The organism is Pseudonocardia sp., assembly GCF_025465255.1.
Lineage (GTDB): Bacteria > Actinomycetota > Actinomycetes > Mycobacteriales > Pseudonocardiaceae > Pseudonocardia.
In genome coordinates, this window is record NZ_JAODNI010000108.1 from 55,817 (window position 1) to 107,071 (window position 51,255).

General features: G+C 73.9%; 53 protein-coding genes and 1 riboswitch (1 of these 54 running past the window's edge). Of the genes, 18 read left to right on the forward strand and 35 right to left on the reverse strand.

Annotation, left to right across the window (positions count from 1 at the left end):
* From JWP64_RS12085 to JWP64_RS12095, 3 genes are all read right to left on the reverse strand, one after another.
* Positions 1–43: the start of a cytochrome P450 gene (locus JWP64_RS12085; protein WP_297495904.1), read on the reverse strand. Its footprint begins 1,163 nt before the window's first position; only the first 43 of its 1,206 coding nucleotides appear in the window; its start codon is at positions 41–43; its stop codon lies beyond the left edge, outside the window.
* Positions 44–65: 22 nt separating this feature from the next.
* Positions 66–1,187: an FAD-dependent oxidoreductase gene (locus JWP64_RS12090; protein WP_297495906.1), complete on the reverse strand. Its 1,122-nt coding sequence runs from the start codon at positions 1,185–1,187 to the stop codon at positions 66–68.
* Positions 1,188–1,285: 98 nt separating this feature from the next.
* Entirely contained in the window at positions 1,286–1,546 is a 261-nt protein-coding gene (locus tag JWP64_RS12095) for a hypothetical protein (RefSeq protein ID WP_297495907.1), read from the reverse strand.
* A 307-nt stretch (positions 1,547–1,853) separates the two neighbouring features.
* Here JWP64_RS12095 and JWP64_RS12100 point away from each other — a divergent pair, with 307 nt between their 5' ends.
* The 3 genes from JWP64_RS12100 (at position 1,854) to JWP64_RS12110 (ending at position 3,723) form a co-directional block, all read left to right on the forward strand.
* Entirely contained in the window at positions 1,854–2,045 is a 192-nt protein-coding gene (locus JWP64_RS12100; protein WP_297495909.1) for a hypothetical protein, read from the forward strand.
* 77 nt (positions 2,046–2,122) lie between these two features.
* A complete protein-coding gene (locus tag JWP64_RS12105; protein ID WP_297495910.1) occupies positions 2,123–2,836 on the forward strand; it encodes a 4'-phosphopantetheinyl transferase superfamily protein in 714 nt (237 codons plus the stop codon).
* A complete protein-coding gene (locus JWP64_RS12110; RefSeq protein ID WP_297495912.1) occupies positions 2,833–3,723 on the forward strand; it encodes an alpha/beta fold hydrolase in 891 nt (296 codons plus the stop codon). Before JWP64_RS12105 ends, JWP64_RS12110 begins: the two co-directional genes overlap by 4 nt.
* 62 nt (positions 3,724–3,785) lie before the next feature.
* Here JWP64_RS12110 and nhaA read toward each other — a convergent pair whose 3' ends face one another.
* Positions 3,786–5,045: a Na+/H+ antiporter NhaA gene (gene nhaA, locus JWP64_RS12115; protein WP_297495914.1), complete on the reverse strand. Its 1,260-nt coding sequence runs from the start codon at positions 5,043–5,045 to the stop codon at positions 3,786–3,788.
* Between nhaA and JWP64_RS12120 the strand changes: the two genes are divergently transcribed.
* Positions 5,035–5,718 (forward strand): thioredoxin domain-containing protein, encoded by a 684-nt coding sequence (locus JWP64_RS12120; RefSeq protein WP_297495916.1) that lies wholly within the window; start codon positions 5,035–5,037, stop codon positions 5,716–5,718. The two genes, nhaA and JWP64_RS12120, sit on opposite strands and share 11 nt — an antisense overlap.
* A gap of 45 nt (positions 5,719–5,763) precedes the next feature.
* Complete coding sequence (locus JWP64_RS12125; RefSeq protein ID WP_297495995.1) at positions 5,764–7,116, forward strand: DNA polymerase IV; 1,353 nt, start codon at positions 5,764–5,766, stop codon at positions 7,114–7,116.
* A 52-nt stretch (positions 7,117–7,168) separates the two neighbouring features.
* On the opposite strand, the gene JWP64_RS12130 is transcribed toward JWP64_RS12125, so the two are convergent.
* The 9 genes from JWP64_RS12130 to JWP64_RS12170 form a co-directional block, all read right to left on the reverse strand.
* Entirely contained in the window at positions 7,169–7,681 is a 513-nt protein-coding gene (locus JWP64_RS12130) for a hypothetical protein (RefSeq protein WP_297495918.1), read from the reverse strand.
* A 70-nt stretch (positions 7,682–7,751) separates the two neighbouring features.
* The gene (gene cobT / locus JWP64_RS12135) at positions 7,752–9,482 is read right to left on the reverse strand and encodes a nicotinate-nucleotide--dimethylbenzimidazole phosphoribosyltransferase (protein WP_297495919.1); all 1,731 of its coding nucleotides are present in this window, start codon (positions 9,480–9,482) and stop codon (positions 7,752–7,754) included.
* A complete protein-coding gene (locus JWP64_RS12140) occupies positions 9,479–9,874 on the reverse strand; it encodes an SAM-dependent methyltransferase (protein ID WP_297495921.1) in 396 nt (131 codons plus the stop codon). The genes cobT and JWP64_RS12140 overlap by 4 nt, the downstream gene beginning before the upstream one ends.
* A gap of 53 nt (positions 9,875–9,927) precedes the next feature.
* A riboswitch (cobalamin riboswitch) is annotated at positions 9,928–10,057 on the reverse strand.
* Between the two features lie 50 nt (positions 10,058–10,107).
* Positions 10,108–11,319 carry a uroporphyrinogen-III C-methyltransferase gene (cobA, locus tag JWP64_RS12145; RefSeq protein WP_297495922.1) on the reverse strand — a complete coding sequence of 404 codons (1,212 nt, stop codon included), beginning with the start codon at positions 11,317–11,319 and terminating at the stop codon, positions 10,108–10,110.
* A 254-nt stretch (positions 11,320–11,573) separates the two neighbouring features.
* Entirely contained in the window at positions 11,574–11,972 is a 399-nt protein-coding gene (locus JWP64_RS12150; protein WP_297495924.1) for a cobalamin biosynthesis protein, read from the reverse strand.
* Positions 11,969–13,300, reverse strand: a complete 1,332-nt coding sequence (locus JWP64_RS12155; RefSeq protein ID WP_297495926.1) for a cobyrinate a,c-diamide synthase — start codon at positions 13,298–13,300, stop codon at positions 11,969–11,971. Before JWP64_RS12155 ends, JWP64_RS12150 begins: the two co-directional genes overlap by 4 nt.
* Positions 13,294–13,908, reverse strand: coding sequence for a cob(I)yrinic acid a,c-diamide adenosyltransferase (gene cobO, locus JWP64_RS12160; protein ID WP_297495928.1), 615 nt, complete (start codon positions 13,906–13,908; stop codon positions 13,294–13,296). The genes JWP64_RS12155 and cobO overlap by 7 nt, the downstream gene beginning before the upstream one ends.
* 54 nt (positions 13,909–13,962) lie before the next feature.
* The gene (locus tag JWP64_RS12165; protein ID WP_297495930.1) at positions 13,963–16,092 is read right to left on the reverse strand and encodes a putative cobaltochelatase; all 2,130 of its coding nucleotides are present in this window, start codon (positions 16,090–16,092) and stop codon (positions 13,963–13,965) included.
* Complete coding sequence (locus tag JWP64_RS12170) at positions 16,089–17,639, reverse strand: cobyric acid synthase (RefSeq protein WP_297495932.1); 1,551 nt, start codon at positions 17,637–17,639, stop codon at positions 16,089–16,091. Before JWP64_RS12170 ends, JWP64_RS12165 begins: the two co-directional genes overlap by 4 nt.
* 115 nt (positions 17,640–17,754) lie before the next feature.
* On the opposite strand from JWP64_RS12170, the gene JWP64_RS12175 reads away from it, so the two are divergent.
* On the forward strand, positions 17,755–18,603 hold the full coding sequence (locus JWP64_RS12175) for an SURF1 family cytochrome oxidase biogenesis protein (RefSeq protein WP_297495934.1): 849 nt from the start codon (positions 17,755–17,757) through the stop codon (positions 18,601–18,603).
* A gap of 9 nt (positions 18,604–18,612) precedes the next feature.
* On the opposite strand, the gene JWP64_RS12180 is transcribed toward JWP64_RS12175, so the two are convergent.
* Entirely contained in the window at positions 18,613–19,536 is a 924-nt protein-coding gene (locus JWP64_RS12180; RefSeq protein ID WP_297495936.1) for a cobalamin biosynthesis protein, read from the reverse strand.
* A 117-nt stretch (positions 19,537–19,653) separates the two neighbouring features.
* Between JWP64_RS12180 and JWP64_RS12185 the strand changes: the two genes are divergently transcribed.
* On the forward strand, positions 19,654–20,292 hold the full coding sequence (locus tag JWP64_RS12185; protein WP_297495938.1) for a flavin reductase family protein: 639 nt from the start codon (positions 19,654–19,656) through the stop codon (positions 20,290–20,292).
* Between the two features lie 39 nt (positions 20,293–20,331).
* On the opposite strand, the gene JWP64_RS12190 is transcribed toward JWP64_RS12185, so the two are convergent.
* Together JWP64_RS12190 and JWP64_RS12195 are read right to left on the reverse strand one after the other, a co-directional pair.
* A complete protein-coding gene (locus tag JWP64_RS12190) occupies positions 20,332–20,547 on the reverse strand; it encodes a hypothetical protein (protein WP_297495940.1) in 216 nt (71 codons plus the stop codon).
* A 45-nt stretch (positions 20,548–20,592) separates the two neighbouring features.
* Entirely contained in the window at positions 20,593–22,278 is a 1,686-nt protein-coding gene (locus tag JWP64_RS12195) for an AMP-binding protein (protein ID WP_297495942.1), read from the reverse strand.
* A 185-nt stretch (positions 22,279–22,463) separates the two neighbouring features.
* Between JWP64_RS12195 and JWP64_RS12200 the strand changes: the two genes are divergently transcribed.
* Entirely contained in the window at positions 22,464–23,021 is a 558-nt protein-coding gene (locus tag JWP64_RS12200; RefSeq protein WP_297495943.1) for a hypothetical protein, read from the forward strand.
* 196 nt (positions 23,022–23,217) lie between these two features.
* Positions 23,218–23,631, forward strand: a complete 414-nt coding sequence (locus JWP64_RS12205; RefSeq protein ID WP_297495945.1) for an SsgA family sporulation/cell division regulator — start codon at positions 23,218–23,220, stop codon at positions 23,629–23,631.
* Here the strand turns inward: JWP64_RS12205 and JWP64_RS12210 are convergent, their stop codons facing one another.
* Together JWP64_RS12210 and JWP64_RS12215 are read right to left on the reverse strand one after the other, a co-directional pair.
* The gene (locus JWP64_RS12210; protein ID WP_366889816.1) at positions 23,632–24,066 is read right to left on the reverse strand and encodes a DUF5313 family protein; all 435 of its coding nucleotides are present in this window, start codon (positions 24,064–24,066) and stop codon (positions 23,632–23,634) included.
* Between the two features lie 33 nt (positions 24,067–24,099).
* Positions 24,100–24,759, reverse strand: a complete 660-nt coding sequence (locus JWP64_RS12215; protein WP_297495948.1) for a DUF5709 domain-containing protein — start codon at positions 24,757–24,759, stop codon at positions 24,100–24,102.
* 135 nt (positions 24,760–24,894) lie between these two features.
* Here JWP64_RS12215 and JWP64_RS12220 point away from each other — a divergent pair, with 135 nt between their 5' ends.
* The 3 genes from JWP64_RS12220 to JWP64_RS12230 are packed head-to-tail and all read left to right on the forward strand — an operon-like array spanning position 24,895 to position 27,618.
* The gene (locus tag JWP64_RS12220; protein WP_297495950.1) at positions 24,895–25,680 is read left to right on the forward strand and encodes an enoyl-CoA hydratase/isomerase family protein; all 786 of its coding nucleotides are present in this window, start codon (positions 24,895–24,897) and stop codon (positions 25,678–25,680) included.
* A 5-nt stretch (positions 25,681–25,685) separates the two neighbouring features.
* Complete coding sequence (locus JWP64_RS12225; protein ID WP_297495952.1) at positions 25,686–26,309, forward strand: TetR/AcrR family transcriptional regulator; 624 nt, start codon at positions 25,686–25,688, stop codon at positions 26,307–26,309.
* Positions 26,310–26,364: 55 nt separating this feature from the next.
* Positions 26,365–27,618, forward strand: a complete 1,254-nt coding sequence (locus JWP64_RS12230; protein WP_297495954.1) for a cytochrome P450 — start codon at positions 26,365–26,367, stop codon at positions 27,616–27,618.
* A gap of 28 nt (positions 27,619–27,646) precedes the next feature.
* Here the strand turns inward: JWP64_RS12230 and JWP64_RS12235 are convergent, their stop codons facing one another.
* The 3 genes from JWP64_RS12235 to cobF form a co-directional block, all read right to left on the reverse strand.
* Positions 27,647–28,090 carry an ATP-binding protein gene (locus JWP64_RS12235; RefSeq protein ID WP_297495955.1) on the reverse strand — a complete coding sequence of 148 codons (444 nt, stop codon included), beginning with the start codon at positions 28,088–28,090 and terminating at the stop codon, positions 27,647–27,649.
* Between the two features lie 167 nt (positions 28,091–28,257).
* Positions 28,258–29,487: an AI-2E family transporter gene (locus JWP64_RS12240; protein ID WP_297495958.1), complete on the reverse strand. Its 1,230-nt coding sequence runs from the start codon at positions 29,485–29,487 to the stop codon at positions 28,258–28,260.
* Complete coding sequence (gene cobF / locus JWP64_RS12245; protein ID WP_297495960.1) at positions 29,484–30,275, reverse strand: precorrin-6A synthase (deacetylating); 792 nt, start codon at positions 30,273–30,275, stop codon at positions 29,484–29,486. Before cobF ends, JWP64_RS12240 begins: the two co-directional genes overlap by 4 nt.
* 150 nt (positions 30,276–30,425) lie before the next feature.
* Between cobF and JWP64_RS12250 the strand changes: the two genes are divergently transcribed.
* A complete protein-coding gene (locus JWP64_RS12250) occupies positions 30,426–31,541 on the forward strand; it encodes a glycosyltransferase family 4 protein (RefSeq protein ID WP_297495962.1) in 1,116 nt (371 codons plus the stop codon).
* Here the strand turns inward: JWP64_RS12250 and JWP64_RS12255 are convergent.
* Complete coding sequence (locus tag JWP64_RS12255; RefSeq protein WP_297495964.1) at positions 31,508–33,184, reverse strand: FAD-dependent oxidoreductase; 1,677 nt, start codon at positions 33,182–33,184, stop codon at positions 31,508–31,510. The two genes, JWP64_RS12250 and JWP64_RS12255, sit on opposite strands and share 34 nt — an antisense overlap.
* A gap of 393 nt (positions 33,185–33,577) precedes the next feature.
* On the opposite strand from JWP64_RS12255, the gene JWP64_RS12260 reads away from it, so the two are divergent.
* Positions 33,578–34,627 carry an NlpC/P60 family protein gene (locus JWP64_RS12260; protein WP_297495965.1) on the forward strand — a complete coding sequence of 350 codons (1,050 nt, stop codon included), beginning with the start codon at positions 33,578–33,580 and terminating at the stop codon, positions 34,625–34,627.
* Between the two features lie 102 nt (positions 34,628–34,729).
* On the opposite strand, the gene JWP64_RS12265 is transcribed toward JWP64_RS12260, so the two are convergent.
* Positions 34,730–35,542, reverse strand: a complete 813-nt coding sequence (locus JWP64_RS12265) for a DeoR/GlpR family DNA-binding transcription regulator (RefSeq protein WP_297495967.1) — start codon at positions 35,540–35,542, stop codon at positions 34,730–34,732.
* Positions 35,543–35,799: 257 nt separating this feature from the next.
* Here JWP64_RS12265 and JWP64_RS12270 point away from each other — a divergent pair, with 257 nt between their 5' ends.
* From JWP64_RS12270 to JWP64_RS12280, 3 genes are all read left to right on the forward strand, one after another.
* The gene (locus tag JWP64_RS12270) at positions 35,800–37,482 is read left to right on the forward strand and encodes a sodium:solute symporter family protein (RefSeq protein WP_297495996.1); all 1,683 of its coding nucleotides are present in this window, start codon (positions 35,800–35,802) and stop codon (positions 37,480–37,482) included.
* 11 nt (positions 37,483–37,493) lie between these two features.
* The gene (locus tag JWP64_RS12275) at positions 37,494–37,796 is read left to right on the forward strand and encodes a hypothetical protein (RefSeq protein ID WP_297495969.1); all 303 of its coding nucleotides are present in this window, start codon (positions 37,494–37,496) and stop codon (positions 37,794–37,796) included.
* A gap of 277 nt (positions 37,797–38,073) precedes the next feature.
* Positions 38,074–38,694 (forward strand): YigZ family protein, encoded by a 621-nt coding sequence (locus tag JWP64_RS12280; RefSeq protein WP_297495998.1) that lies wholly within the window; start codon positions 38,074–38,076, stop codon positions 38,692–38,694.
* A gap of 162 nt (positions 38,695–38,856) precedes the next feature.
* Here the strand turns inward: JWP64_RS12280 and JWP64_RS12285 are convergent, their stop codons facing one another.
* The 6 genes from JWP64_RS12285 to JWP64_RS12310 all read right to left on the reverse strand — a co-directional run bounded on the left by JWP64_RS12285 (position 38,857) and on the right by JWP64_RS12310 (position 45,335).
* Positions 38,857–39,468 carry a UdgX family uracil-DNA binding protein gene (locus tag JWP64_RS12285; RefSeq protein ID WP_297495971.1) on the reverse strand — a complete coding sequence of 204 codons (612 nt, stop codon included), beginning with the start codon at positions 39,466–39,468 and terminating at the stop codon, positions 38,857–38,859.
* An 83-nt stretch (positions 39,469–39,551) separates the two neighbouring features.
* Positions 39,552–40,916 carry an LLM class flavin-dependent oxidoreductase gene (locus JWP64_RS12290; protein ID WP_297495972.1) on the reverse strand — a complete coding sequence of 455 codons (1,365 nt, stop codon included), beginning with the start codon at positions 40,914–40,916 and terminating at the stop codon, positions 39,552–39,554.
* The gene (locus JWP64_RS12295; protein ID WP_297495974.1) at positions 40,913–42,232 is read right to left on the reverse strand and encodes an MFS transporter; all 1,320 of its coding nucleotides are present in this window, start codon (positions 42,230–42,232) and stop codon (positions 40,913–40,915) included. The genes JWP64_RS12290 and JWP64_RS12295 overlap by 4 nt, the downstream gene beginning before the upstream one ends.
* A gap of 255 nt (positions 42,233–42,487) precedes the next feature.
* A complete protein-coding gene (locus JWP64_RS12300; RefSeq protein WP_297495976.1) occupies positions 42,488–43,381 on the reverse strand; it encodes a sugar phosphate isomerase/epimerase family protein in 894 nt (297 codons plus the stop codon).
* Positions 43,378–44,373, reverse strand: coding sequence for a Gfo/Idh/MocA family oxidoreductase (locus JWP64_RS12305; protein WP_297495978.1), 996 nt, complete (start codon positions 44,371–44,373; stop codon positions 43,378–43,380). Before JWP64_RS12305 ends, JWP64_RS12300 begins: the two co-directional genes overlap by 4 nt.
* Positions 44,374–44,408: 35 nt before the next feature.
* Positions 44,409–45,335: a sugar phosphate isomerase/epimerase gene (locus JWP64_RS12310; RefSeq protein WP_297495980.1), complete on the reverse strand. Its 927-nt coding sequence runs from the start codon at positions 45,333–45,335 to the stop codon at positions 44,409–44,411.
* A gap of 166 nt (positions 45,336–45,501) precedes the next feature.
* On the opposite strand from JWP64_RS12310, the gene JWP64_RS12315 reads away from it, so the two are divergent.
* Entirely contained in the window at positions 45,502–46,524 is a 1,023-nt protein-coding gene (locus JWP64_RS12315; RefSeq protein ID WP_297495982.1) for a LacI family DNA-binding transcriptional regulator, read from the forward strand.
* Here JWP64_RS12315 and paaE read toward each other — a convergent pair.
* From paaE to JWP64_RS12345, 6 genes are all read right to left on the reverse strand, one after another.
* Positions 46,512–47,603 (reverse strand): 1,2-phenylacetyl-CoA epoxidase subunit PaaE, encoded by a 1,092-nt coding sequence (paaE, locus tag JWP64_RS12320; protein WP_297495984.1) that lies wholly within the window; start codon positions 47,601–47,603, stop codon positions 46,512–46,514. The genes JWP64_RS12315 and paaE overlap by 13 nt on opposite strands.
* Positions 47,603–48,115: a 1,2-phenylacetyl-CoA epoxidase subunit PaaD gene (gene paaD, locus JWP64_RS12325; protein ID WP_297495985.1), complete on the reverse strand. Its 513-nt coding sequence runs from the start codon at positions 48,113–48,115 to the stop codon at positions 47,603–47,605. Before paaD ends, paaE begins: the two co-directional genes overlap by 1 nt.
* 35 nt (positions 48,116–48,150) lie before the next feature.
* Positions 48,151–49,077 (reverse strand): 1,2-phenylacetyl-CoA epoxidase subunit PaaC, encoded by a 927-nt coding sequence (gene paaC, locus JWP64_RS12330; RefSeq protein WP_297495987.1) that lies wholly within the window; start codon positions 49,075–49,077, stop codon positions 48,151–48,153.
* Positions 49,078–49,162: 85 nt separating this feature from the next.
* Complete coding sequence (gene paaB, locus JWP64_RS12335; protein WP_297495988.1) at positions 49,163–49,525, reverse strand: 1,2-phenylacetyl-CoA epoxidase subunit PaaB; 363 nt, start codon at positions 49,523–49,525, stop codon at positions 49,163–49,165.
* Positions 49,522–50,493 carry a 1,2-phenylacetyl-CoA epoxidase subunit PaaA gene (gene paaA / locus JWP64_RS12340; protein WP_297495989.1) on the reverse strand — a complete coding sequence of 324 codons (972 nt, stop codon included), beginning with the start codon at positions 50,491–50,493 and terminating at the stop codon, positions 49,522–49,524. The genes paaB and paaA overlap by 4 nt, the downstream gene beginning before the upstream one ends.
* A gap of 146 nt (positions 50,494–50,639) precedes the next feature.
* On the reverse strand, positions 50,640–51,185 hold the full coding sequence (locus tag JWP64_RS12345) for a TetR/AcrR family transcriptional regulator (protein WP_297496001.1): 546 nt from the start codon (positions 51,183–51,185) through the stop codon (positions 50,640–50,642).
* Positions 51,186–51,255 lie beyond the last annotated feature (70 nt).

Sequence of the window (51,255 nt, forward strand, 5' to 3'; positions counted from 1 at the left end):
CGTCGAAGAGGTCACGGCCGGAGGTGGTGGTGGGCGCAGCCATGCCCCTCACTGTAAGCGGCTGCTTACATCTGTGCGCGCACCGGCGCGACCTGATCCGCGCTCAGCGCGATGTCCGCCGGCACGGAGGTCCCGGTGACGACGGCGGCCCCCAGCGCGGCCAGCGCCGGCGCCGACTCGACGCCCGATCCGCCTTGCCCGGCGAAGAAGTGGAATCCGGGATGCTCCGGCCACGGGCCGACGACGGGGCTGCGGTCCGGCGCGAACGTGCGCAGGCCCGCCCACGCCGTCCGGACCGACCGCAGGCCCAGCCCGGTGACCTCCTCGACGCGTTCGAGGCCCAGGGCGACGTCCAGCTCGTCCGGCTTCGGGTCGCCCGGCGCGAGCGGGGTCTCGTCCCCGGGCGAGAGCAGCAGCGTCGTCCCCTCGGGGTCCTCGTTCTTGAAGTAGAAGCGCTCGGCCGGGTCGCTGACCATGGGCAACGGGCCCGTCGGCGTCGGAACCGGGACGATCGCGATGGTGCGCCGATAGGCCTGCAGGCCGACCGGCGGCACCCCGGCCAGCCCGGCGACGACGTCCGCCCACGCGCCCGCGGCGTCGACGACGTCGGGTGCGGTGACCTCCTCGCCACCGGTCGTGCGGACCCGCCAGTCCTGGCCGGCCCGTTCGATCGCCGCGATCCGGGCGCCGGTACGGATCTCGCCCCCACGGCGCCTCAACCCCCGGACGAACGCCTGGTGCAGGCCCATCACGTCGATGTCGGCCCCGTTCTCGGTCAGCGCCCCCGCCCGGGGTTCACGCAGCACCGGGCAGAGCCGCCGGGCCTCGGCGGACGTGAGCCGGGCCGGGACGTCGGGTTCGCCCACGCGCTCGGCGAGCATCAGCTCCAGCTCGCGCTCGCCGTCGTCGTCGAACGCGGCCCAGAGCACCGCCCGCGGGCTGAGGAACCGCGGAGCGTCCAGCTCCTCCGCCAGGGCGATGAAGCGCGGGCCGCTGGCGGTGGTCAGCGCGCGGAAGGCGGCGGTGCCGTGCCCGGGGATCCAGGTCGCGGCGGACCGGGCGGTGGTGTGCATGGCCAGCGCGGACTCGGCCTCGAGCAGGACGACGGAACGGTGGGCGGCGATCTCGTAGGCGATCGAGGCGCCGGCGATGCCGCCCCCGATCACGACGACGTCGGGAGTGCGCACGGGCCCACGCTAACCGGGCCGCAGATCGCCCGCGTGGAAGACGACGCCGGCCGTTGCCGTGGCCGGGGACCCGCGAGGTGACCGACGGACGTGCCGGGCTACGCCTCGAGAAGGTTCACGAGTGTGTCGGGTCGGACCCCGTCGTGCTTCATGGCGTCTGCCGCCTCCGGGGTCTGCATGAACTGGTTGAACGCGTCCACGTCGGGGACCTCGAGAATCAGTCCGACCCGGTGTTCGTCCGTCGGGTCGACGAAGGTTCGAATCGTCAGGCCCAGCGGCCCGAAGACATCCTCCCGGCGAGACGAGCGGAGCCAGTGGCCGACGTCGTCGACCTCGTGAGTCACGATCAGCGTCGTCATCGTCGCCTCGCCTTCAGGAGGTCCACGGTGGTGTGCCAGAGAAGGTAGCGCCCCCGCGCGGAGCGTGCTAGCCCATCCTGCCCGCTCCGAGGCGGCAAATTCGGTGCCGTCGATCCGGAGCGCAACCTACCGTTCCTGCCATGAAGTTCTTCCTCTGAGACCCCGGGGCACTCGCCCCGCTCGCGGCCGCACGTTTCGGCGCCGCCGCGGTCTCGTCCGACGTCCCGTGTCCGTCCCGGCCGTCGTCGTGGTCATCCGCCCGGCTCGTCGCCGAACGACCCCCCGGCCACACACTCGGAGGTACCTCATGCGAACCACCCCTGTCGAATTCCGGGCCGATCAGGCAGCTCCGGCGAACCGCGCCGCCCGGCGGGCCGCTGCCAAGGGCAAGGACGTCCCCGGCGCCCCGGGGCTCCTCCCCCACCGGCGCACGACCGGACGCAGCAGCACCAAGCCCGCGCACGCCCGCGCGGACTTCGCGGCCCGCCGCAGCGGCTGATCCGGCGCAGGAGGGTCGTTTCCCACGGGGGAGCGACCCTCCTGCCATGTCGGGTCCGGTGTGGAAGGCTGGGCGACGTGCCGGAGTGCGAGGTCTGGTGGGCCCGACCGATCGACCCCGAGGGGGCGGCCGCGCTGGTCTCCCTCCTCGACGATCACGAGTCGGGACGGCTGCGCGCCTTCCGCAAGGAGATCGACCGCGCCCGCTACCTCGCCGCCCACGCCCTCACCCGGATCGTCCTCGGCGAGCAGGTCGGCGCCGATCCGGCGTCGCTCACGCTGGACCGGACCTGCCGCTGCGGCAAGCCCCACGGCAAACCGCGCCTCGGCGGCGGCGGCCCCGAGTTCTCGCTGACCCACTCCGGTGAGCGGGTCGGCGTCGCGGTGTCCACGGACGGGCCGGTCGGCCTGGACGTCGAGCAGCTTCGGCCGCTCGCGGACCTCGACGGCCTCGCCGGCCACGCTCTCTCCCCCGCCGAGCGCCGCGCGCATCCCCCCGCGGACGCGGCCGCCTTCCTCACCATCTGGACCCGCAAGGAGGCCCTGCTCAAGGCCACCGGCGAGGGCCTCTCCAGTCCGATGTCGTCGATCACCCTGGGCCCCGCGGACGGCCCCGCCGCGGTCCGCGAGTGGACCGGGAAGGACGCGCCGGACGGCCCGCTCTGGCTCGTCGACCTCCTTCCGGACCCCGAGCACCCCGGCGCGCTCGCCGGCTTCGGCCCCGCCGCCCCGCGCCTCCGCATGCACGACGGCGACGCGCTCCTCCGCGGCCTGATCGTCGCCCGCCCGTGAGCTCTGCCGCGCAGCGCGCCGCCGCGGACCAGACCCGGCTCGTCGCGCGGCTGGGCGTCGAGCTCGACCCGCTGGAGCTCGACGTCCCGGGCCTCGGCGTGGCCCGCGGGTTCGCCACCCGCGGCGCCGGCACGCCGCTCGTCCTCCTGCACGGCGCCACCCTCTCCGCCGCCTGGTGGCTCCCGCTCCTGCCGCACCTGACGGGCCGGACCGTCGTCGCGCTCGACGCCCCCGGTCACGGGCTCTCCGACGGCCTGCCCGGCGAAGACTTCGCCCTGCGTGAGGTCCTGGTCGCGCTGACGACGGCCGCGGTCCGCGCGACGGGCTCGGAGCGCGCGGTGCTGGTCGGCAACTCGCTGGGCGGCATGGCCGCCGCGTGGACCGCGATCGACGCGCCCGCCCTGGTCGAACGGCTGGTGCTCGTCGGCGCACCCGGCGTCGCGTTCGCCGGGGGCCGGGCGGACGCACTGCTCGGCGCCCTCGCCGTCCCCACGACCGCCCGCGCGCTGCTGACGAGCCCGACCCGGCCCGCCTGGTACGCCTCCGGCCTGCGGAGATCCCTCGCCGAACCGGCCCTGCGCGACTGGCCGGAGCTCGGCGACCTGGCCTACCACGCGTCGAGGCGGTCGGGTTTCCGGCACACGGTGCCGCGGATGCTCCAGCAACTGCTGGACTTCCGCACGCCGCGTCCGAACATGGCGCTCACCGCCCCCGAGCTGCACGCGCTGCCGCATACGACCTACCTGCACGGCCGGGACGAGGCGTTCCTCCCCTACGTCGCGGCCCGGGTCGCGCTCGCGGTGATCCCGGAGGCGGAGGGCCGGCAGGTCGACGGCGGCCACGTCCCCTGGCTCACGGACCCCACCCCCCTCGTCGCCGCGCTCTGAGCGGCCGAACCTCGCGTTGTGGAGCCACAACGCGAATTTCAGGGCCGGGCGGGCAGCGGAGATCAGTCGACGGGGCGCCACGGGCGCGGGGGCAGGACCGGGAGCCCGCTCGGCGAGCACTGGCCGCCCCGCTCCCCCGCCACCCGGAAGACCAGCCAGCCGAGGAGCGCCGCCAGGATCGAGCCGGCGAGGATGCCGATCTTCGCCTCGCTCTGCAGCAGCGGGTCCTTCAGGGCGAGCTCGGTGACGAACAGCGCCACGGTGAAGCCGATCCCGGCGAGCGTCGCACCACCCGCGAGCTGGCCCCAGCGCAGCGTGTCCGGCAACCGGCCGATCCGGGCCCGTAGCGCGATCCAGGTTCCGAGCGTCACGCCGATCGGCTTGCCGACCACGAGGCCGACGACGATCCCCCACGTGATCGGCGAGCCGAGCGCCGCCGTCAGCGTCGTCCGGTCGAGCACCACGCCGGCATTGGCCAGCACGAACATCGGGACGATCACATAGCTGCTCCACGGCTGGATCCTCAGCTGCAGCCGCTCGTTCGGCGAGACCGCCTCGGTCACGGCCGCCTGCGCCGCCAGGGCGCGCGTGGGCGTCGGGTCGACCAGGAAGCTCTTGCCCACCAACAGCGCGCGGCGCATGTCCTGCCGGCGCGGCGCGTAGGCGTTGACCAGCAGGCCGAGCGCGACGCCGACGACGCTCGGATGCACCCCGGACGCCAGGACCGCCAGCCACATCACGATGCCGATGGCCGCGTAGAACGGCGTCCGCCAGAACCGCACGAAGCGCAGACCGAGCAGCGCGGCGAACAGCACCAGCGCTCCCATGAGCGCGGCCACGTTCACCCGCTCGGTGTAGAAGAACGCGATCGCGAGGACGGCACCGATGTCGTCGACGATCGCCAGGGCCAGCAGGAACACCCGCAGCTGGTCCGGGCACCGCGGCCCGACGAGGGCGAGCACGCCGAGCAGGACGGCGGTGTCCGTGGAGATCGCGATGCCCCACGCGTTCTGGCCCTCGCCGCCGTAGTTGAACAGCAGGAAGAGCAGCGCGGGCACGCACAGGCCGCCGACCGCCGCCATCGCCGGGGTCGCGACGGCGCGGAAGCCCCGCAGCTCGCCGAGCGTCATCTCCCGGGAGATCTCCAGGCCGACGCTGAAGAAGAACAGCACCATCAGCCCGTCGTTGACCCAGTGCCGCAGGTCGAGCGCGAGCTCGGCGCCACCCAGGACCATCGCGAGCCGAGTGTGCCAGAACTCCTCGTAGGACGGACCGAGGTTCGCCCACACCAGCGCGAGCGCGGCCGCGCTGATGAGGAGCACCGCCGACCCGGATTCGGTGCGCAGGAACTGCCGCGCGGCACGGGACAGCTCCCCGCGCTCCGTTAATGTCGTCACCACGGCCACCGCGACATCCTGCCCCACCGCCGCCGGTCGCCGGGCCCGCCGACCCGACGAGTGCGAGGAGCTCACGATCAGCAGCCAGCTGGACCCGCAGATCGGGCCCTACGACCACCTGCAGGGCGAGGCGGGGGCCGAGCTCTCGCTCGTCGAGTACGGGGACTTCGAGTGCCCCTACTGCCGCGAGGCCGCACCCGTGATCGAGAAGGTGCGCGAGGAGCTGGGCGACCGGCTGATGTTCGCCTTCAGGCACTTCCCGCTGTTCGAGCTGCACCCGCACTCCCTCGCGGCGGCGTGCGCGGCCGAGGCGGCGTCGGTCTACGGGCGCTTCTGGCCGATGCACGCCCGCCTCTACGCCCCGGGCCCGCCCCGGCTGACCCAGCGGGACCTGCGCGAGCATGCCGAGGCGATCGGGTTGGACGACCCGGACAAGGCGATCTGGCCCGCCAGCCAGAACTTCGAGGACCGGGTGGAGGCGGACTTCAACTCGGGCGTGCGCAGCGGCGTGCGCGGGACGCCCACCCTGTTCGTCAACGGCGAGCAGTACCGCGGTGCCGTCTCGGTCGACGCCCTGCTGGACGCGCTCACCTCCTGAACCCGGACTGGCGGTCCCCCGGTGAAGAATGGGTCCGTGCGGTGGGTGTTGCATCTCGACATGGACGCGTTCTACGCGTCGGTCGAGCAGCTGACCCGCCCGACGCTCGCGGAGCGGCCCGTGCTCGTCGGGGGCACCGGCGGGCGCGGCGTCGTCGCCGGGGCGAGCTACCAGGCGCGGGTGTTCGGGGTGCGCTCGGCTATGCCGATGGGCCAGGCCCGGCGGCGCTGCCCGCACGCCACCGTCCTCCCGCCCCGGTTCGACCTTTACAAGACGATCTCCGGAGAGGTCATGGACGTCCTCGGCGAGGCCGCGCCGGTGCTCGAGCCGGTGTCCCTGGACGAGGCGTTCCTGGAGCCTCCCGCGCTGGTCGGGGCCTCGCCGGCGGACGTGCGGGAGTTCGGCACGGCGCTGCGGGCGGCGGTGCGGGAGCGGACCGGGCTGCCCGCCTCCGTCGGGGCGGGCTCGGGCAAGCAGGTCGCGAAGATCGCGTCCGAGCTCGCGAAGCCGGACGGGCTGCGGGTCGTCGCGGCCGAGGAGGAACGCGCGGTGCTCGACCCACTGCCGGTGCGGTCGCTCTGGGGCATCGGGCCGGTGGCCGAGGCGTCGCTGCGCAAGGTCGGTGTCGAGACGATCGGCGGCCTCGCGGCGATGGACCTGCGCGAGGTCACGGGCGTGCTCGGCACCGCGATGGGCACCGAGCTGCACCGGCTCGCCCGCGGGATCGACGAGCGGCCGGTCGCGCCGCGTGGCGCCGCCAAGCAGATCAGCGCGGAGACCACCTTCGAGCACGACCTGACGGCGATGAGCGACGTCCTGCACCACGTCGCCCGGATGACGGCGGCGGCGCACCGCAGGCTGGTCGTCGACGGGCGGGCGGCGCGCACGGTCACGGTGAAGGCCCGCAACGCGGACTTCACCACCGCCAGCCGTTCGGAGACCACGGCCTACGCCAGCACGGACCTGGGCGCGCTCACCGCCGTGGCGCAGCGGCTGGCCCAGGCCGCGGTGCCCCAGGGCGGTGTCCGGCTGGTCGGGGTGTCGCTGTCCGGGCTGGGCGACACTCCCCCGCCGACGCTGTTCGAGGCGTTCCCGGCGTTCGAGAGCCCGCCCGCGAACGACCCGGAAGAGGTCGGGGACGTGCCGGTGACGGTCGAGGAGCCCGAGGTGGCGCCCGGTGGGCGGCACGCCCCGCCGGATCCGGATGCCCCCTGGCGGGCGGGCGACGACGTGGCGCACGCCGAGCACGGGCACGGCTGGGTGCAGGGCGCCGGGCACGGCCGGGTCACCGTCCGGTTCGAGACGCGGGCCACGGGGCCGGGGCCGGCCCGGACGTTCGCGTCGGACGATCCCGCCCTGAGCAGGGCGGACCCGCACGCGAGCTGGCGGACGGACTGAGGTCCGCGGCCCGATCAGCCGCAGACCGCGGCAGCGCCCGGACCGGCGAGGCTCAGGCGGAGAGGCGCCCGTCGAGCCGTTCCCCCGCCGGCACCGCCTCGATGCTCCGCGGAACGGGCAGCGTGATCGCCGGCGTGGGCCCGGTGATCTCCGCGGCCACGGCGGCGAGCCGCGCGCCGTCGCACCAGGGTGCCCCCACCCGCAGCGTCTCGAGCGCGAGCGGCAGGCCCGAGGCCAGCGCGATCACGCCACAGCGTTCGAGCAGCTCGGCCCGCGTCCGGTCCCCGGCGCACCAGGCGGTGGCCAGGGTCCGCGCGAGCCGGACGAAGCCCTGCAGGTCCGCGGTCACGCCGGGGACGGACGAGGGCAGCAGGGAGGGCTCGCGCAGCGAGACCCGCCCGTCGCGACCGATCACGACCGCCGCGGGGCCGACGGCGCCGTGCACCGTGCCGTCGTCGTGCCGGGCCAGCAGGCCCCGGCCCACGGACCGCAGCACGACCGCGGCCTCCCCCGCACCGAGCACCGGCCCCCGGGCCAGCAGGCGCTCGAGCACCACACCGTTCATGATCGATCTCCCTCGCCGTCGAGAGGTTCTCGAACGTCCGAGGTGAAATGTTACCGGGCGGTATGGGAGGTCATGCGTCCTTGTCCGCAACGCCCGCCGCGTCGAAGGTCGCGACGTCCGCCAGCGCCCGCGCCGCGCCCTGCACGACGGGCAGCGCGAGCAGGGCTCCCGTGCCCTCGCCCAGGCGCATTCCGAGGTCGAGCAGCGGGGTGAGGCCGAGGTGCGCGGTGGCGAGCCGGTGCCCGGGCTCGGCAGACCTGTGGCCGGCGACGCAGTAGCCGGTCGAGTGCGGCGCGAGGACCGAGGCGACCAGCGCCGCGGCGCCGGCGTTGACACCGTCGAGGATCACCGGGACCCGCAGCGCCGCGCCGCCCAGGATCAGCCCGGCGAGGCCCGCGTGCTCGAGCCCGCCGAACGCCGAGAGCAGCCCTATCCCGTCGGTGGGGTCCGGGCCGTGCCGCTCCAGGGCCCGGCGCACGACGTCGGTCTTGCGGGTGAGCGTCTCGTCGTCGATCCCGGTGCCGCGGCCGGTCGCCTCGGCGGGGTCGGCGCCGGTGACCGTGCAGATCAGCGCGGCCGCGGCCGTGGTGTTCGCGATGCCCATGTCCCCGGTGACGAGGCAGCGGTTGCCCGCGGCGACGAGGTCCCGGGCGGTCTCGATCCCGGCCTCGACGGCGTGCCTGGCCTGCTCGCGGGTCAGCGCCGGGCCCGCCGTCATGTCCGCGGTGCCCCGGGCGACCTTGCGCGGCAGCAGCCCGGGCACGGGGTCCAGGTCCGCGGCCACCCCGACGTCGACGACGCAGACCTCGGCCCCGAGCTGCCGAGCGAACGCGTTCACGACGGCCCCGCCGGCCAGGAAGTTCGCCACCATCTGCCCGGTGACCTCCTGCGGCCACGGCGTGACGCCCTGCGCGTGGACGCCGTGGTCCCCGGCGAACACGGCGACGGCCGCGGGCTCCGGAACGGGCGGCGGACAGCTGCCCGCGATCCCCGCGAGGTCGACGGCCAGGTCCTCGACCCTGCCGAGCGAGCCGCGCGGCTTGGTCATCCGGTCCAGCCGGTCCCGGGCCGCCGCGCGCGCCTCGGCGTCCGGCGGGCGGATCGCGGCGACCGTCTCCTCGAGCAGGTCCACCGGCTCCTCGCCGGGCAGCGCACGGTGCCCGAAGCGCTCCGAGTGCACCGCCCAGGCCAGCGGGCGGCGCCGCGCCCAGCCGGCCGTCGCCAGCTCGGGCTCGTCCGGGAACCCGCGGACGTGCCCGAGGCACAGGTACGCGATGACGTCGAGGTGCGCCGGGATGCCGAGCAGCGCGCGCAGCTCGCCGAGCCCGGCGTCGTCGAAGAAGCTCACCCAGCCGACCCCGAGGCCCTCGGCCCGCGCGGCGAGCCACAGGTTCTGCACGGCGAGCGCCGCGGAGTACGGGCCCATCGTCGGTTGGGTGAAGCGGCCGAGGGTGTGCCGGCCGCCGCGCGTCGGGTCGCAGGTGACGACGACGTTGACCGGGGTGTCAAGGATCGCCTCGATCTTCACCGTGCGGAACGCCTCCGCGCGGGCCCGGGGCAGCGACGCGGCGTAGGCGTCGCGCTGGGCGGCGACGAGGGCGTGCACCCGCTCGCGGACGCCGCGGTCCCGGACGAGCAGGAAGTCCCAGGGCTGGGAGAAGCCGACGCTCGGCGCGGCGTGCGCGGCCTGCAGCACGCGGTGCAGGGCGGCGTCGTCCACCGGCTCGTCTGGGAGGAAACCGGTCCGGACGTCGCGGCGGCCGTTGACGACGTCGTAGAAGTTCGGCACGTCGGCGGTCACCAGGGCAGCGGGCTCAGGCGCGGGGGCACGATGGACACCCCGGGCACGGTACGGACCGCGAGCCCGGGCACCGCGACCCGCAGGCCGTCGGCGACCGCGGTGAACGCCGGATGGTCCGCCGGGTCACCGGGGACGGCGAGCACGGCCGTCGAGCCGGGGTTCAGGCGGAACCAGTCCTCGATCACCGGCACCGCCCCGGCGAGGTCCGTGATGCGCTCGACCCGCCAGGCCTCGGTGTAGAAGAACAGCGTCGACTCCGCCGGCACCCCCGGGACGAACACGACGTCCGCCGCGGCCAGCACGTCCGCGGCCTCCGGGGCGAGCGACTCGGGCTCCCCGGGTCCGACGCCCAACACCACCAACACAGCATTCACAGGACCGTCGCCGGTCATCCTGGCCTCCTCGAGGGTCCGCGCCCTCCTCCGTCGACACCGTGCGACGGCCGGAGTGTCCTGGCTCCCGGATCGGCGTCTCGTCCCCGGCCTTCCCGCCGGAGATCGGCAGTGGCCTCGCAGGTGGGGACGCACTCCCCGGTGACAGTGGCGGGACCGCCCCGGAGTCGCACCGGGTTCCTCCCTGCCGTCGCGCGTCGACATCACCACGCCGACGGGCCGGGGTCAAGCCGTCAGGCCCCCGCGGTGAGCCCCGCCACCGGCCCGATGACCACGATCGCGGGCGGGCTGATCTCATGCTCCGCGACCTGCTGCGCCACCGTGGCCAGCGTCGCCCGGACCGTCCGCTGGATGCGCGTGGTGCCGTCCTGGATCACCGCGACCGGGGTGTCCGCGGGGCGCCCGTGCTCTACCAGCGAGGCCGCGAAGAGCCCGATCCGCTCGACGGCCATCATCAGCACCACCGTGCCCTTCATCCGGCCGAGCGCGGGCCAGTCCACGAGGCTGCGCGGGTCGCCCGGGGCGACGTGCCCGGACACCACGACGATCTCGTGCGCGACACCGCGGTGGCTGACCGGGATCCCGGCGACGGCCGGCGCGGCGAACGCGCTGGTGATGCCGGGGACGACCGTGACGGGCACGCCCGCCTCGGTGCAGGCGATGACCTCCTCGAAGCCGCGGCCGTAGACGAACGGGTCCCCGCCCTTGAGCCGGACGACGAACCTCCCGGCCCTGGCGTGCTCGACCAGCAGCTCGTTGATCCGCTGCTGGGCCATCGCGCGGCCGTAGGGGATCTTGGAGGCGTCGATGACCTCGACGTGCGGGCCCAGCTCGTCGAGCAGGTCCCGCGGGCCGAGCCGGTCCGCGACGACGACGTCCGCGCGGGACAGCAGCCGACGGCCGCGGACGGTGATCAGCTCCGGATCGCCGGGGCCGCCGCCGACCAGCGCGACGCCGGGCAGCACCGGGTCCGCGGAGTCGTTCACGACCCCGGACTGCAGCGCCTCGACCAGCGCGGTCCGCACGACGGACGAGCGGCGGTGCCGGCCGCGGGCGAGGACGCCGACGGTCAGCCCGTCGAACTCGCCGGTCGCCGGGGTGACGGCGGTGCCCTTCGACCCGTCGTCCGCGCGCACGCAGAAGATCCGGTTGCGCTCGGCCTCCGCGCCGACGGCCAGGTTCACCGTCGGGTCGTTCGTGCAGGCGACGACGTACCAGGCGCCGTCGAGGTCCCCGACCTCGTAGCGGCGCTCGGTCCAGGTGAGCTCCCGGGCGGACGCCATGCCCTCGACCGCCGGGGTGACCTCGGGCGACACGACCTCGACGACGGCCCCGGCCGCGATCAGCCGGGTGACGCGGCGCTGCGCGACCTGCCCACCCCCGACCACGACGACGCGGCGTCCGGCCAGGTCGAGGCCGACGAGGTACTGGTCGTGCTCGCTCACATCAGGTCCTTCCCGGGTGTCCACGCCCGGTTCGCGGTGTCGGTGGCGTCGGCGCGGGGTCCGGCTCACGGCTCGTGGGCGAACCGGTCACGGTGGCGGGACCGCCCCGGAGTGCGCACCGGGGCTCCCTGGCGTCAACCGGACGATTCTATCGACGCAGGTCCGGTGGCCGGAACCCGAACGGCGGAGCGGAAGGAGTGAGCCCGCTGACGTGCCCCGCGCGCTCAGGATCACCGCCCCCGGGCCTGCGCTGATCATCGCCCCGCGACCGCGACGGCGACCGTCACCCCGTCGCCCCTGGTCTTGGGCACCACCAGTACGGCCCCGGCACCGGCCGTGACCAGCGCGGCGGCCTCGGCGACGCTGGGGGTCCCGACCGCCTCCTCAACCCGTCCGCTCGGCGAGGGCACGACGCAGGCGGCGAGGAGCGGCGCGGGGTGCAGCCGCAGCACGGCCGGCGCGATCGCCTCCCGGATCCCCGGCTCGTCCTTGCCCTCGACGCTCGCGAACAGCGCGTCCCGCAGGTCCAGCCCGTACTCGCCCGCGACCCGCTCCAGCACCGCCCGCACCGCCGCCGCGCTCACCCCCCGCCGCGCCCCGATCCCCACCACCTGTGCGCGGCGATTCGCGCTAGAACCCGAATCGCCGCTCACGACCCCACCTGAGCTGCGGCGACGAACCGCGCGATGGCACCGGGGGCGCCGGCGGGATGGGTGTGCAGGAACGACGCGTGGACCCCGCCGTGGACGAAGCCCTCCGGTTCGGCGCCGCGCCAGCCCCAGGCGGGCTGCTCGCCGGCGCGGGGCGTGACCGCGCAGTGGTGGAACTCGTGCCCGCTCACCCGCTCCCCCGCCGCGAACAGCGAGGACCCGGTGAGCGCGACGGCCTCGCGGTAGCCGAGCGTCAGCCGTCCGGTCATCGCGGCGGAGGCCGGCAGGACGCCGCACATCTCGACGCCGTCGAGGTCCCGGCACAGGTAGAGCAGGCCGCCGCACTCCGCATGGATCGGCGCGCCCGTCGCGGCGAGCTCGCGGATCGCGGTGCGCAGCGGGGCGTTCCCCCCGAGCGCGACGACGTGCTCCTCCGGGAACCCGCCGGGCAGGACCAGCGCGGACGTCCCGTCGGGGAGCTTCTCGTCCCGCAGCGGATCGACGAGGACGACGTCGGCCCCCGCCGCGTCCAGCAGCTCGACGTGCTCGGCGTACCCGAAGCTGAACGCCGCCCCGCCGGCCATCGCCACGACCGGGCGGCGGCCCTGCGGTTCACCGGTTCCCGGTGACCACACGTCGCCGCCCGGGAGCGGCTCGGCCACCGCGAGCACCGCGTCGAGGTCGACGTGCGCCGCCACCAGCTCTGCCATCGCGTCCACCGCCGCCGTCGCGGCGACCCCGTGCTCCGCCGCGGTCACCAGGCCCAGGTGCCGGGACGGGACCGCCAGCTCCGTGCGCCGGGGCAGCACGCCGAGGACCGGGAGCCCGACCTCGGCGCAGGCGGCACGCAGGACCTCGGCGTGCCGCTCGCTCCCGACCCGGTTCAGCACCACCCCTGCGATCCGGACGGTCGGGTCGAACGAGCGGAACCCGTGCAGCAACGCCGCGACGCTGCGGGACTGTCCCTTGCAGTCCACGACCAGCACCACCGGCGTCCCGACCATCGCCGCGACCTGCGCCGTCGAGCCGTAGCCGTCGGACACCCGGCCGTCGAAGAGCCCCATGACGCCCTCGATCACCGCGATCTCCGCCCCGCGCGCGCCGTGCCGGACGAGCGGCCCGATCCGCTGCTCCCCGACGAGCACGGGATCGAGGTTCCGCCCCGGGCGGCCGGCGGCGAGGGTGTGGTAGCCGGGGTCGATGTAGTCCGGCCCGATCTTGAACGGCGCGACGGCGGTGCCGCGGCGCGTGAGGGCGGCCATCAGCCCGGTGGCCACGGTGGTCTTCCCCGAGCCGGAGGCCGGCGCGGCGATGACCACGGCTCTCACCACTCGATCCCCCGCTGGCCCTTCTGCCCGGCGTCCATCGGGTGCTTGATCTTCGTCGTCTCCATGACGAGGTCCGCGGCCTCGACCAGCTCGGGCGCGGCGTCCCGGCCGGTGATGATCACGTGCTGGCGGCCCTCGCGGGCGTTCAGCACCGCGACGACCTCGTGCACGTCGATCCACCCCCACTTGATCGGGTAGGTGAACTCGTCGAGCACGTAGACCTCGTGGACCTGGTTCTCGATCCGCCGCCTGATCTCCGCCCAGCCCTCGACGGCCGCGGCGGCGTGGTCCTCCTCGGTGCCGGGCTTCTTCGACCAGCTCCAGCCGGCGCCCATCTTGTGCCACTCGACGGGCCCGCCCTCGCCGGTCTGCTCGTGGACGCGGCCGAGCGCGCGGAACGCCTCCTCCTCGCCGACCTTCCACTTCGCGGACTTGACGAACTGGAACACCCCGATCGACCAGCCCTGGTTCCAGCCGCGCAGCGCGAGCCCGAACGCGGCCGTGGACTTGCCCTTCATCGCACCGGTGTGGACGACGAGGAGCGGGCGGTTGCGGCGCTGACGCGTGGTCAGCCCGTCCTGCGGGACCGCGGTCACCTGGCCCTGAGGCATGACGTTCTCCCTGGTCGATGGGGGTTGTGAGGGCCTGGCCTCGCGAGAACGAGGCTAGGCACTCACAAGCGAGGTCAAATTCTCCGCGGTGAGGTCGTCGATCGTGAGCGGGAGGGTGCCCGCCGCCCGCGCGACCCTCCCGGCGAGCCCGAGCCGGACGAAGCCGGACTCACAGTCGACGACGATCGTGTGCGCCCCGTCCGCCGCGAGCAGGCCCGCGGCCCGGCACGCGTCGTCGACGGGGTCGTTGCCCGGCCTGGCCGCGACCGTCGCGCGGCCGTCGGTCAGCAGGACGACGAGCGGGCGCCGCCGGGGGTCCCGGATCCGCTCGACCGCCAGGGTGCGCCGGGCGAGCAGCAGCCCCTCCGCGAGCGGGGTGCGACCCCCGGTGCGGACGCCGGCCATCCGGACCTGCGCGGTGGGGACGCTGGTCGTCGGCGGGAGGACGAGCTCGGCGCCGGAAGCCCGGAACGTCACCAGCCCGACCTTGTCCCGCCGCTGGTAGGCGTCCCGCAGCAGGGCCAGCACCGCGCCGGACACCGCGGACATCCGCTTGCGGGCGGCCATCGAACCGGACGCGTCGACGACGAAGAGCACGAGGTTCCCCTCGCGGCCCTCGCGCAGGGCGGCGCGCAGGTCGTCGCGCTGCAGCAGCAGACCCGGACCGGTTCGGCCGCGAGCGCGTTGCGACGGCGCCGCGGCGGCGATCGTCGCGGCCAGGTGCAGGTCCGCGGCCTTGCGCGCGGTCTCGCCGGAGGGGCGGACGACCCGGCCTGCGTCGGTCCGCGCGCGGGACCGGCGGCCGGGGGCACCCGCGCCCACACCGGGGATCTCGAATCGGCGCGCGGCGACCCGGCTGAGCCTCGCGGGGCTCCCGATCGGCATCGCGGTCCCGGGGCCGTCCGCGGACGGGCGTTCCTCCCCGGGCGGCCCGTTCGGGGCGTCGCCGGGGGACGCCGAAGCGTCCGAGGCGGGCGGCTGCGCCGCCTCGGACGCGCCGTTCGACGGCTCCCGGTCCTGCCCGGTGTCCCGATCCGGCCCGGCTTCCCGGTCGGGCCCGGCTTCCTGATCCGGCCCGGTCTCCTGGTCCGGCCCGCCCTCGGACGGGTCCGTGCCACCGCCCGGGGGCTCGGGATCCGGCTCGTCGTCACCGTCGTCCAGGTCCTCCGCCGCGTCCCGCAGGGCGTCGTCGAGGTCCTTCTCGTCGATCCCCGGCTCGTCGAAGGGGTCCCGGCGGCGGCGGTGCGGCAGCGCGAGCCGGGCCGCGACCCGCACGTCCTCCTCCTCGACGGCCGGCGCACCCCGCCAGGCGGCGTGCGCGACCGCGGCCCGCGCGATCACCAGGTCCGCCCGCATGCCGTCCACGTCGAAGCGGGCGCAGACCGACGCGATCCGGCGGAGCTCCCGGTCGTCGAGCCGCACGGACCCGACCCGCTGCCGCGCCTCGGCGATCCGCGCCGCGGTCCCGGCCTCGTCGCCGGCGAAGCGCGCGGCGAAGCCGACCGGGTCGTTCTCGAACGCCATCCGCCGCCGGACGACCTCGACGCGGGTGTCCACGTCTCGCGCGGCCCGGACCTCGACGGTCAGCCCGAACCGGTCCAGCAGCTGCGGCCGGAGCTCGCCCTCCTCCGGGTTCATCGTCCCGACCAGCAGGAACCGCGCCGCGTGCGAGACGGACACCCCGTCCCGCTCGACGTTCGCGCGGCCCATCGCGGCCGCGTCCAGCAGGAGGTCGACGAGGTGGTCGTGCAGGAGGTTGACCTCGTCGACGTAGAGCACGCCGCGGTGTGCGTCCGCGAGCAGCCCCGGCTGGTAGGCCCGGACGCCCTCGGACAGCGCCCGTTCCAGGTCCAGCGAGCCGACGAGCCGGTCCTCGGTCGCGCCGACGGGCAGCTCGACGAGCCGGGCGGCCCGCGCCTCCCCGGCCGCGCCTGCGGGATGGGGACCGTCGGGGCAGGACGGATCCGGATCGGCCGGATCGCAGCCGAACCGGCAGCCCCGCACCACGTCGAGGCCGGGCAGCAGCGCCGCGAGCGCGCGGACCGCCGTCGACTTCGCGGTGCCCTTCTCCCCCCGGACCAGCACGCCGCCGACACCGGGGTGCACGGCGTTCAGGACGAGGGCGAGGCGCAGGTCGTCATGGCCGACGACCGCCGAGAAGGGGAACCGCGGGGTCGTACTCACGCGCGGGACTCTGCCAGACCCGACGCCAGGACCGGCAGCTCCGGAGACGCACCGTGGCGGATCACATGCTCGAGTGACGAGGTGTCGAGGTGCTGTTCGACGAGATCGCCGAGCAGATCGAGCTGCCGCGCCCGCTCCGCGGAGAAGGACGTCGCCGGGGCGACCCGGAAGCCCGCCCGGCCGGCCTGGGCGGCGAGCCGGGTCAGCAGGGCCCGCCGGAAGTGGTCGTTCTCGAGCAGCCCGTGCCAGTGCGTGCCGAGCACGGCACCGGCGTCCGAGCCCTCCCCTGTGTCCGATCCCTTCCCGGCGAGCAGGAACGGGTCCCCGGAGCGCACGACCTGGCCGTGGTGGATCTCGTACCCGCGCACTGGATACCCGAGGGCCGTTCCGGTCGGGTTCCCCAGGTGCTTGACGGGGTCGAACGCGACCTCCAGGTCCAGCAGGCCGAGCCCCGGCACGTCCGCCCCGCCCGGCACCTCGACGCCCGACGGGTCCACGATCCGCCGCCCGAGCATCTGGTACCCGCCGCAGATCCCGAGCACCGGCTTCCCCGCGGCGGCGTGCGCGAGCACCCCGTCCGCCAGCCCGGACGACCGCAGCCACGCCAGGTCGCTCACCGTCGCCTTCGAGCCGGGCAGCACGACCACGTCCGCGTCGAGCAGCCGCGACGGCTCGGTCACGTACCGCACGCTGACGCCCGGTTCGCAGGCCAGCGCCTCGGCGTCGGTGGCGTTGGAGATCCGCGGCGACCGGACGACCGCGATCCGCAGCCACTGCGACCCGTGCGGTGGCGACGGCCGGCCCAGCACGCCGTCCGCGACCGCGGAGAGCGAGTCCTCGGCGTCGAGCCAGAGGCCGTCGGACCAGGGCACGACGCCGAGCGTCGGCCGGCCGGTCAGCGTGCGCAGCCGGTCGAGCCCCGGCGCGAGCAGGGCCGGGTCCCCGCGGAACTTGTTGATCACGAAGCCGGCGATGCGGGCCTGGTCCGCGGGGTCCAGCACCGCGACGGTCCCGAAGAGGTGGGCGAGGACGCCGCCGCGGTCGATGTCCCCCACCACCACGACGGGCAGGTCCGCGGCCTGCGCCAGCCCCATGTTCGCGATGTCGGTGGCCCGCAGGTTGATCTCCGCCGGCGATCCGGCGCCCTCGCAGATCACCACGTCGTACCGGGAGCGCAGCTCGGCGAACGTCTCGGTGACGACCTCCAGCAACGCCGCCTTTCGCGAGCGGTAGGACATCGCCGACACCTGCCCGGACGCCTGCCCGCGCACCACGACCTGCGACGTCCGGTCGCTCCCCGGCTTGAGCAGCACCGGGTTGAAGGCGACGCTCGGCGCCAGCCCGCACGCGTGCGCCTGCATCGCCTGCGCCCGGCCGATCTCCCCGCCGTCGGCCGTCACGACCGAGTTGTTGCTCATGTTCTGTGCCTTGAACGGCGCGACGGACACCCCGCGGCGGACGAGCCAGCGGCAGATCCCGGCCACCAGGGCGCTCTTGCCGGCGTCGGACGTGGTTCCCGCCACCAGCAGGGCGCCCCGGAGATCCATCGACCCAGTATCGGGTCACCGGAGGCCGCGGAGCCCGACCGGGGTGCTCCGGATCTCGGTGTTCCGGGCGCAGGGTCCTCGGCGCGCCCGTGGCCGGGGCGCATACCGTAGGGGCATGCGTTTCCTGCTGCGTCCGGGCTGGCTGGCCTTCATCGCGGTCGTGCTCGGGTTCGTCGCCGTCTGCTACACGGTGCTGGCGCCGTGGCAGTTCAACCGGGAGGACCAGCGGGAGGCCCAGCAGGCACAGATCGACCGCGCCCTGGACGTCGCGCCGGTGCCGGTGTCCGATCTCGTCCCCGGCGCCGCGGTCGATCCGGCCGACGAGTGGCGCCAGGTCACCCTGACCGGCGAGTACCTGCCCGAGGACGAGGCGCTGGTCCGGCTCCGGGTGGTCGACGGCAGGCCGGCCTTCGAGGTCATGACCCCGCTGCGGCTCACCGACGGCCGCACCGTCGCGGTCGACCGCGGGTCGGTCGCCGCCCCGGACGGCCAGGCGATCCCGGAGTTCGCCGCCGCCCCCACCGGCACAGTCACCGTGACCGGGCGGTTGCGGGTCAACGAGACCGACACCAGCGGCCGCCCCTCCTTCGACACCGGCGGGCACCGCCAGATCTACGCCGCGGACTCGCGGGCCCTGGCCACCGCCACGGGCGTCGGGATGGTCGACGGGTACGCGCAGCTCGTCGCCGGACAGCCCGGGGTGCTCGACGTCCTGCCGGTCGTGCCGCCGGTGAGCGGCGCGCCGTTCACGAACTTCTCCTACGCGCTTCAGTGGATCACCTTCGGCGCCATCGCCGTGATCGCGCTCGGCCTGTTCATCCGGCTGGAGCTGCTCCAGCGCCGGGGAAAGCGGGAGACCAGGACGTCGATCCGGGACGCGCTGTCCGGCCGGGACGGCGGCGCCGACGGGCCCGCGGCGAAGGTCCCCGCCCGCACCGCTCCCGACGACGAGCCGGGAGCCTGAGCCGCGTCGTCAGCCGCGTCGGGCGAGCCCCGTCGCCACGACGACCGCCACCACGGCCGACGCCACCCCGACCAGCCGGGACAGCCGCGCCGCCCGGCCCAGGTCGGCCACCACGGGCGCCGGACCGCGCCCCAGCACCGGGCGTTCCTCGATGCCGTACGCGTACTCCGTGCGGCCGCCCAGCCGGACCCCGAGCGCGCCGGCCGCGGACGCCTCGACCGGCCCGGCGTTGGGGCTCGGGTGCCCGCCCGCGTCCCGCCACGCGGCCAGCGCGTCCCGCGGCCGCCCCCCGACGGCCGGCGCGGCGAGCGCGAACAGCGCAGCCGCGAGCCGGGACGGGACCAGGTTCGCGACGTCGTCGAGGCGCGCGGAGGCCCAGCCGAACCGCAGGTGCCGGGGCGAGCGGTAGCCCACCATGGCGTCGAGGGTGTTGACCGCGCGGTACCCGAGCAACCCGGGCACGCCCGCGACCGCGCCCCAGAACAGCGGGGCGACCACGGCGTCCGACGTGTTCTCGGCCACCGACTCCAGCCCCGCGCGCGCCATCCCGCCGACGTCCAGGAGCTCGGGATCGCGGGCGCAGAGGTGCGGGATCCGGGCGCGGGCGGCTGCGGCGTCCCCGGCCTCCAGGGACGCCCCGAGCGCCGCGACCTCCCGGACGAGCGACGTCCCGCCGAGGACCGCCCACGTGGCGAGCGCCGTCCCGAGCGCCCGCGGCAGCAGACGCTCGGCCGCGACCCCGAGCGCGATGGTGCCCCCCACCAGCGCCGCCGTGTACCCGACGCCGGCTGCGCGGGAGTCCGCGTAGACCCGTCGCTCCAGCGCCGAGGCCACCGAGCCGAACCCGGCGACCGGATGGAACCGGCGCGGATCCCCGAACACCGCGTCCGCGAGAACCCCCACGAGCAGCCCGTAGGCACGCGCACCCAGCACGCGCCCACCGTAACCACCCCGCTCGCGCACGGGTTCGTGTGCCGGCGCACAGGCTCCACCGTGTGTGCCGGCTCGCGAACCTGTGCGCGACCGCGCGCGGCGCGGGAGGATCACCCCATGCGCAAGGACATCGACCCCGACGAGATGGGCCACGGCCCGTTCTACAAAGTGCTGAACTCCGTGGTGGTGCCCCGCCCCATCGCCTGGGTCTCCACCCGGTCCGCGGACGGCGTCGACAACCTGGCGCCGCACTCGTTCTTCACCGTCTCGTGCGTCGACCCGCCGATGGTGCAGTTCACCTCGGTCGGCAGGAAGGACTCGCTCCGCAACGCGACGGAGACGGGCGAGTTCGTCGTCTGCCTGGCGAACGAGCCGATGTTCGAGCGGATCAACGCCACCGGCACGGACTTCCCCGCCGAGGTCAGCGAGTTCTCCGCGGTGGGCCTGACCGGCGAGAAGAGCGCGAAGGTGACGCCGTTCCGGGTCGCCGAGTCCCCCGTCGCGCTGGAGTGCACGCTCCACCAGGCTCTGGAGCTGGGCGACTCGACCGTCGTCATCGGGCGGGTGGTGCACGCCGCGATCGACGAGGACGTCTTCACCACCGACGAGCGCGGCAACAACCTCCCGGCCGTCGAGCGGCTGCGCCCGCTGGCCCGGCTGGGCCGCAACGAGTGGTCGACGATCGGCGAGGTCCTGGACATCACCCGGATCCCCTACAAGCACTGGCCCGGGCACTACACCCCGCCCGAGGCCTGAGCTCGTCCGAGCGCCGGTGTCGTCAGGGCGCCGGTCCCGTCAGAGCTTGGGGCGGCTCTGCTCGGCGGCCACCGCGCGGGCCTGGGCCGCGATCTGCGCGAGCGTGCAGGGCCAGCGCGTCCCGGAACCGCTGGCGCCGCACGCCGTGCAACGGCCCAGCCGGTCCGGGACGTGCTCCTCGAGCAGCCGACTGATCACCTCGGGCATCCCGGACATCACCATCGCCATCGGGCCCGCCCCGTACTCCCCCGCCACCGGGAGGACGTTACCCGGCCATGTGCAAGGCGTGTTCGCCCGGTCTCAGAGCGTGAACTCCCCCGACGGCGTCGCCTCCGGATCGGCGCGCAGCTCGCCCTCGCGGCCCCGCAGCTCGACCCGGCGGATCTTTCCGGAGATCGTCTTCGGCAGCTCGAAGAACTCCAGGCGCCGGATCCGCTTGTAGGGCGCGAGGTTGTCCCGCGCGAACTCCAGGATCGCCGTGGCCGTCTCTTGCGTGGGCTCGTAGCCGTCGGCCAGCACGACGTAGGCCTTCGGGACGGCCAGGCGCACCGGGTCCGGCGACGGCACGATCGCCGCCTCCGCGACGGCCGGGTGCTCGATCAGCACGCTCTCCAGCTCGAACGGGCTGATCCGGTAGTCGCTGGCCTTGAACACGTCGTCGGCGCGGCCCACGTAGGTGATGTAGCCCTCGGAGTCCCGGGCCCCGACGTCGCCCGTGTGGTAGTAGCCGCCCGCCATGGCCTCGGCGTTGCGCTCGGGGTCCCCGTGGTAGCCGACCATCAGCCCGACCGGACGCTTCGACAGGTCCAGGCAGATCTCGCCCTCGTCGGCCTTCTCCCCGGTCGCCGGGTCGATCAGCTCGACGGCGAACCCGGGCATCGGCCGGCCCATGGAGCCGGGCTTGATCGGCTGGCCGGGCGGGTTCGCGATCTGCACACTGGACTCGGTCTGCCCGAAGCCGTCCCGGATCCGCACACCCCAGGCCTTCTCGACCTGCTCGATGACCTCGGGGTTCAGCGGCTCGCCCGCGCCGACGACCTTCTGCGGCGGGGTCGCCAGCCCGGTGAGGTCGGCCTGGATCAACATGCGCCACACCGTGGGCGGGGCACAGAAGCTGGTCACCCCGCAGCGGTCCAGTACCTCGAGCAGGTTCTCGGCGGAGAACTTCGAGTAGTTCATCACCAGCACGGTCGCCTCGGCGATCCACGGGGCGAACACGTTCGACCACGCGTGCTTGGCCCAGCCGGGCGAGGAGATGTTGAGGTGGACGTCCCCCGGCTCCAGGCCGATCCAGAACATCGTCGACATGTGGCCCACCGGGTAGGACTGGTGGGTGTGCTCGACGAGCTTCGGCTTCGCCGTGGTGCCGGAGGTGAAGTAGAGCAGCAGCGTGTCGGTCGCCTTGGTGGGGGCTTCCGGCACGAAGACGGCCGACGACGAGTAGGCGTCCGTGTAGTCGTGCCAGCCCTGGGGGGCCCCGCGGACGGAGATCTTCGTGTAGTCGCCCTCGACGTCGTCGAACTTGCCGGCGTCCGCCGCCCCGACGATCACGTGCTTCGCGTTCCCGCGCTCCACGCGGTCCCGCAGGTCGTCCGCGGTGAGCAGCGTCGTCGCGGGGATGACGACCGCGCCGATCTTCATCGCCGCGAGCAGCGTCTCCCACAGCTCCAGCTGGTTGCCGAGCATCAGGATGATCCGGTCCCCACGGCCGACGCCGCGGTCCCGCAGCCAGTTCGCCACCCGGTTCGAGCGCTCGGCCATCTCGGCGAAGGTCCAGTGGGCCTCGCTGCCGTCCGACTCGACGATCCACAGCGCGCGCCGGGCACCCCGCTCGGGGTCCGCCGCGACCACGTCGAAGTGCTGCAGCGCCCAGTTGAACTCGTCGAGCTCGGGCCAGCGGAAGTCCCGCAGCGCCGTGTCGTAGTCCTCCCGGTTCGCCAGGAGGAAGTCTCGCGCGGCGTAGAACGCCGTGCTGCCTGCAGTCATCTCGCCGGACATCCGGTCCCCACTTCGAAGATCAGCCGCTCTGCTCACCGCACCCTAATGAACTCGGGCGGTTCCGCCACACGTCCGGTCGGGCAGGTGCGGCCCCCGCCGCCCGCGCGCGAGCACCCGGACGTGGCCGCGCGTCACCCTCCCCGCCGCGACCTGGGGGAACTAGCGTCTCCCTGATGAGAGGTGTGCGGGGGCACGGGTCGGTCCGCAGGACGGCGGCGGCCCTGGTGACGACGGGTGTGGCGGCGGCGGTGCTGGCCGGGTGCGGCGGCGCGGGCGCGGAGCTGACGCCGGGGCCCGCGCCGCAGAGCAGCAGCGCCTCCCCCACGCCGAGCCCCGAGACGACGACGAGCGCCGCCCCGACGACCACCGTCCCGGCGCCGACGACCCGTGCCCACCGGACGACGGCCCCGCACGCCGTGACGCCCGCGCCCGCGGCCGGCGCGCAGGCAGCCCCGGCGATGATCTGGCCCGTGACGGAGGCGGCCGCGGCGAAGCAGCTGCAGGTTGACGTGGACGGCGGCTCCCAGCCCTGGCTGCTGGACCCGCAGGAGGTCGCGCTGAGCTACACCTCCTCGGTCTACGGCTGGACCTCGCCGGAGACCACCCCGGGCGGCGCCGGGACCGTGCAGGTCCAGGACGCGCAGGGCGGCCGCGCGACCGTGCACCTCGTCCAGCCCGTCCGCGCCGGGGCCGGCGGGATCTGGGTCGTTCGCGCCGCCGAGCGCACCTAGACCCGACGGCAGGAAGCCCACTTCCCGCCGGGATCCGGCCTTCCTGCCACCACCGCCGAGCCCTGTACCGCTCGCCGCCCGGCTCACCCGTTGTGGTGAAGACTCGCCAAGAGTGCAGCATTCCGGGGCCCGGCTCCGATGTTCCCCATGACGCTGCCGACAACGGCAGCACGCGAAGCGCCAGGGAGCGACAGTGATGACGAGCGACTCCGTCCAGCAGGACATGTTCACCGTGCTGCACGGGCAGCCGGCGCCGGTCGTGACGCGGTGGACCTACACCGCGACGGATCCGTTCGCCGTCACGCTCGCCGTCCGGACCAGGCACGACCGCTGGGTCGAGTGGCTCGTCGGACGGGACCTGGTCCTCGAGGGGCTCTCCCGGCCGACGGGTGACGGGGACATCCGGATGAGCCCGCAGCTCGTCCAGGGCTACGACATCGTCGAGATCGAGATCCGCTCGACGGACGGCCGCGCGGTCCTCGAGGTGGACCGGGATCTGCTCCGGCACTTCGTCGACTCGACCGCGGAGATGGTCGCGTTCGGTGAGGAGTCCGGCCGGATGGACCTCGACGGGATGATCGAGCGGATCAGCCAGAGCTGCGCTGAGTAGTCAGGTCTCGGGGGGTCGCTCCCCGGGCCGGTCCGGCTCCGGAGCGGGACTTCGGTACCGTTCGGCGTACCGCGCCGCGGCGGCCGCCCGCTCGCCCGCGGAACCCTCGTTGCGGACGCGCTCGGAAGTCCCCGGCGGGAAGCCCGCCTTCGTCGCCCGGTGCTCCGTGGACTCGTAGGCGTAGGCCACCGCGTACGGGATCCCCACCAGGACGCCCCCGAGGACGCCGACCAGCCGTACCCACAGCGGCACCGGCAGCACCGCGATCAGCACGATCCCCGGCAGGGCCATCTGCACCAGTGCCCGGAACAGGTGCCGTAAGAACCAGGACCGGGTGGTCAGGTCGTGCAGCACCCACTCCCGGTAGCGCGGCGGGAGCCCCCCGCCCAGCGCGTACCAGAGCCACCGGACGGGGTCCGGCCTCCTGCCTCGCACGTCAGTCACCCCAGGCGCGCAGCGGGACCGGCGTCAGCGGCCGAAGGCTCCGGGCCCGGCGTCGGTCCGGCCGTCGGCGGCCGCGGCCGCGCCCCCGGCCTCGGGCAACCCGTCGATCCGCGACGCGACGTCGCCCGGCGCCAGGTCCGCGTCCGCCGCGTCCCCGAACTCCGGGTCGTTACGGACGTCGACGGCGGCGTCCACCTCGGCCTCCCCGGGGTTGAGGTCCTCCTCCAGCGACGCGGTCACCTCCGGGTCGCCCACCGGGCCGTCGTCGACCACGGGGTCCACCGAGTTGTCGAGCTCGTGCATCGCGGCCTCCTCGGCCGACGCCGCGCCCCCGGCGGGCCCGACGTCCCGGGCCGCCCCGTCGCCGGCGATCTGGCCGTCCGGGGCCGTGTCCGCGGCCTCCAGCCGGCCGCTGCGGTTCGGGTCCGCCACCACCGCGTCCTCGGGTATCTCGCGGCGCAGCCGGGAGTCGAGCGTCTCCCCCGCACGCTGCTCGGCGGGCGTCACGCCGTGGTCCCTGACCGCCAGCGGACGGTCCGGCGGCACCCACCCGGCGTCGAGCGGGTCCGCCGCGAACGGCCCGGTCAGCGACTCCTCGGAGCTGAGCTGCAACGTCTCCGCCATGTCCGGGGCAGGGCTGTACTCATCCTGGTCGTCCGTCTCGCTCTTGCGGATCTGGGCCATCATCGCTCCTCACAGGGTCTTGCGGTACCGATCGGGGTCGGCCCCGTTCGCGTACCCCGGACGGTCCCCGGGCACACCATCTGATCTCATCTCGGCGAGGCCCGATCCGGGCCGCGACAAGGACGAGGGGGAACCATGACGGCGAGCACGGCGGTGGGGGTCGAGCGCCTCGCGGACGGGGTCGTGCTCGTCGAGCTGCGCCGGCCCCCGCACAACTACTTCGATGTCCCGCTGATCACGGCGCTCGCGGATCTCTACGCCCAGCTCGACGGGGACACCGCCGTGCGCGCGATCGTCCTCGCCAGCGAGGGCCGCAACTTCTGCGCCGGGGCGAACTTCGGCGGTGACGGGGACCGCACAGAGGCGATCACGACCGACGTCGCCGGATCGCTCTACGCCCAGGGCGTGCGGCTGTTCTCGGTCGGCACCCCGGTCGTCGCGGCCGTGCAGGGGATCGCGATCGGCGGCGGCCTCGGCCTCGCCGTGTCCGCGGACTTCCGGGTGGCCGGCCCGGCCACCCGGTTCAGCGCGAACTTCTCCCGGCTCGGGCTGCACCAGGGCTTCGGGCTGTCGGTGAGCCTGCCCCGCGTCGTCGGGCGGCAGCACGCGCTGGACATGCTCCTCACCGGGCGACGGGTCGGCGCCGAGGAGGCGCTCCGGTTCGGCCTGGCGGACCGCCTCGCCGCCACCGACGACGGGATCCGGGCGGACGCCGTCGCCCTCGCCACCGAGATCGCCGCGGCCGCACCGCTGGCCGTCCGCAGCATCCGGGCCACGCAGAAGGCCGGGCTGGCCGAGGAGGTGGCCGCGATCACCGCGCACGAGGCGGCCGAGCAGCTGTGGCTGCGCGGCACCGCGGACTTCACCGAGGGAGTGGCCGCGTCGCTGGAGCGGCGCGCGCCGCGCTTCACCGGGAGCTGAGCACGGTGACGCCCGAACAGCCCCGCCCCGACCCCGGCGGCCCCGCGGCGGCCCCTCCGCGGCCGCGGGACTCCTCGGCGACGCGGCGGTCCCTGCTCGCCGCAGCCCGCGAGCTCTTCGCGGCCGACGGCTACGACGGCACGACCGTGCGCGCCATCGCCGAGCGGGCCGGGGTGAACCAGGCGCTGCTGTTCCGGCACTTCGGCAACAAGGAGCAGCTCTTCGCCGAGGCCGTCGCGGGGCAGGCCCTGGACGTGCTGCACGACGGCCCGCCGCAGGAGGTGCTGCGCCGCACGCTGGAGGCGATGCTGGCCACCGGCCCGGACGACTCCGCCGAGTCCACGCTCTTCTTCGCCGCACTCCGCTCGCAGGGCAACACCGAGGCCGCGCGGACGGTCCGGGCGCAGCTGCGGGAGGCCTACGGCGGCGCCCTCGCCGCCCTCGTGGCCACCGACGACCCCGCGGACGCCGAGCTGCGCGCCGATCTCACGCTGGCCTGGCTGCTGGGGATCGCGTTGCTGCGCAGGGTGATCCACAGCGACGCGCTGATGGCCGCGGAGCCCGAGACGGTCATCGGGCACGTCGTCCGGGCCACCGATGCGCTCCTCGGCCCGGTTGACAGCCCGTAGGACCGTTCCTACCGTCAGTTGTAAGCAGACGCTGACAACCGGACGGACCGGACACATGAGCACCACCGACCGCGTCACCGCCGGCGCGAGCCCCACGACGGGGTGCCCCGTGGACCACGGAAGCGCCCCGACCTATCCCTTCGACGAGCCCGTGGCCCTCGACCTCGGCCCCCGCTACAAGGAGCTCCGCGCGGAGGAACCGCTCTCCCGGATCACGCTCCCCTACGGCGGCGAGGCCTGGCTGGCCGTCCGGCACGCGGACGTCAGGACGGTGCTGGCCGATCCGCGCTTCAGCCGGGCGGCCGTCGTCGGCGCGGACGTCCCGCGTGCCCGCCCGGAGATCGACACCCAGGCCGCGTCGATCCTGAACATGGACCCGCCGGAGCACACCCGGCTGCGCAAGCTCGTCGCCCGCGCCTTCACCGCGCGCCGGGTCGAGCGCCTCCGGCCGCGCGCCGAGGAGATCACCGCCGAGCTCCTCGCCGGGATGCGCGCCGCCGGGGCGCCCGCGGACCTGATGGAGCACCTGGCCGTCCCGCTGCCGGTGACCATCATCTGCGAGCTGCTCGGGGTGCCCGTCGAGGACCGGGACGTGTTCCGCGCCGGGGCCGATGCGGCGCTGTCGACGTCGTCCCGCTCACCGGAGGAGCGGCTGCAGGCGGGCCAGGACATGATCGCGTACATGGCCGGCCTCGTCGCCCGCCGCCGCGCCGAGCCGACGGAGGACCTGCTCGGCGCCCTCGTCCTCGCCCGGGACTCCGAGGACCGGCTGACCGAGGCCGAGCTGATCGGCCTGGGCATCGGCCTCCTCGTCGCGGGCCACGAGACGACGATGAACCACATCGGCAACTTCACCTACGAGCTGCTGAGGCGGCCCGGCGCCGCCGACGGGCTCCGCGCGGACCCGGACGGCGTGCCGGCCGCCGTCGAGGAGCTGCTGCGGCACACGCCGCTCGGTGCGGGAGCCGGCTTCGTCCGGATCGCGACCGAGGACGTCGAGCTCGGCGGCGTCACCGTCCGCGCGGGCGAGGGCGTGATGGTCGCGATCCACTCGGCGAACCGGGACGATGCCGTGTTCGACGACGCGGACGCGCTCCGGCTGGACCGCGCAGTCAACCCGCACATCGGCTTCGGGCACGGTCCGCACCACTGCCTCGGCGCCCAGCTCGCCCGCATGGAGCTGCAGGTGGCGATGGGTGCGCTGATGCGCGAGTTCCCGGACCTGGCGCTCGCGACGGCTCCGGAGGACGTCGAGTGGAAGTCCGGCGGCTTCGTCCGGGGCCCGGAGAAGCTGCTGCTCACCTGGTGACACCGCCCGGCGCGGCGCACCGCGCCCGTCAGGCCTCGACGGGTTCCCGCTGCGTGTTCGGCAGCGCCACGCGGAGCAGCACCCGGCTCCCCCGCGCGTCGTAGTGCACCAGGACGGTCTCGACCGTGTGCTGCATCATCCGGATGCCGCGGCCGCCGAGCGCCGGCGCGGCGCCCTGGGCGGGCACGACCGGCTCCTGCCACAGCCCGTGGTCGGTGATCTCGATGTTGAGCGCGCCGGACTCGGTCCAGAGCGTGAGCTCGACGTCGCCGCCCCCGCCCTCGGGGTAGGCGTGCTGGACGACGTTCTCCACGGCCTCCCCGACGGCGAGCACCACGTCGTGGTTGCGGTCGGGGGTCATGCCGAGCGGCTCGAGCCAGCTCAGCATCTGGTGCCGGATGAGGGAGAGCTGGCCGGGATCGGCGGGCCAGACGCGGTGGACGTACTCGACGGTCTCGAGGGGGTTCGCCATGTGGGGTCTCCGGGACGGGATGCGGGGGGCGCCGGACAGCTACGGGGTGCCTCGAACAGCCCCCGCGGCAAACACCACTGGACGTGTGGTGGACACCGTTCGCCGTGTCCGGCCACCGTTCGTGTCCGCGGTGTGGCCCAACCGCTACAGCATTCGGCCCAACGTCGTCACGGATCGGTCCTCGCCGCGGGCTCCGGAGCCGCGCCGGAGTCCGCCGCCGGCACCGCCTCAGTGGGCTCGGCCGGGTCCGCCACGTCCTCCGCGAGGACGTCCGTGGGGTCCTCGGGGTCGCCCTTCCCGGTGCGCAGGTCGCTCTCCTGGCCCATGTAGCGCAGGATCTCCGCCGCGACGGCGGCGGCCGGTACCGCGAGGAACGCCCCCGCGATGCCGTAGAGCGCACCGCCGGCCGTCACCGCGAGCAGGACGATCGCCCCGTGCAGCTTCAGGCTGCGGCTCTGCAGGATCGGCTGCAGCACGTTGCCCTCGATCTGCTGCACCGCGATGATGATCGCCAGCACGATGAGCGCCGTGGTGAAGCCCTTGGTGACCAGCGCGACCAGCACCGCGAGCGCCCCGGCGACCAGGGCCCCGATGATCGGGATGAAGCCGCCGAAGAAGGTGAGCACCACCAGCGGCAGCGCCAGCGGCACGCCGAGGATCAGCAGCCCGACCCCGATGAAGACCGCGTCCACCAGGCTGACCAGGGCCTGGGTGCGGATGAAGCCGCCGAGCGTGCGCCAGGTGCGGTCCAGCAGGGGCCGCAGATGCCGGCCGGCGCGATCGCCGGTGACGCCGACGAGCCACGGCACGAACCGCGGCCCGTCCTTGACGAAGAAGAACGCCAGGACCAGCGCGAGGACCACGTTGAGCAGCCCGGACGCGACGGCCGAGACCCCGGTGAGCACGCCTCCCGCGATGGTGGTGGCGCTGGCCTGCAGCTGGGCGACGATGCTGTTCAGCGCCGCGCCGATCTGGCCCTCGCCCAGGTTGAAGGGCGGCCCGGAGAGCAGGTTCTGGATCTGCTGCAGGCCCGCCACGGCACCCGCGGAGATCTCGTCCGCCTGCCCGGCCACGGACGGGGCGATCCCCCAGAACACGAGCGCGACGATCGCCAGCGCCCCCACGAGCACGACGCCGGCCGCGAGCGCCGGGGGCCACCCGTGCCGCACGAGCCACGCCGCCGGCGGGTACAGCACGGTCGTCAGCAGCACGCCGAGGATCACCGGCAGGACGACCGTCCAGAGGGCGCCGATGAGCGTCCCGAGCAGGACCGCGCCCAGCGCGATCAGCAGGATCCGGACGCTCCACCAGGCGAGGACCGTCACCCCGGAGCTGATCAGGGCGCCGCGCTCGCGGGGCCTCCCGTCCGGTCCGTCCCCGCCCACGATGATCCTCACCTTTCCTCCGCATTCCGCCGCAGCAGGTAGGTGTCCATGATCCAGCCCTTGCGGGCGCGGGCGCTGGCCCTGGTCGTCACGATCTCGTCCCGGACCTCGAGCAGCGGCCCGGAGCACAGCAGCTCGTCCGGCGTGCCCAGGTAGGCGCCCCAGTAGATGTCGAGGCCCGCGGCGTCGGGGAGCTCGGCGAAGGCGGTGCCGCCGTCGAGCATCACCACCACGTCGTCGACGTCCGGGGGCATGCCCTCGGCGATCCGCCTTCCCGTGGTGATCAGCACGGGCCGGCCGATCCGGTTGAGGATGAGCCGGTGCGCGGCGGCGAGGGCCTGGACGCTGGAGATCCCGGGGATCGACGTCACCTGGAAGTCCGTGCCGGTGGCGCGGATCCGCTCCAGCAGGCGCAGGGTGCCGTCGTAGAGCGCGGGGTCCCCCCACACGAGGAAGGCGCCGCACGCGCCGTCGGGCAGCTCGTCGTCGATCATCCGGGCGTAGATCTCGGCGCGCCGGTCCTGCCAGTCCACGACGGCCTCACGGTAGGCCGCCGAGCCCGCGCCCTCCCCCGACCCGGCGCCCCGGTCCCGCTCCGGGTCCCGGGCCTCGACGACCCGGTAGTTCCTCGTGGGCACGTGCGTGGCGAGGATCTGCGTCCGGAGGGCCGCGAGATCGTCCTTCACCTCGCCCTTGCCGATGAGGAAGAAGACGTCCACCTCGTTGAGGGCCCGCACCGCCTGCACGGTGAGGTGGTCCGGGTCCCCCGCGCCGATCCCGATGACGTGCACCTTTCGCATGGGCAGACCGTAACGGGCGAGGGCGGACAGTTCGGTCAGGACACTTTCTCCGGGTCGCGGACCGGGCTCACGCGGGTACTGTCGCCACCCGACGGAGTGAAGGCACACCTCGAAGATCGGCCCGGACGACGCATCGAGGAGGACGCTCGCGTGAGGGTGGCGCACCTGGTGGACACGCTCCACCCGGACGGGTCGGAGACCGGTCTCGTCGCACTGGCCGGAGCGGCGGAGCCCGCCGGCCTGGAACTGGTCGTCGTCGCGATCTCGGGCAACGCGAACACCCCGCCGGCCGAGCGGCTGCGCCGGTCCGGGGCGACGGTCGTCGAGCTGGGCGTCGCGCCCTGGGATCCGCGGGCGCTCCCTCGCGCCGCCGAGATCCTGCGCGGGCTCGACGTCGCGCTGATCCACACCCACATGCCGAACGCGGACGTCCTGGGCGGCGCCCTCGGCGCCCGGCTGCGGATCCCGGTGGTCTCGACGCTGCACCTGATCCACGACGAGCCGGCGGACCGCCTCGACCGGGTCCGCCGCACCGCCAAGGTGTTCGCGCGCAAGCGGTTCGTCACCCGCAGCATCGCGATCTCCGAGCTGCAACGGGACTGGTACGCGCGCGTCGCGGGCTCCGGGCACGGTCTCGTCGTGCTCCCCGACGGCGTCACCGACCCGGGCCCGGTGCCCCCCGAGGCGATCTCCCGCATACGCACCCGGCTCGGCGCCGCCGACGACGGGCTGCTCGCCGTCTCCGCCGCCCCGATGCGCCGGGGCAAGGGCCAGGACATGCTGCTCGACGCCGTCGCCGAGCTCCCTGCGGACAGCCCGTGGACCGTCGTCCTCACCGGGGACGGGCCGCTGCGCGCGTGGCTGGAGGCCCGCGTCTCCCGCGACGACGCCCTGCGCGACCGCCTCCTGTTCGCCCCGCACGAGGACCCGGCCGGGATGCTCGCGGCGGCGGACCTGCAGCTGCACACCACCCGCGCGGACGCGATGCCCAGCGTCGTCGTCCGCGGCCTGGCGGCCGGGGTGCCCGCGATCGTGACGCGCGTCGGGGGGCTGCCCGAGATCGTCACCCGGGACACCGGGGTCGTGGTCCCGCTGGACGCCGGCGCGATCACCGCCGCGATGATCCGCCTCGGCGGGGACGACGCGCTCCGCGCGGAGATGGGCCGCGCCGCCCGGGCCCGCTACCTCGAGCGGTTCGAGGCCGTGGGCTGGGCGAAGCGGCTCCGGGAGGTCTACGACGCGGTGCTGGACCCCGTCCCGGCCTGAACCCGGTTCCGGGTGGCGGCGAACGCCGTCTCCGCCGTCCGGCAGGCCAGCGCGACCAGCGCCAGCGTGGGCCCGACGGCGCCGGCCGTCGGGAAGACGGCGCTGCTGGCGACGAAGAGGTTGGGGCACCCGTGCACCCTGGCGTGGGTGTCGACGACACCGGTGCGCGGCGAGTCGGACATCCGCAGCAGGCCCATCTGGTGCGTCCCGTCGGTGAACGGCATGTCCAGCACCTCCTCGACGTCGGAGAGGTCGACCGAGGCGAGCCCCAGCCGCTCCAGCTCGCCGCCGATCATGCGCATGGACGCGACGATGCTCCGCCGGTCCTCCGCCGAGACCGAGTAGTCCACCCGGAGCCGGCGTTGGCCGAGCGCGTCGCGCTCGCGGTCCAGCGTCACCCGGCTCGCCGGGTCCGGGGACTGCTCGGCGTCGAAGCGGAGCCGGCAGTGCGCGCCGTCCAGCGGCATGAACGACGGCAGGATCCGGCCGCCGGTGAGCCGCGGCCGGGCCCAGGACGCGGCGAACGCGCCGACCCGCGGCAGGTCCGCCACGACGTTGCGCAGGTGCCGGGCGATCCCGGTGGTGCCGGTGTACTGGGCGTGCGTGCCGGAGGACTTGAAGCCCAGCCGGGCGCGGCCGAGACCCCAGTAGGTGAGCGCGAAGGTGGACAGCAGGCCGTCGCCGTGGGCGGGGTCCTTCGGGTCCGCGAACCAGAGCGCCGCCTTGAGGTTCCGCAGCCGGTGCGCCTCCTGGGTGCGACGGCCGAGCGCCAGCATCCGCCGGGCGTAGACGCCGTCGCCGCTGCTCACGTAGCCGAGCGCGAGGGCCCGGCCCGCGTCCGTCGGCACGATCCGGCCCACCTCGCCGACGGGGTGGGTCATGTAGTGCCGGCCGAGCTGGTCGTGCTCGTTGCCGATGCCCGCGCCGCCGGCGGTGTCCGAGGCCAGCAGGATCCGCGTCGACTCCAGCCCGCCCGCCGCGAGCACGTAGGCGCGCGCCCGGACGGTGATCTCCACCCCCGGCCGCGGCACCACGACGGCCGCGGTGACCGCGCCGCCGAGCGGATCGCGGTCGAACCGCGCCACCCCGGCGTGGAGGAACAACCGCACCTGGTCCGCCGTGGCGAGGGCGGTGATCCGCGGGGCGAGCTTCGTGGGCGGGCTCCAGCGCCAGGTGTCGTCCCAGGTCAGGACGTCCGACGCCGGGACGGGCGACTCCGGGAAGCCGGAGCGGGCCGCGGAGTACTCGCAGGACCCGGCCTGCAGGTGCCGCTGGGCACGCGGGTAGTACCGGCGCAGCTCCGCGTGCGGGATCGGCCAGCCGCTGCCCGGGACCCACTCCCGCGCGTCGAGGTCCAGGTCGTCGAGCGGCGCGCAGCGGCCGCCCCAGGTCGCACTGCTGCCGCCGAGCCGCTTCTGCCGCACCGCTTCGAGCGGGTCGTGCGCGCCGGTGCCCGCGACCCCGCGGTAGGTGTCCAGGGCCTCCCGGTCGGCGCCCTTGCCGCCACCCTCCAGGACCACGACGTCCGCGCCCCGGGAGGCGAGCTCGGCCGCCGCGGCGGCGCCCGCCGGGCCGGTGCCGATCACGCACACCTCGGCGTCGACCACGGTCCCGGGTTCGACGGTGCGGGCATCGGTGATCATTACGGAGGTCCTCCCCCAGGTGTTCGGTGGGCCCGGTGCCACGGTGCGCCGGGACGGTCGTGCCGTCGACGCTAACGACGGCGCCTGTGACGACGCTGAGGCGCCTCGGCGCGGGGCGGACCTGAGAACACTGAGAACGGTCGTCGCAGGCGGGCGTTCGCTGACCTTCCGCCGCCGTCCGTTCGTCGCACCGGGCCCTGGGCCGGTTCCGGAGGAGATCACGACGTGGTTACGGTCGCACGGCCGAACGGGAGACCCCGGGCGGCGCGCCCGGTCGACACGTTCCCCGCCTGTCCGTCGACATTCCCCCGGGCGCCCGTCAGAACGCGACAGGCGCGGACCAGGGTCCGGCTCCCCACCAGGACCCCCGCGGGACGTGCGAGGACCCCGAGCATGACCGAACAGCGTGCGCGCCACCGCGCGGGCGAGCAGTCCGATCCGTCCACCGAGCGCTCCCTCTCGGCCGCGGAGCTGCTGGCCAGGCTCGCCCCGCCCGGCACCGAGGGCCGTACCGGGCGCCCCACCCGGCACGTCGCCCCGGAGCAGGACACCCCGCCCGCGGGGCTGCCGGAGGGCTGGGTCGGCAACGCCGACCCGTCCGCGGTCACCCGCGTCATCCCGGCCCAGGGCTTCACGACGCTGCCGTTCCCGCGCTCGCCGCGGACCGCGGCCGCCGCCGTGTCCGTGACGGTGCTCGGCGCCACGGCCGTCCTCACCGCGGTGGGCGGTTCCGTCCCGGCCGGGGCCGCCGCGGCCCTGACGACCACGGGCACCGGCTCGATACGCGCCGTCCCGGAGGGCGAGAACGTCCAGCTCGTCTCGGCCTCGGCTCCGTCGGCGATGAACTCGACGCTCGGCTCGGCCGTCGGCCGGGCGAACGACGCGTTCCCCGCGGTCTTCGACCGGGCGGACGCCGCCGGGATCGCGGCGAACAACCTCGCCCTCGCGCGCGCCGCGGAGCAGAAGGCCGCCGCGGAGAAGCTCGCCCGGACCAAGGCGGCGCAAGCCCGCTCGGCGCTCTCGGCGCAGCCCGCCCGCGGCGGCGGCTCCGGCTCCGGCTCCGGGGACGTCTCCGCCCCGGCCGCCTCGACCGGCTCCGGCCCGGGTGCCAAGGCCCTCGCGCTGGCCACCGGCAAGCTCGGCAAGCCCTACGTGTGGGGCGCCGCCGGGCCGAACTCGTTCGACTGCTCCGGTCTCGTCCAGTGGGCGTTCAGCCAGGTCGGCAAGAGCCTGCCGCACTCCTCCAACGCGCAGTCCCAGCTGGGCACTCCGGTCAGCATGGCGAACCTGCAGCCCGGCGACCTGGTGTTCTTCTACTCCCCGGTCAGCCACGTCGGCATCTACGCGGGCAACGGCAAGATCCTCAACGCCAGCACGTCCGGGGAGCCGGTGAAGTACTCGGACATGGCGAACATGCCTTTCCACAACGCCGTCCGCCTGTGAGCGTGGAACCTCGCTAGAACGAGGTTCCCCACGCACGACCCCAGGTGAGCTGCGAAAACGCGATCAGACCTGCGTGCCCGCGCGCGGGCACATCCGGCGGGGTCACGCCAGCACGAGCTCCCCGACCTCGCCGGAGAGCACCGCGCGGGCCTCGTCGTCGATGCCCGTGTCGGTCACGAGCACGTCCGCCTCGGCCAGCGAGGCGATCGTCGAGATCCCGGTGACGCCCCACTTCGAGCTGTCCGCGACCACCACCAGCCGGTGGCCCGCCTCGACGAGCGCCCGGTCCGTCTCGCTCTCCATCAGGTTCGGCGTGGTGAACCCGGCGGCCGCGGACATCCCGTGCACGCCGAGGAAGACGAGATCCAGGTTCAGCGTCCGCAGCGCCGCCACCGCGACCGGCCCGACCAGCGCCTCCGAGGGAGTGCGGATGCCCCCGGTGAGGATCACCATCCGGTCCGCCCGGTCCACCCGGTGCAGCACCTCCGCCGCGGCGAGGGAGTTGGTGACGACCGTCAGTCCGGGGACGTCGACGAGCCGGCGGGCGAGCGCGTACGTCGTCGTCCCCGCGGAGAGGCCGACGACGGAACCGGGCTCGACGAGCCGGGCGGCGGCCCGCGCGATCCCCTCCTTCTCCGCGAGGTGCCGGCCGGACTTCGCGGAGAACCCGGGCTCGTCGGTCCCGGACGGCGGGTCCACGGCGGTCGCCCCACCGTGGACCTTGTCCAGTAGCCGGCGCCGGGCGAGCGCGTCGAGGTCCCGGCGGACCGTCATGTCCGAGACGCCGAGCCAGGCGGCGAGGTCGGAGACCCGGACCGAGCCCTGCGCGCGGACCCGCTCGACGATCAGCTCCCGGCGACGACGGGCGAGCAGCCCCGGCGGATCCTGCCGCTTCTCCGCGTCGTCCCCGCCCATCCGCACACAATGCAACGCGACCACACGAACGTCAACGCCAGGTCTCGACACGGATACGGGCAGCTCGGCGCGCGTCGAATCCCTCATCCGGGGTATGTTGCGCGACCCAACAGATCTACTCTGTCCGACAATGTTCAGTCGTGTCCGTACGCGGGCGGGTGCCATCCCGTCACAGCCGCCACACGGGCACCAGGCCAAGGAGTCGCAATGACGCGCAGCGTGTACCGGCGCGCGGCACGAGGAGGGACCCTCCGATGATGCTGGCGCAGGCCCAGACCGATCTCAGACTCGACGCGAACGCGATCGACTACCTGCTCGTCGCCTTCTACTTCGTCCTCGTGCTGGGGATCGGGTTCGCCGCGCGGCGCTCGGTCTCCTCCAGCCTGGACTTCCTGCTCTCCGGCCGCTCGATGCCGGCGTGGGTGACCGGACTGGCCTTCATCTCGGCCAACCTCGGTGCGCTCGAGCTGATCGGCATGGTGGCGAACGGGGCCCAGTACGGCATCCCGACCGTCCACTACTACTGGATCGGCGCCATCCCTGCGATGGTGTTCCTCGCCCTGGTGATGATGCCGTTCTACTACGGCTCCAAGGCCCGCAGCGTCCCCGAGTTCCTCTACAAGAGGTTCAACCGGACCACGCAGCGCGTGCAGGCCGTGATCTTCGCGTTCGCGTCGATCCTGATCGCGGGTGTCAACCTCTTCTCGCTCGGCCTGCTGCTCGAGGCCCTGCTCGGCTGGCCGCTCCCGCTGGCCATCCCGGTCGCGGCGCTGATCGTGCTCGCGTACACCACCCTCGGCGGCCTCTCGGCGGCGATCTACAACGAGGTGCTGCAGTTCTTCGTGATCCTGGCACTGCTCATCCCGCTGACCATCGCGGGCCTCAACCGCGTAGGCGGCTGGAGCGGCCTCAAGCAGGCCGTGACCGACGGCCCCGGCGGCGCCGAGCAGCTGAGCTCCTGGCCCGGGACGTCGCTCACCGAGATCGCGAACCCGGTGCTCTCGGTGGTGGGCCTGGTGTTCGGCCTCGGCTTCGTGCTCTCGTTCGGCTACTGGACGACGAACTTCGCCGAGGTCCAGCGCGCCCTGTCCGCGAAGAGCATGTCCGCGGCCAAGCGCACGCCGCTGATCGGGGCGTTCCCGAAGGCGCTGATCCCGCTCGTCGTCGTCATCCCCGGCATGGTCGCCGCGGTGCTGGTCCCGCAGCTCAGCGCGCTGAAGAACGGACAGCCGAGCGACGTCACCTACAACAACGCGCTGTCGCTGCTGATGAAGGAGGTCCTGCCGAACGGGATCCTCGGCGTCGCCATCGCGGGTCTGCTGGCCGCGTTCATGGCCGGCATGGCCGCGAACATCAGCTCGTTCAACACCGTCTTCACCTACGACATCTGGCAGGACTGGGTGCGGCCCGGCCGCTCGGACCGGTACTACCTGCAGGTCGGGCGCTGGGTCACGGTGATCGGCTGCGTGCTGGCGATCGGGACGGCGTTCATCGCGTCCGGCTCGTCCAACCTGATGGACTACATCCAGTCCCTGTTCAGCTTCTTCAACGCGCCGCTGTTCGCGATCTTCATTCTCGGCCTGTTCTGGCGGCGGATGACCGGCACGTCGGCCTGGATCGGGCTGCTGTCCGGCACGGCCGCGGCGGTCGTGGTGAACATCCTGGTCAGCACCGGTGTGCTGGCCCTCTCGAGCCAGGCGGGCAGCTTCGTCGGGGCGAGCGCGGCGTTCGTGGTCGGCATCATCGTGGCCGTGATCGTCTCGCAGGTCACGAAGCCGAAGACCGAGACCGAGCTCGTCGGTCTGGTGTGGAGCCTGACGCCGAAGGCCGACCGGCAGCACACCTCCGACGGCGAGGACTCCGGGTGGTACCGGCGTCCGGGCGTCCTCGGCGGCGGCGTGCTCGCGCTGACCGTCGTCCTCTACGTGATCTTCAGCTGAGGAGCGAGACCATGACCGAATCGGAAGGTGCCCGGATCGGGCACGACACCCCGGTGTCGTCGACCGCTTCCCGACTGTTCGACCTGCGCACGGTGCTCGCGGTGCTGTTCGCGGTGTACGGGCTGGTGCTGCTGATCCTGGGGCTGGCCACGACGACGGACGCGGACATCGCCAAGGCCGGCGGGTTCAACATCAACCTCGACACCGGCATCGCGATGCTGGTGGTGGCGGTGCTGTTCGGACTGTGGGTCCGGGTGCGCCCCACGAGGGCGCCCGGGGCCACCGGCGACGGTGCCGGGCCGACGGGGCACTGAGCAGATGCTCGACGGGCCGGTGCCGGGATCATCCCGGTGCCGGCCCTCGGTGCGTCAGCTGCGGGAACCGACGGGGTAGTGCGGGTTGAACGCGACGAGCGTCCACTCGTCGAGGTGGCGCACGGCGCGCCGGATGACGGTCATCACGAGGGGTCCTCCCAGAGTGCTCGACAGTGACACCCGTATCGACGTGGCGATCATCTGAATCGTTACCGAAGACGGCCGGATCGCGACCCGGCTCACTGTCCCCGTTAGCGTCACGCCCGTGCCCGGACCCCTGCGCGTGATCGCCCGCGACGGCGTCCACGAGATCGAGATCCAGCGGTCGCGGTTCCGGTGCGCCCTCGCCCGCGTGTCCGACGACGAGCAGGCCGCCGCGTTCATCGCCGGCGTCCGCCGCGAGCACTGGGACGCCACGCACAACTGCTCCGCGTTCCGGGTCGGCCCGGACGGCGGCTCCCAGCGCTCCACCGACGACGGCGAGCCCGGTGGCACCGCGGGCGTCCCGATGCTGGAGGTGCTGCTGCGCCGCGAGCTGACCGACGTCGCCGCCGTGGTGACCCGATGGTTCGGCGGGATCAAGCTTGGCGCGGGCGGGCTCGTCCGCGCGTACGGGAGGTCCGTCTCCGAAGCGGTGGACGCCCTCGGGACGCTGCGCCGGGTCCGGCACACCGAACTCCTGCTCGCCGTCGAGCACGCGGAGGCGGGCCGGGTGCAGAACGCGCTGCTCACGGCGTCGCACCGGGTGGTCGACGTGGAGTACGGCGCCGACGCCGTCCTGACCGTGCAGGTGCCGAGCGACGAGGTGGCGCCGTTCCAGGCCTGGCTCGCAGAGCTGACCGCCGGCACGGTCGAGGCCCTCCGCGTCCGCGAGGTCGACGTCGACGTGCCGGACTGAGGGTGCTCCGCTCGCGTCCCGGATCCTGCGCGAGCGGGTCCGGCCGCGAGCGGAACCACCACGACGCGCGCCTCAGGCGTTCCGGAACGACGCCCGGATGCGCCGCGCCACCCGCCGCTCGGGTTCCGACGCGCGCCGAGCAACCCGAACGCGAGCGATTCGTCAGCGGCGCTGCGCCGCGACCACCTTCAGGTCCGCGACGAGCGCGTCGAACGCCTCCTCGCGCTTCTCCGGCTCACCCCGCAGCACCGACGAGGGATGCACCGTCGGCACGAGCACCCGGCCCTCCCACTCCAGGACCTCGCCGCGATGTTCGGTGATCTTGAACTTCGGTCCGAGCAGCGCCTTCCCGGCGACGCTGCCCAGCACCCCGACCACCGGCGGGTCGACCAGCCGCAGCTCGGCGTCCAGCCACGGCCGGCAGGCGCGGATGTGCCCGACGGCCGGGGTCTTGTGGATCCGCCGCTTCCCGCGCTGCTCGAACCGGAAGTGCTTGACGGCGTTGGTGACGTACACGGCGTCCCGCTCGATCCCGGCCTGCTCCAGCGCCCGGTCCAGCAGCTTCCCCGCCGGGCCCACGAACGGCTCCCCCGCCTTGTCCTCCTGGTCCCCGGGTTGTTCCCCCACCAGCATCAGCCAGGCCCCCGCCGACCCGGCCCCGACGACCGTCGGCCCGGCGCATTCGTGCAGCTCGCAGCCGGTGCAGTTCTTCGCGGCGGCGCGCAGGGCGTCGAGGTCGGTGACCTCCGGTGCGATCGTCGCGGGATCGGTCATGGCCGGGAGGTGCCCCACTACGCCGCGCCCGAAACGGCTCCGCACGCGACGGGACGCGAGCGGAGGCGCCGAACCGCGGGCGTTCAGCTTCGCCGGTACCCGGCGCCGGGATGGTCGGCGGCCAGCAGGGGGCCCGAACTCGTTCCCAGGTTCTCCCGCAGTGTCGGCGCCGCGTAGGTCTCCTGCGCCCTCCCCCGCGCCCGCAGCTCCGGCACCACGTACCCCGCGAAGTTCTCGAAGGTCCCGGGTGTGACGGCGTAGGCGAGGTTGAAACCGTCGACGTCCGCCTCGTCGACCCAGCGCTCCAGCTCGTCCGCGACCGTCGCCCCGGAGCCGACGACCACGGGCCCGCGCCCGCCGACGCTCACGAACCTCGCCAGCTCGCCGACGGTCCAGGTCTTCGAGGGGTCGGCGACCGTGAAGGAGGCGAGCGCGGAGCGGGTGGAGTCGTTCTCCACGTAGGACAGCGCGTCGTCCGGGGACGCACCCGCCAGGTCCACCCCGGACCAGCCGCCGAACAGGGCGAGCGCGGCCTCCGGCGACGCCCATTCCAGGTAGGAGTCCCGCTTGGCCCGGGCGGCCGCGTCCGTCTCGTCGGCGATCGCCGTGAGCATCGCGAAGATCTTCACCGAACGCGGGTCCCGGCCGGAGGCGGCGGTCGCCTCACGGACGGCGTCGACCGAGCGGCGCACCACCGCCGGCGTCGGACCGCTGACGAAGACGGCCTCGGCGTGCGTGCCCGCGAACCGGATGCCGCGCGGCGAGGCGCCGGCCTGGAACAGCACCGGCGTGCGCTGCGGGGAGGGCTCGGACAGGAACGGTCCCGGGACCTCGAAGTACCTGCCCTTGTGCTCGATGTCGTGGACCTTCGCGGGGTCGGCGAACACGCCGCCCGCCCGGTCCCGCACCACCGCGTCGGACTCCCAGGAGCCCTCCCACAGCTTGTAGCAGACCTCGAGGTACTCGTCCGCGAGGTCGTAGCGCTCGTCGTGCGGGATCTGCTCGCCGCGGCCGAGGTTGCGCGCCGCGCTCGCCAGGTAGGACGTCACGATGTTCCAGCCGACGCGGCCCTTCGTCAGGTGGTCCAGCGTCGTCATCCGGCGGGCCAGCGCGTAGGGGTGCTCGTAGGCGAGCGACACCGTCACCCCGAAACCCAGCCGCGACGTCACCGCGGCCATCGCGGGCACGGCCATCACCGGGTCGTTCACCGGGACCTGGGCCGCCTGCCGGACGGCCGCGTCCCGGGAGCCGCCGTACACGTCGTAGACGCCCAGGACGTCCGCGAGGAACAGCGCGTCGAAGCCGGCGTCCTCGAGCAGCCGGGCGAGACCCGTCCAGTAGCCGAGGTCGGTGTAGCTCTCGCCGCGGTCGTCGGGATGCCGCCAGAGCCCGGCCGACTGGTGACCGACACAGGCCATGTCGAAGGCGTTCAGCAGGATGCGGCTCATGCGGTGACGCTCTCCCTCTCGTCGATCGACGCCCGGTACGTCTCCGGTGCCAGCACGGTCGCGGTGATCGTGAGGGCGGACAGCACCAGGAAGTACACCCAGATCAGCCACGGCCGGCCGCCGCCCGCGAGCAGCAGCGCCGCGGCGATCAGCGGAGCGGTGCCGCCGGAGAGCACGGACCCGAACTGGTACCCGATCGACGCCCCGCTGTACCGCACGCCCGTCGCGAACAGCTCGGTGAACCAGGCGCCCTGCGGACCGTACATCGCGTCGTGGAACAGGTTCACCGCGATCACCATGGCGAGCACGATCAACGGCGTGGACCCGGTGTCCAGCAGCAGGAAGAACACGATCAGGAAGATCGCCCCGCCGATCGCGCCCGCCAGGTAGACGGGACGGCGCCCGACCCGGTCGGACAGCACCGCCCACAACGGGGTCGTGACGAGCCCGATCGCGGACGCGACGATGACGGCGGTGAGCCCCGCGTTCGGGTCCGCGACCTCGCCCTGCACCAGGTAGGTCAGCGCGAAGGTGGTGCACAGGACGTAGAGCGCGTTCTGGGACATCCGCAGACCGATGGTCAGCCAGAGGTTGCGCTGGTGCGTCCGGACGACGTCGACGAGCGGGCGCCGCGACACCTGCTGCGTGCGCCGCACCTCCCGGTAGACCGGCGCGTCCTCCAGTCCGAGCCGGATCCAGAGCCCGACGGCGACGAGCACCAGGCTCAGCAGGAACGGGATCCGCCAGCCCCAGGAGAGGAACGCGGCCTGATCCGTGGTGCCGCGGACCAGCGCGAAGATGCCCGACGCGAGCAGCATCCCGGCGGGCGAGCCGATCTGCGGGAAGCTGCCGAAGAGCCCACGGCGCTCGCCCGCCGAGTGCTCGACGGACATCAGCACCGCGCCGCCCCACTCGGCGCCGACCGCGAGCCCCTGCACCAGCCGCAGCGCGACGAGCAGCACGGGCGCGAGCACCCCGGCCTGCGGGTACGTGGGCAGCATGCCGATCGCCGCCGTGGCGATCCCCATCAGGATCAACGACCAGACGAGTATCGGTCGCCGCCCGAACCGGTCCCCGATGTGCCCGGCGATCAACGCCCCGATCGGGCGGGCGCCGAAACCGGCGGCGTAGGTGGCGAAAGAGGCGAGCACACCGGTCGACGGGTCCGCGTCGGTGAAGAACAACGGGCCGAGGACCAGCGCGGACGCGGTGGCGTAGAGGTAGAAGTCGTACCACTCGACGGTGGTGCCGACGAGGCTGGCGGCGGCGGCGCGGCGGGTGACGCGCGCGGACGACGTCGGGCTGGCGATGTTCATGGCTGCCCCAGGCTGCTGCGACGACGGGTGCGGGCCTGCTCCGCGTGAAGGCGTGGAGCGGCTGTCGGGGCGGATCAGCAGACGGGACAGCCCGCGGCCCACACGCGGCACAGGTCGATCGCGAGACGTCGCGTCAGATCGTGGCCGGGCACGGCGCCGATCCTAGGAGAATCACCGCGGGCGGCGCGAGCGGCGCCGGTCACACCCGAGGCCCGGCCCCCACACGGGAGTCCGGGCCTCGGGGTCGTTCAGGGCTCAGCGGGGCGTGTGTCTCCCCGGCGTCGCCGACGAGAAGTGCTTCGCGATGAGCGCCGTGGCCTTCTCCCGCTGCCGGACGCTGATCGCCTCCGCGTGCTCCTCCCAGCCGAACACGCAGCTGGACACCACGCCGTCGAAGCCCACCGCGGCGAGTGCCCCGAAGACCTCGTCGAAGTCGACCTCGCCGCGGCCGATCTCGGCGTGCTGGTGCACGCGGACGGTCGAGCCGGGCGGGTTCACGATGTAGCGCAAGCCGTGCGACGCCGTGTGGTCCAGGGTGTCCGCGAGGTGCACGTAGGTGACCTTCTTCCAAGCGTCGACGATGATCCCGGCCGCGTCGTTCCCCTGGTGGAAGGTGTGCGGGGTGCAGTAGAGGAAGGAGATCCACTCCTTGTCGAGCCCGCGGACCATGGCGACGGCGGCGTGCCCGTCCTCGATGAAGTCGTCCGGGTGGGGCTCGAGGACGAGCTTCACGCCCTCCCGCTCGAACACCGGGATCAGCTCGTCCATCGAGCGCAGGAACTGGCTCTCCGCCAGCTCCGGGGCCTCCGGGCGGCCGTTGAACTCGGAGTTCATGACATCCACGCCGAGGTCGACGGCGATCTGGATGGCGCGCTTCCAGGCCCGCACCGCGGCCTGCCGCTCGTCCTCGCCGGGGCCGGACCAGCGCAGGACGGGCAGCACCGAGGCGATGGCGACGCCCGCGTCCGCGGCCCGCTTGCGCAGCGCGACGACGGTCGCGTCGTCGGCCCGCGGATAGGAGAAGAAGGGGACGAAGTCCGCCTTCGGCGAGAGCTCCATGTACTTGTAGCCCATGCGCGCCACCACGTCCGGAAGCTCCAGCACGGAGTGCGTGGCGTAGAACATCTGCGGGTCCAGTGCGAGTTTCACGGCCGCGCCTCGAGCTTCACCTCGGTGCGCCGGCCGGACCGGACGGCGTCGACACCGGCCTCGCAGATCGCAGCCGCGGCGTAGCCGTCCCAGGCGCCGGCGCCGTCGATCGTGCCCTGCGCGGCGGCGTCGACCCAGCGCTGCATCTGGGTGTCGTAGGCGGCCCCGAAGCGGACGACGAAGTCCGGGGAGATCGTCCCGCCCCAGCGACCGGCCTGCTTGACCTGCAGGTTCTGGTCCAGGCCGATGGTCGCCTGCCCGCACTCCGCGACGAGCTCGGTGCGCACCTCGTAGGCCACGCCCGTCCGCACGAAGCTCTCGACGGTCACCAGGCGGCCGGACTCGGTCTCGAACAGCACCAACATCGGGTCGCTGACCCCGGCCGGCGCGGCGGAAGTGGGCGTCCCGCGCAGCACGGTCACCGCGACGACCTCCTCGCCGAGCAGGAAGCGGGTGCAGTCCGCCTCGTGCACGACCGAGTCCGTCATCGCCATCTCGGAGGTGAAGGAGTCCGGGACCTCGGGGTTGCGGTGGGTGCAGTGCAGCACCAGCGGCGCGCCAAGCTCCCCGCTCTCGATCAGCGAACGCAGGCCCGCGTACTCGGTGTCGAAGCGCCGCATGAAGCCGACCTGAATGAGCGAGCGCCCGGTCTCGGCCTCGGCGCGGACGACCTCGTAGGACGTCGGGCCGTCCATGGTCAGCGGCTTCTCGCACAGCACCGGGATCCCCCGCTCGAGGCAGGCGAGGACCTGCTTCTCGTGTGCGAAGCCGGGGCTGGCGAGCACGACCGCGTCGACGTCGGCGGCACCGATGGCCACGAACGGGTCCGCCACGACCCGCGCCCCGATCGGGCCGGCGACCTCGGCCGCCCGCTCCGGGGAGAAGTCGCTGACCGCGACGACCTGTGCGCCGCGGGTGCGCTTCGTCAGGCTGTCGACGTGGAACGCGCCCATCTTGCCGACACCGATGACGGCGACCTTGAGATCAGACATGGTGGAGCCTCCTGCTCGCGACGACGGTGGCGGGCTCAGGCCCGCGGGGTCCCCATGGAGAGCGACCGGCCGCCGCATCCCGCCAGGTAGGTGTGGGTGCGCTGGGCGATGGGCAGCGGGTGCTCCGGCGGGCAGGGGTACATGTCCTGCTCGACGATCGCGAAGATGTCCGTGCCCAGCTCCTCGACGGCGGCCAGCAGCGACGGCATGTCCGGCACGCCCAGCGGCGGCTCGATCATGGCGCCGAGCCTCACGGCCTCGGGGAACGGCAGGTCCTCGGCCTCGACGCGGGCGATGATCGCCGGGTCGACCTGCTTGAGGTGCAGGTAGCCGATGCGCTCCGGGTACTTGCGGATCAGCTCGAGGTTGTCCCCGCCGTAGTAGGAGACGTGCCCGGTGTCCAGGCAGAGGTTGACGTACTCGGGGTTCGTGTTCTGCACGAACCGCTCGATCTCGTGCTGGTAGCCGACGTGGCTGTCCGCGTGGCTGTGGAACTGCACGTGCAGGCCGTACTCCTCGAGGATCCGGCGGCCCAGCTCGTCCATTCCGGTGGTCAGCAGGCCCCACCGCTCGTCGGAGAGGCTGCGGTCCTCCAGCGGCGCGCCGGTCTTGTGGTCCCGCCAGGTGTCCGGGATGACGACGATGTGCTTGCCGCCGACGGCCGCGGTCAGCGCGGCGACGTCGGTGACCTGCTTCCAGACGTCCTCCCACGAGTCCGGCCGGTGCAGGTGCTCGAAGACGGTGCCCGCGGAGACCTTCAGCGAGTGCTTCTCGAGCTGGTCGGCCAGCTCCGCCGCGTCCGTCGACAGGTACCCGTAGGGGCCGAGCTCGATCCACTCGTAGCCGGCCCCGGAGACCTCGGAGAGGAACCGGTCGGCCGGGGTCTGCGCGGGGTCGGAGGGGAACCAGACGCCCCAGGAATCGGGCGCCGAGCCGATCCGGATCGTCGATGATGCGGTCACGGTAGAACTCCCGGTCTAGCGGGATGCCCGCAGCTCTTCCTGAGCCGTGGACGTCCTCGTCGGTGGGGACTAGAGCGCTCTAGTAGCGCCGCGCAGAACTATGCTGCCGCCACGTTCGCATGTCAAGACATAGTGGGTGGTTCAGACGGCCGGGGAGAATGGCGGCGTGGGAAGCGCGGAAGGCCGGCGGCGGCCGACGATGGTCGACGTCGCCGCGCGCGCCGGCGTGTCCCGCGCCCTGGTCTCCCTGGTGTTCCGCGGCGCTCCCGGGGCCAGCGCGGAGAGCCGCGAGAAGGTGCTGCGCGCCGCGGAGGAGCTCGACTACCGCCCGGACAACGCCGCGCGCCTGCTCGCCCGGGGCCGTAGCCGCACCCTCGGGGTGCTGATGACGGTGCGGGAGCCGTTCGAGGCGGACCTCGTCGAGGCGATCTACCCGGAGGCGGAACGCCGCGGTTACGACGTGCTGCTCTCGGCGAGCACCCCCGGCCGGGACGAGGCCAAGGCCGTCGAGGCGCTGCTCGCGCACCGCTGCGAGGGCGTGATCCTGCTGGGCCCGGTCGTCGACGACGCCTTCCTCGACGACCTCGGCGCCCGTGCCGTCGCCGTCGTCGTGGGGCGCAGTGCGGGCGGCGCGGCGGTGGACAGCATCCGCAGCGCGGATGCCGAGGGGATGCGCCTGGCCGTCGACCATCTCGTGGGGCTCGGGCACCGACGGATCGTGCACGTCGACGGTGGCCCGAGCGGGCCGAACGCCCGCGTCCGGCGCGAGGGCTACGTCGCCGCCATGCGCGCCCACGGGCTGGACCGCGACGTGCGGATCCTCCCCGGGGCCTACCACGAGGACGCGGGGATCGCCGCCGGCCGCACACTTCTCGCCGAGGACTCGCCCCCCACCGCCGTCATCGCGGCCAACGACCGCTGCGCCATCGGCCTGCTGGACACCCTGCGTCGCGCGGGCGTCGAGGTGCCGGCCGAGATCTCGGTCGTCGGCTACAACGACGACCACCTCGCGCATCTCTCCCACGTCGACCTCACGACCGTCCGCCAGGACGCCGCGGGCCTCGCGCAGAACGCCGTCCGGGCGGCCGTCGAACGCCTGGAGGAGGAGGTCCCACCCCGCGAGGTGGTCCTCCCCCCGGCCCTGGTCGTCCGCGGCACGACCGCCCCACCCCGCGGTCAGGCGTCGTAGTCGACGGTGACCTCGTCGGAGACAGGGAGCGTCTGGCAGGTCAGCACGAAGCCGGCCTCGACCTCGTCGTCCTCCAGCGCGAAGTTGCGGCGCATCGTGACGTCCCCGGCGGTGACCTTGGCCCGGCAGGTCCCGCAGACCCCGCCCTTGCAGGCGAACGGCAGGTCTCCGCGGACCTTCTGCGCCGCGTCCAACACGGAGACGGTGCGGGGCAGCGTGAGCCGGGTCGACCGTCCGTTGAGGACGACGGTGACCTCGCTGCCGTCCGTGACCTCGGTGGGTTCGTCGCGGTGCGGCTCGGGCGGCGGCTCGTCGACGTAGAACAGCTCGCGGTGCACCCGCTTCCGGTCCACCCCGAGCTCGGTGAGCACCGCGACGGCGTCCTCGGTCATGCCGAGCGGACCGCAGAGCCACCAGTGGTCGACGCCCTCGACGTCCACCAGCGCGCCGAACAGGGTGCGCATCCGCTCCGCGTCGAGCCGGCCGTTGAAGATCTCCGCCTCGGTGGGTTCCCGGGAGAGCACGTTGAGCAGGTGGAGCCGCGGGCCGTGCGCGTTCTTGAGGTCCGCGATCTCCTCGGTGAACATCACGGTGTCCGTGCGGCGGTTGCCGTAGAGCAGCGTGACGTGGGTGTCGTCGTGCGCCGCGAGCAGGGACGCGGCGATGGACAGCACCGGGGTGATGCCCGAGCCGGCGGCGATCAGCCCGTGGTGCGTCCCCGCCTCGAGCGCCGGGGTGAACGCGCCTGCGGGCGGCCCGACCTCGACCTCGTCCCCGACCTCCAGCCGGTCCACCAGCCACTCGGAGAACAACCCGTCCGCGACGCGCCGGACGCCGACCCGTGGGGCGGCCCCGGCTGGCGCGCAGATCGAGTACGAGCGGCGCTCCTCCCCGTCCGGGGTCTCCTTGCGCAGGGTCAGGTACTGGCCGGGGCGGAAGGCGTAGGTCTCCTGCAGCGACTCCGGGACGTCGAAGGTGACGGCGACGGCGTCGTCGCAGAGGCGTTCGACGGCCGTGACCGTCAGCGTGTGGAATCCGCTGGTCCGCGGCTCGACGACCTCGGTGGTGGCGGCCGTCATCAGATCTCCTTCATGTGCTCGAAGGGCTCCCGGCACGAGGGGCAGCGGCGCAGCGCCGTGCACGCGGTCGGCCCGAAGCGGGAGAGCTCCTCGGTGGCGGGCGCCCCGCAGTTGGGGCACCGCACCGCCGACGACGGCGGGGTCAACGTCAGCGGGATCGGCCCGACTGTCTCGGCCGCCGCCCGCCCGGGAGGGGCGATGCCGGCTTCCGCGAGCTTGCGTCGCCCGTCATCGCTGATCCAGTCCGTGCTCCACGCGGGCGAGAACACCGTCCGCACCTCGACCCGGGCGTACCCGGCGGAGGTCAGCGCGACACGGAGGTCCTGGCGCATCTCCTCGATCGCGGGGCACCCGGAGTAGGTCGGCGTGATCGTCACGGTGACCGCGTCCCCGTCGACGTCGACCGACCGGACGACCCCGAGGTCGTCGAGGGTCAGCATCGGCATCTCCGGATCGACGACCCCGGCCACCACCCCCTGTGCGCGGGAAACCTCGCTAGAAGGAGGTTCCACGCGCACAGCCCCCTTTGAACTGCGAAGACCCGCGCTCACCATGTCGCCCCCGGGTGCCGGCGGGCGAGGCTCTGCATCTCCGCGAGGGCATGGCCGAGGTGCTCGGTGTGCACGCCCTGCCGGCCGCTGCGGCCGCCGATGGTCCCGATGAACGGCCTCTCCGGGCGGGTCAGCGTGGCCTTCTCCAGTACCTGGTCCAGGACCGCGTCGACCTCCTCGCGGGTGTCCGCCGGATCGATGGCGACCCCGGCTTCGACGAGCCGTCGCTCCTCGTCCGAGGTCCGGAACAGCTCGCCGATGTACGGCCAGACCGCGTCGATCGCGGCCTGCATGCGCCGGTGGGACTCCGCGGTCCCGTCGCCGAGGCGCAACGTCCAGCGGGCCGCGTAGTCCCGGTGGTAGGTGATCTCCTTGACGCCCTTGCCCGCGACCGCGGCGAGCACCGGGTCCGCCGAACCCTGGAGCCTGTGCAGGACCGCGAGCCGCCAGGAGGAGAAGACCAGCAGGCGGGCGATGCAGCGGGCGAAGTCCAGGTCGTCGGACAGCTCGGCCAGCCCGACGTTGCGGAACTCCGCGTCCGGGCGCAGGTAGGCCAGGGCGTCCTCGTCCCGGTCACGGCCCTCGACGTGCCCGGCGCGCGCCAGCAGCACCCGCGCCTGGCCGAGCAGGTCCAGCGCGGTGTTCGCCAGCGCGACCTCCTCCTCCAGCTCCGGCGCATGCGAGACCCACTCCGAGAGCCGGTGGCTGTAGATCAACGCGTCGTCGCCGAGCATCAGGCAGTACGCGGCGAGATCGCCCGGGTCGACGCCGTCGGGGACGGACGAGGTGATCTCCGCGCCGGCCTCCTCGACGATTCCCGTCCCGAACGCCCAGCGTGGGTCGTCGTGGTCGGTGGTCTCGGAGAGGGACTGGTAGGCGTTGGTGGCGTCGTGCTCCTCGACGTCCGTGTGGTGGGCGTTCATCGCACGGACTCGCTTCGCTCGGCCGGCCCGGTGGAATCGAACACAGGGCGCAGGCGCCGTGCCCATGGTTCGCTCGCAAGCTCGCTCACAGGTGCGGCACCTCCTCCGGGATCGCGTAGAACGTGGGGTGCCGGTAGACCTTGTCCCCCGCCGGCGCGAAGAACGGGTCCTTCTCCGCCGGGCTGGACGCGGTGATGTGGTCCGCCTTCACGACCCAGATCGACACGCCCTCGTTGCGCCGGGTGTAGACGTCACGGGCGTTGTGCAGGGCCATCTCGTCGTCCGCCGCGTGCAGCGAGCCGACGTGCACGTGGTTCAGCCCGCGCTTGCCGCGCACGAACACCTCGTAGAGCGGCCACGTGCGGCGCGCCGGCTTGCCCTGGCCGGTCTCCACGCCCTCGGTCGGGACGGCGCCGTGGCCACCCTCCGCCGTGAAGTCCTCACTCATGCCGTCGCCCCCGCGTGCTTGTCCGCAGCCTGCTGTTTGTCAGCGAATGCCTGCGCCGCCTCGCGCACCCAGGCCCCGTTCTCGTGTGCCCGGCGCCGGTGCGCGATCCGCTGCGCGTTGGCCGGGCCCGAGCCGGCGATGACCGCCTTGAACTCCGCCCAGTCCGGCTCGCCGTAGTCGTGCGCCTGCCGCTCGTCGTTCCACACCAGGTCCGGGTCCGGGAGCGTGACACCCAGCGCCGCGGCCTGCGGGACGGACATGTCGACGAACCGCTGGCGCAGCTCGTCGTTCGTGTGCCGCTTGATCCCCCACGCCATCGACTGCGCCGAGTTCGGCGAGTCGTCGTCCGGCGGGCCGAACATCATCAGCGACGGCCACCACCAGCGGTTCACCGACTCCTGCACCATCTCGCGCTGCGCGTCCGTCCCGTTGACCATCGCGAGCAGGAGCTCGAAGCCCTGCCGCTGGTGGAACGACTCCTCCTTGCAGATCCGGATCATGGCGCGCGCGTACGGACCGTAGGAGCAGCGGCACAGCGGGACCTGGTTGCAGATCGCCGCACCGTCGACCAGCCAGCCGATCACCCCGATGTCCGCGTACGTCAACGTGGGGTAGTTGAAGATCGAGGAGTACTTCTGCTTCGACTCGATCAGCTTCTCGGTGAGCTCCTCGCGGTCGACGCCGAGGGTCTCGGCCGCCGCGTAGAGGTACATGCCGTGCCCGGCCTCGTCCTGCACCTTCGCCAGCAGGATCGCCTTGCGGCGCAACGACGGCGCACGCAGGATCCAGTTCCCCTCCGGCTGCATCCCGATGATCTCCGAATGCGCATGCTGGGCGATCTGCCGGATCAGCGTCTTGCGGTAGGCCTCGGGCATCCAGTCCCGCGGCTCGATCCGCTGGTCCGCCGCGATGGTCGCGTCGAACCCTTCCTCGAGAGCGTGGTGGGGACGCTCGTCGGTCACGGTCATCGGGAACCTCCGTACCGAATGTTCGTTCGTCTGATAATGACGCACGGCGGCGGCCGACGCAACCCGTCGTCCACGCACAGGTCCGCGCGCCCGCGCACATGCCGGAACTGTGCGCCGGCACGTCGCCTCGTGCGTAGCGGGGCCCGTCAGGCGGGCGGGATGATGCCCTCGGACACGATGCGGACGATCTCGTCCGGCAGCCGCTCCGCGCCGGGCCGCCCGGGCCGGTACCACTCGATGATCGAGTTGACCGTGCCGGAGAGCAGCCGGGCCGCCAGCGAGGGCTCGACCTCGGCCCTGACCTCGCCGTCCGCCACCGCATCGGCCACCAGCGAGGCGATCGACGCGTCGAAGGCCCGCCGCCGGGCCAGCGCCCAGCGCTCGGTGTCCGTGTTCCCGCGGACGCGCAGCAGCAGCGTCACGTAGGGCAGCTCGGAGGTCAGGACCTCGACCTGGCGGCGGATGATGTGCCGCAGCCGCTGCAGGGCGGAGCCGTCCTGCGACGCGGGCTCCTCGAGGATCCCGAACAACCCGTCGAGCGCCCGCTCCAGAGCCGCCTTGAGCAGCTCCTCCTTGCCGCTGACGTGGTGGTAGAACGACGACTTCGTGATGCCGGCCGCGCGGGAGAGGTCCTCCATGCTTGTGGCGTCGTAGCCGCGGGTGTTGAACTCCGCGACGGACACCGCGAGCAGGGACGACGCGTCGTAGACGGGGCGGCGGGCGCCCGCCGCCCCGCGGGCCCGTCGCGTGCGGGTGGCGGGC

Coding starts and splice junctions, on each gene's coding strand:
- JWP64_RS12255 (WP_297495964.1), bottom strand. CDS start 33,184: ATGATCACCGATGCCCGCACCGTCGAACCCGGGACCGTGGTCGACGCC.
- JWP64_RS12270 (WP_297495996.1), top strand. CDS start 35,800: ATGCTGGCGCAGGCCCAGACCGATCTCAGACTCGACGCGAACGCGATC.
- JWP64_RS12275 (WP_297495969.1), top strand. CDS start 37,494: ATGACCGAATCGGAAGGTGCCCGGATCGGGCACGACACCCCGGTGTCG.
- JWP64_RS12130 (WP_297495918.1), bottom strand. CDS start 7,681: ATGAACGGTGTGGTGCTCGAGCGCCTGCTGGCCCGGGGGCCGGTGCTC.
- JWP64_RS12215 (WP_297495948.1), bottom strand. CDS start 24,759: ATGGCCCAGATCCGCAAGAGCGAGACGGACGACCAGGATGAGTACAGC.
- JWP64_RS12170 (WP_297495932.1), bottom strand. CDS start 17,639: ATGGATCTCCGGGGCGCCCTGCTGGTGGCGGGAACCACGTCCGACGCC.
- JWP64_RS12185 (WP_297495938.1), top strand. CDS start 19,654: ATGCGCAAGGACATCGACCCCGACGAGATGGGCCACGGCCCGTTCTAC.
- JWP64_RS12285 (WP_297495971.1), bottom strand. CDS start 39,468: ATGACCGATCCCGCGACGATCGCACCGGAGGTCACCGACCTCGACGCC.
- JWP64_RS12120 (WP_297495916.1), top strand. CDS start 5,035: ATGAGGAGCACCGCCGACCCGGATTCGGTGCGCAGGAACTGCCGCGCG.
- JWP64_RS12100 (WP_297495909.1), top strand. CDS start 1,854: ATGCGAACCACCCCTGTCGAATTCCGGGCCGATCAGGCAGCTCCGGCG.
- JWP64_RS12235 (WP_297495955.1), bottom strand. CDS start 28,090: ATGGCGAACCCCCTCGAGACCGTCGAGTACGTCCACCGCGTCTGGCCC.
- JWP64_RS12265 (WP_297495967.1), bottom strand. CDS start 35,542: ATGGGCGGGGACGACGCGGAGAAGCGGCAGGATCCGCCGGGGCTGCTC.
- JWP64_RS12290 (WP_297495972.1), bottom strand. CDS start 40,916: ATGAGCCGCATCCTGCTGAACGCCTTCGACATGGCCTGTGTCGGTCAC.
- JWP64_RS12230 (WP_297495954.1), top strand. CDS start 26,365: ATGAGCACCACCGACCGCGTCACCGCCGGCGCGAGCCCCACGACGGGG.
- JWP64_RS12095 (WP_297495907.1), bottom strand. CDS start 1,546: ATGACGACGCTGATCGTGACTCACGAGGTCGACGACGTCGGCCACTGG.
- cobO (WP_297495928.1), bottom strand. CDS start 13,908: ATGCCTCAGGGCCAGGTGACCGCGGTCCCGCAGGACGGGCTGACCACG.
- JWP64_RS12295 (WP_297495974.1), bottom strand. CDS start 42,232: ATGAACATCGCCAGCCCGACGTCGTCCGCGCGCGTCACCCGCCGCGCC.
- JWP64_RS12305 (WP_297495978.1), bottom strand. CDS start 44,373: ATGTCTGATCTCAAGGTCGCCGTCATCGGTGTCGGCAAGATGGGCGCG.
- JWP64_RS12260 (WP_297495965.1), top strand. CDS start 33,578: ATGACCGAACAGCGTGCGCGCCACCGCGCGGGCGAGCAGTCCGATCCG.
- JWP64_RS12200 (WP_297495943.1), top strand. CDS start 22,464: ATGAGAGGTGTGCGGGGGCACGGGTCGGTCCGCAGGACGGCGGCGGCC.
- cobF (WP_297495960.1), bottom strand. CDS start 30,275: ATGCGAAAGGTGCACGTCATCGGGATCGGCGCGGGGGACCCGGACCAC.
- paaE (WP_297495984.1), bottom strand. CDS start 47,603: ATGACGGCCGCCACCACCGAGGTCGTCGAGCCGCGGACCAGCGGATTC.
- JWP64_RS12195 (WP_297495942.1), bottom strand. CDS start 22,278: ATGACTGCAGGCAGCACGGCGTTCTACGCCGCGCGAGACTTCCTCCTG.
- JWP64_RS12175 (WP_297495934.1), top strand. CDS start 17,755: ATGCGTTTCCTGCTGCGTCCGGGCTGGCTGGCCTTCATCGCGGTCGTG.
- JWP64_RS12220 (WP_297495950.1), top strand. CDS start 24,895: ATGACGGCGAGCACGGCGGTGGGGGTCGAGCGCCTCGCGGACGGGGTC.
- paaC (WP_297495987.1), bottom strand. CDS start 49,077: ATGAACGCCCACCACACGGACGTCGAGGAGCACGACGCCACCAACGCC.
- paaB (WP_297495988.1), bottom strand. CDS start 49,525: ATGAGTGAGGACTTCACGGCGGAGGGTGGCCACGGCGCCGTCCCGACC.
- JWP64_RS12140 (WP_297495921.1), bottom strand. CDS start 9,874: ATGACCGGCGACGGTCCTGTGAATGCTGTGTTGGTGGTGTTGGGCGTC.
- paaA (WP_297495989.1), bottom strand. CDS start 50,493: ATGACCGTGACCGACGAGCGTCCCCACCACGCTCTCGAGGAAGGGTTC.
- JWP64_RS12205 (WP_297495945.1), top strand. CDS start 23,218: ATGACGAGCGACTCCGTCCAGCAGGACATGTTCACCGTGCTGCACGGG.